This is a genomic window from Aquimarina sp. RZ0 (genome assembly GCF_008370685.1).
Classification (GTDB): domain Bacteria; phylum Bacteroidota; class Bacteroidia; order Flavobacteriales; family Flavobacteriaceae; genus Aquimarina.
In genome coordinates this window covers 1-57,671 of the sequence record NZ_VTZU01000035.1, presented here as the reverse complement: position 1 = coordinate 57,671, position 57,671 = coordinate 1, and the positions used below count along the sequence as shown (strand labels likewise).

The 57,671-nt window shown below is 34.6% G+C and carries 52 protein-coding genes and 1 tRNA gene (1 of these 53 running past the window's edge); 29 read left to right on the top strand and 24 right to left on the bottom strand.

The features are described from left to right. Positions 1-488: the 5' portion of a hydroxymethylglutaryl-CoA lyase gene (locus F0000_RS14450; RefSeq protein WP_149625434.1), read on the bottom strand. Its footprint begins 415 nt before the window's first position; the window shows 488 of its 903 coding nt (coding positions 1-488); it begins with the start codon at positions 486-488; its stop codon lies beyond the left edge, outside the window. A gap of 181 nt (positions 489-669) precedes the next feature. Between F0000_RS14450 and F0000_RS14445 the strand changes: the two genes are divergently transcribed. Beyond that, positions 670-2,085: an aldehyde dehydrogenase family protein gene (locus tag F0000_RS14445; protein ID WP_149625433.1), complete on the top strand. Its 1,416-nt coding sequence runs from the start codon at positions 670-672 to the stop codon at positions 2,083-2,085. A 42-nt stretch (positions 2,086-2,127) separates the two neighbouring features. Here F0000_RS14445 and F0000_RS14440 read toward each other — a convergent pair whose 3' ends face one another. From F0000_RS14440 to F0000_RS14415, 6 genes are all read right to left on the bottom strand, one after another. Further along, positions 2,128-3,132, bottom strand: coding sequence for a zinc-binding dehydrogenase (locus F0000_RS14440; RefSeq protein ID WP_149625432.1), 1,005 nt, complete (start codon positions 3,130-3,132; stop codon positions 2,128-2,130). Positions 3,133-3,155: 23 nt separating this feature from the next. Further along, a complete protein-coding gene (locus tag F0000_RS14435) occupies positions 3,156-4,175 on the bottom strand; it encodes an NADP-dependent oxidoreductase (protein WP_149625431.1) in 1,020 nt (339 codons plus the stop codon). Next, positions 4,165-5,418: an MFS transporter gene (locus tag F0000_RS14430; RefSeq protein ID WP_149625430.1), complete on the bottom strand. Its 1,254-nt coding sequence runs from the start codon at positions 5,416-5,418 to the stop codon at positions 4,165-4,167. Before F0000_RS14430 ends, F0000_RS14435 begins: the two co-directional genes overlap by 11 nt. Positions 5,419-5,462: 44 nt before the next feature. Next, positions 5,463-6,362 carry a DUF1838 family protein gene (locus F0000_RS14425; protein ID WP_149625429.1) on the bottom strand — a complete coding sequence of 300 codons (900 nt, stop codon included), beginning with the start codon at positions 6,360-6,362 and terminating at the stop codon, positions 5,463-5,465. A 25-nt stretch (positions 6,363-6,387) separates the two neighbouring features. Next, positions 6,388-7,230 (bottom strand): DUF1838 family protein, encoded by an 843-nt coding sequence (locus F0000_RS14420; protein WP_188112129.1) that lies wholly within the window; start codon positions 7,228-7,230, stop codon positions 6,388-6,390. 158 nt (positions 7,231-7,388) lie between these two features. Continuing rightward, complete coding sequence (locus F0000_RS14415; RefSeq protein WP_149625427.1) at positions 7,389-10,067, bottom strand: TonB-dependent receptor; 2,679 nt, start codon at positions 10,065-10,067, stop codon at positions 7,389-7,391. 622 nt (positions 10,068-10,689) lie between these two features. Between F0000_RS14415 and F0000_RS28130 the strand changes: the two genes are divergently transcribed. From F0000_RS28130 to F0000_RS14395, 5 genes are all read left to right on the top strand, one after another. Further along, positions 10,690-10,872, top strand: a complete 183-nt coding sequence (locus tag F0000_RS28130) for a hypothetical protein (protein ID WP_223148904.1) — start codon at positions 10,690-10,692, stop codon at positions 10,870-10,872. 7 nt (positions 10,873-10,879) lie between these two features. Further along, entirely contained in the window at positions 10,880-11,095 is a 216-nt protein-coding gene (locus tag F0000_RS14410) for a hypothetical protein (protein ID WP_149625426.1), read from the top strand. Between the two features lie 225 nt (positions 11,096-11,320). Next, complete coding sequence (locus F0000_RS14405) at positions 11,321-12,316, top strand: VOC family protein (protein ID WP_149625425.1); 996 nt, start codon at positions 11,321-11,323, stop codon at positions 12,314-12,316. A 103-nt stretch (positions 12,317-12,419) separates the two neighbouring features. Continuing rightward, positions 12,420-13,472 carry a carbon-nitrogen hydrolase family protein gene (locus tag F0000_RS14400; protein ID WP_188112128.1) on the top strand — a complete coding sequence of 351 codons (1,053 nt, stop codon included), beginning with the start codon at positions 12,420-12,422 and terminating at the stop codon, positions 13,470-13,472. Positions 13,473-13,487: 15 nt separating this feature from the next. After that, positions 13,488-13,922: a VOC family protein gene (locus tag F0000_RS14395; protein ID WP_149625423.1), complete on the top strand. Its 435-nt coding sequence runs from the start codon at positions 13,488-13,490 to the stop codon at positions 13,920-13,922. Between the two features lie 353 nt (positions 13,923-14,275). Here the strand turns inward: F0000_RS14395 and F0000_RS14390 are convergent, their stop codons facing one another. The 7 genes from F0000_RS14390 to F0000_RS14360 form a co-directional block, all read right to left on the bottom strand. Further along, positions 14,276-15,511 (bottom strand): MFS transporter, encoded by a 1,236-nt coding sequence (locus F0000_RS14390; protein ID WP_149625422.1) that lies wholly within the window; start codon positions 15,509-15,511, stop codon positions 14,276-14,278. Positions 15,512-15,532: 21 nt separating this feature from the next. Continuing rightward, positions 15,533-16,099 (bottom strand): hypothetical protein, encoded by a 567-nt coding sequence (locus tag F0000_RS14385; protein ID WP_149625421.1) that lies wholly within the window; start codon positions 16,097-16,099, stop codon positions 15,533-15,535. Beyond that, positions 16,099-17,106, bottom strand: coding sequence for a VOC family protein (locus F0000_RS14380; protein ID WP_149625420.1), 1,008 nt, complete (start codon positions 17,104-17,106; stop codon positions 16,099-16,101). Before F0000_RS14380 ends, F0000_RS14385 begins: the two co-directional genes overlap by 1 nt. Before the next feature lie 119 nt (positions 17,107-17,225). Then, positions 17,226-17,738, bottom strand: coding sequence for a hypothetical protein (locus tag F0000_RS14375; RefSeq protein ID WP_149625419.1), 513 nt, complete (start codon positions 17,736-17,738; stop codon positions 17,226-17,228). 37 nt (positions 17,739-17,775) lie between these two features. Then, entirely contained in the window at positions 17,776-18,243 is a 468-nt protein-coding gene (locus tag F0000_RS14370) for a redoxin domain-containing protein (protein ID WP_149625418.1), read from the bottom strand. Positions 18,244-18,277: 34 nt separating this feature from the next. Then, complete coding sequence (locus F0000_RS14365; protein WP_149625417.1) at positions 18,278-19,228, bottom strand: VOC family protein; 951 nt, start codon at positions 19,226-19,228, stop codon at positions 18,278-18,280. Between the two features lie 264 nt (positions 19,229-19,492). Continuing rightward, positions 19,493-20,302: an alpha/beta fold hydrolase gene (locus tag F0000_RS14360; protein WP_149625416.1), complete on the bottom strand. Its 810-nt coding sequence runs from the start codon at positions 20,300-20,302 to the stop codon at positions 19,493-19,495. A 136-nt stretch (positions 20,303-20,438) separates the two neighbouring features. Here F0000_RS14360 and aceE point away from each other — a divergent pair, with 136 nt between their 5' ends. The 3 genes from aceE to F0000_RS14345 all read left to right on the top strand — a co-directional run bounded on the left by aceE (position 20,439) and on the right by F0000_RS14345 (position 25,182). Continuing rightward, a complete protein-coding gene (aceE, locus tag F0000_RS14355; RefSeq protein WP_149625415.1) occupies positions 20,439-23,102 on the top strand; it encodes a pyruvate dehydrogenase (acetyl-transferring), homodimeric type in 2,664 nt (887 codons plus the stop codon). An 11-nt stretch (positions 23,103-23,113) separates the two neighbouring features. Further along, positions 23,114-24,415 (top strand): dihydrolipoamide acetyltransferase family protein, encoded by a 1,302-nt coding sequence (locus tag F0000_RS14350; RefSeq protein ID WP_149625414.1) that lies wholly within the window; start codon positions 23,114-23,116, stop codon positions 24,413-24,415. A 254-nt stretch (positions 24,416-24,669) separates the two neighbouring features. Next, positions 24,670-25,182 (top strand): DUF3598 family protein, encoded by a 513-nt coding sequence (locus F0000_RS14345; RefSeq protein WP_149625413.1) that lies wholly within the window; start codon positions 24,670-24,672, stop codon positions 25,180-25,182. A gap of 182 nt (positions 25,183-25,364) precedes the next feature. Here F0000_RS14345 and F0000_RS14340 read toward each other — a convergent pair whose 3' ends face one another. Beyond that, entirely contained in the window at positions 25,365-26,633 is a 1,269-nt protein-coding gene (locus tag F0000_RS14340; protein WP_223148903.1) for an MFS transporter, read from the bottom strand. A gap of 151 nt (positions 26,634-26,784) precedes the next feature. Between F0000_RS14340 and F0000_RS14335 the strand changes: the two genes are divergently transcribed. The 14 genes from F0000_RS14335 to F0000_RS14270 all read left to right on the top strand — a co-directional run bounded on the left by F0000_RS14335 (position 26,785) and on the right by F0000_RS14270 (position 42,141). Next, complete coding sequence (locus F0000_RS14335; protein ID WP_149625412.1) at positions 26,785-28,053, top strand: 3-isopropylmalate dehydratase large subunit; 1,269 nt, start codon at positions 26,785-26,787, stop codon at positions 28,051-28,053. Positions 28,054-28,059: 6 nt separating this feature from the next. Then, complete coding sequence (locus F0000_RS14330; RefSeq protein WP_149625411.1) at positions 28,060-29,412, top strand: NAD(P)/FAD-dependent oxidoreductase; 1,353 nt, start codon at positions 28,060-28,062, stop codon at positions 29,410-29,412. 4 nt (positions 29,413-29,416) lie between these two features. Then, entirely contained in the window at positions 29,417-29,941 is a 525-nt protein-coding gene (locus F0000_RS14325) for a 3-isopropylmalate dehydratase small subunit (protein ID WP_149625410.1), read from the top strand. 8 nt (positions 29,942-29,949) lie between these two features. Beyond that, on the top strand, positions 29,950-30,711 hold the full coding sequence (locus tag F0000_RS14320; protein ID WP_149625409.1) for an HpcH/HpaI aldolase/citrate lyase family protein: 762 nt from the start codon (positions 29,950-29,952) through the stop codon (positions 30,709-30,711). 80 nt (positions 30,712-30,791) lie between these two features. Then, complete coding sequence (locus F0000_RS14315; RefSeq protein WP_149625408.1) at positions 30,792-31,103, top strand: REDY-like protein HapK; 312 nt, start codon at positions 30,792-30,794, stop codon at positions 31,101-31,103. Between the two features lie 5 nt (positions 31,104-31,108). Then, positions 31,109-31,942 (top strand): SDR family NAD(P)-dependent oxidoreductase, encoded by an 834-nt coding sequence (locus tag F0000_RS14310; RefSeq protein WP_149625407.1) that lies wholly within the window; start codon positions 31,109-31,111, stop codon positions 31,940-31,942. 123 nt (positions 31,943-32,065) lie between these two features. Beyond that, entirely contained in the window at positions 32,066-34,138 is a 2,073-nt protein-coding gene (locus F0000_RS14305; RefSeq protein WP_149625406.1) for a hydantoinase/oxoprolinase family protein, read from the top strand. Between the two features lie 2 nt (positions 34,139-34,140). After that, positions 34,141-35,571: an FAD-dependent oxidoreductase gene (locus F0000_RS14300; RefSeq protein WP_149625405.1), complete on the top strand. Its 1,431-nt coding sequence runs from the start codon at positions 34,141-34,143 to the stop codon at positions 35,569-35,571. Positions 35,572-35,661: 90 nt separating this feature from the next. Continuing rightward, positions 35,662-37,281, top strand: coding sequence for a hydantoinase B/oxoprolinase family protein (locus F0000_RS14295; protein ID WP_149625404.1), 1,620 nt, complete (start codon positions 35,662-35,664; stop codon positions 37,279-37,281). 76 nt (positions 37,282-37,357) lie between these two features. Continuing rightward, entirely contained in the window at positions 37,358-38,542 is a 1,185-nt protein-coding gene (locus F0000_RS14290; RefSeq protein WP_149625403.1) for a class I SAM-dependent methyltransferase, read from the top strand. Between the two features lie 11 nt (positions 38,543-38,553). Then, positions 38,554-38,907, top strand: coding sequence for a hypothetical protein (locus F0000_RS14285; RefSeq protein WP_149625402.1), 354 nt, complete (start codon positions 38,554-38,556; stop codon positions 38,905-38,907). Next, positions 38,907-39,326: a nuclear transport factor 2 family protein gene (locus F0000_RS14280; protein WP_149625401.1), complete on the top strand. Its 420-nt coding sequence runs from the start codon at positions 38,907-38,909 to the stop codon at positions 39,324-39,326. The genes F0000_RS14285 and F0000_RS14280 overlap by 1 nt, the downstream gene beginning before the upstream one ends. A gap of 144 nt (positions 39,327-39,470) precedes the next feature. Further along, positions 39,471-40,970, top strand: coding sequence for an aminotransferase class V-fold PLP-dependent enzyme (locus F0000_RS14275; RefSeq protein ID WP_149625400.1), 1,500 nt, complete (start codon positions 39,471-39,473; stop codon positions 40,968-40,970). Between the two features lie 229 nt (positions 40,971-41,199). Beyond that, positions 41,200-42,141 carry a hypothetical protein gene (locus F0000_RS14270; RefSeq protein ID WP_149625399.1) on the top strand — a complete coding sequence of 314 codons (942 nt, stop codon included), beginning with the start codon at positions 41,200-41,202 and terminating at the stop codon, positions 42,139-42,141. Between the two features lie 246 nt (positions 42,142-42,387). Here the strand turns inward: F0000_RS14270 and F0000_RS14265 are convergent, their stop codons facing one another. The 3 genes from F0000_RS14265 to F0000_RS14255 all read right to left on the bottom strand — a co-directional run bounded on the left by F0000_RS14265 (position 42,388) and on the right by F0000_RS14255 (position 45,845). Beyond that, positions 42,388-43,191 carry a hypothetical protein gene (locus tag F0000_RS14265; RefSeq protein WP_149625398.1) on the bottom strand — a complete coding sequence of 268 codons (804 nt, stop codon included), beginning with the start codon at positions 43,189-43,191 and terminating at the stop codon, positions 42,388-42,390. Positions 43,192-43,445: 254 nt separating this feature from the next. Beyond that, entirely contained in the window at positions 43,446-44,525 is a 1,080-nt protein-coding gene (locus F0000_RS14260; RefSeq protein ID WP_149625397.1) for an HBL/NHE enterotoxin family protein, read from the bottom strand. Between the two features lie 237 nt (positions 44,526-44,762). Next, complete coding sequence (locus tag F0000_RS14255; RefSeq protein WP_149625396.1) at positions 44,763-45,845, bottom strand: HBL/NHE enterotoxin family protein; 1,083 nt, start codon at positions 45,843-45,845, stop codon at positions 44,763-44,765. A 276-nt stretch (positions 45,846-46,121) separates the two neighbouring features. Here F0000_RS14255 and F0000_RS28610 point away from each other — a divergent pair, with 276 nt between their 5' ends. The 3 genes from F0000_RS28610 to F0000_RS14240 are packed head-to-tail and all read left to right on the top strand — an operon-like array spanning position 46,122 to position 46,863. Then, positions 46,122-46,340: a tyrosine-type recombinase/integrase gene (locus tag F0000_RS28610; protein ID WP_149625450.1), complete on the top strand. Its 219-nt coding sequence runs from the start codon at positions 46,122-46,124 to the stop codon at positions 46,338-46,340. A gap of 13 nt (positions 46,341-46,353) precedes the next feature. Then, positions 46,354-46,641: a hypothetical protein gene (locus F0000_RS14245; protein ID WP_149625395.1), complete on the top strand. Its 288-nt coding sequence runs from the start codon at positions 46,354-46,356 to the stop codon at positions 46,639-46,641. Then, on the top strand, positions 46,642-46,863 hold the full coding sequence (locus F0000_RS14240) for a hypothetical protein (protein ID WP_149625394.1): 222 nt from the start codon (positions 46,642-46,644) through the stop codon (positions 46,861-46,863). Between the two features lie 141 nt (positions 46,864-47,004). Here the strand turns inward: F0000_RS14240 and F0000_RS14235 are convergent, their stop codons facing one another. The 6 genes from F0000_RS14235 to F0000_RS14215 all read right to left on the bottom strand — a co-directional run bounded on the left by F0000_RS14235 (position 47,005) and on the right by F0000_RS14215 (position 55,673). Further along, positions 47,005-49,695: a T9SS type A sorting domain-containing protein gene (locus tag F0000_RS14235; RefSeq protein ID WP_149625393.1), complete on the bottom strand. Its 2,691-nt coding sequence runs from the start codon at positions 49,693-49,695 to the stop codon at positions 47,005-47,007. 215 nt (positions 49,696-49,910) lie between these two features. After that, complete coding sequence (locus F0000_RS14230) at positions 49,911-52,004, bottom strand: leucine-rich repeat domain-containing protein (protein ID WP_149625392.1); 2,094 nt, start codon at positions 52,002-52,004, stop codon at positions 49,911-49,913. Positions 52,005-52,763: 759 nt separating this feature from the next. Beyond that, entirely contained in the window at positions 52,764-53,879 is a 1,116-nt protein-coding gene (locus tag F0000_RS14225) for an AraC family transcriptional regulator (RefSeq protein WP_149625391.1), read from the bottom strand. A gap of 147 nt (positions 53,880-54,026) precedes the next feature. Further along, positions 54,027-54,197 carry a hypothetical protein gene (locus F0000_RS27775; RefSeq protein ID WP_188112127.1) on the bottom strand — a complete coding sequence of 57 codons (171 nt, stop codon included), beginning with the start codon at positions 54,195-54,197 and terminating at the stop codon, positions 54,027-54,029. An 881-nt stretch (positions 54,198-55,078) separates the two neighbouring features. Then, positions 55,079-55,152, bottom strand: a tRNA-Ile gene (locus F0000_RS14220). Positions 55,153-55,289: 137 nt separating this feature from the next. Continuing rightward, on the bottom strand, positions 55,290-55,673 hold the full coding sequence (locus tag F0000_RS14215) for a sensor histidine kinase (protein WP_149625390.1): 384 nt from the start codon (positions 55,671-55,673) through the stop codon (positions 55,290-55,292). Between the two features lie 196 nt (positions 55,674-55,869). Here F0000_RS14215 and F0000_RS14210 point away from each other — a divergent pair, with 196 nt between their 5' ends. The 3 genes from F0000_RS14210 to F0000_RS28125 all read left to right on the top strand — a co-directional run. After that, positions 55,870-56,220: a hypothetical protein gene (locus tag F0000_RS14210; protein ID WP_149625389.1), complete on the top strand. Its 351-nt coding sequence runs from the start codon at positions 55,870-55,872 to the stop codon at positions 56,218-56,220. 79 nt (positions 56,221-56,299) lie between these two features. Then, positions 56,300-56,914, top strand: a complete 615-nt coding sequence (locus tag F0000_RS14205) for a tyrosine-type recombinase/integrase (protein WP_255452756.1) — start codon at positions 56,300-56,302, stop codon at positions 56,912-56,914. Next, positions 56,914-57,671, top strand: a 758-nt coding sequence (locus F0000_RS28125) for a transposase zinc-binding domain-containing protein (RefSeq protein WP_149625387.1), incomplete at its 3' end; no start/stop codon positions are given. The genes F0000_RS14205 and F0000_RS28125, both read left to right, overlap by 1 nt.

The window sequence follows — 57,671 nt, the reverse complement described above, 5'->3', positions numbered from 1 at the left end:
AGATGGTGATCTACCATATCCAATACATGTGACATTTCTATTTTTCCTTCATAACGACATCCAAAAGCGCATTGTATACCTCCTCTTACTGAAATATTGTTTGATTTGGCCAGAGAAACCATTTCTTTAAATGACTGTTTTGCTTCTTTTAATGTAAGCCTTGCATTTTTTTGACTATGAGTATCACTTGCAGAAATAGAACAAGCAAGATGATCTAAGCCCGAAGCTATTCCGCGCTCAACACCTTTTAGATTAAGAACCAATCCGCTATAAATGACATCTGATTTTCGGTTTACTTTTTTGCAGACTTCTTCTGCATCTGCCATTTGCGGCACTAATTTAGGGTGAACAAAAGAAGCAATTTGTATTCTTTTGATCCCAGCAGCAACAATCATATCAATATATTCCAATTTTTTTTCAGTTGGAATGATCTGTGATAATGTTTGTAGTCCATCTCTAAGACCCTGTTCTTCAAGGATTATTTTCATGGATGTTGTTTTGATAAACCAAATTTAATTTGATTAAAGTACTAAAATACAAAAAAGTTAATTAAATTAATAATTAATATACTTAACTATTTTACAATTTTCAATTAACTTAGTATATTTAGAAAAATAAGTAGCTAATCAGGCTTGCTTAAGTTTTTGGTAGAGTACTTAAAATTAAACAATGAAAATTAGAAACCCTAGAACCGGACTATACGATTACGAATTAATTGAAGACACATCAAAAACCATTAAACAAAAGGGTCAAGATTCAAGAATGGCTCAGAAGCAATGGAGTGGACTTGGTGTAAAAAAACGAGTAGCAGTTTTACGAAACTGGATGAAGACTCTAAAAGAGTTCCAAAATGAGATTATCGATCAATTATCGATCGATACGGCACGAAAAAAAATAGCGGCTATCGAGATGGATGGTATTATAGGATTGTTACAAGGCTGGTGTTACAGAGCGCCACAATTATTATCATCTCCGGAACAAAGAAAATCGGCAACTGTAAGTACAGTTATGGTGCAGCAGCAATGGATTCCTTATGAAGTAGTTGGCGTTATCAGCCCCTGGAATTTTCCGTTATTATTGGCATTGATTGATGTTGTACCAGCGTTACTAGCAGGTTCAAGTGTTTTGTTGAAGCCTAGTGAAGTTACTCCCAGATTTATGGATGGTCTGGAAAAAAGCATTCAGGCTGTTCCTGAGTTGGCTTCGGTTTTAAAATTAGTGAGAGGGGGAGCAGATGCAGGTAAGTCTGTTGTAGAAAATGTAGATGCTATTTGTTTTACAGGTAGTGTGCCTACTGGTAAAAAGATCGGTGCTGTGTGTGCAGAACGTTTTATTCCTGCTTTTTTGGAATTAGGAGGAAAAGATCCGGCAATTGTTTTGGAGGATGCTGATATCGACATAGCAACCGATGCTGTTTTAAGAAGTGCTGCGGGAGCCACGGGACAAGCATGCCAATCGCTAGAACGTATTTACGTTGCAGAAACGATATTCGATGAGTTTGTAAAAAAAATTACTCAAAAAGCAGCGGTTGTTACTTTAACTATTAATCCAGAAAAAGGACAGATGGGGCCTTTGATTTTTGATAAGCAAGCAAAAAAAATAGATGATCAAATCGATGATGCTATAGCCAAAGGAGCAGAGGTATTAACAGGAGGGAAAGTTGAAAATATTAATGGAGGTCTTTGGTGCAGACCCACTGTTTTGATCAATGTAACTCATGATATGAAAGTAATGACTGAAGAAACTTTTGGCCCTGTTATTCCTATCATGTCATTTACCACAGAACAAGAGGCCATAACGTTGGTAAACGATAGTATTTATGGTTTATCAGCTTCTGTCTTTTCTAAAGATATTGATAATGCTGTTAACATTTCCTCCCAGATTGAAGCAGGTGCCATTAGTATCAATGATGGCAGTTTGACTAATAAGGTATTTGATGCCGAAAAAAACTCATTTAAAGAGTCTGGTATCAATGCTTCAAGAATGGGAGATGCAGGTTTCTTGCGATTTTTCAGAAAGAAAGCACTATTGATTCAAACAGAACCTCCTGCAACCATGATGGGTTTTGAGGAAAATCAGGAATAATATCTGAATTAAGCAAAATTGTAGCTTGTTTTAAATTCTCTATTACAACGCTACTACGACTTTTCCGCAACTTCTTCCTTGAAGTAAATATTCTGAAGCATCCATTATAGCTTCAATTCCTGTAAATATGGTTGTATCAACCTTGATTTGTAATTCTTTGTTCTCATATTGTTTATATAAGATATTTCTGGCTTCAGAGTGTTCCTCTTTAAATAGATGATTCATAAAACAACGAACAGATGCTCCTTTCCAATAGATACTTTCATAAACTCGCGGAGCTTTTATTTCCTGGAACTTTCCTTCATTGATTTCGGTGGCAATACCAGATATAACCAAACGTCCAAGTGGTGCTAGATTTTTTAAGAAAGTATCGAATATATGACGACCAACAGAGTCAAAACCGACATCTATTTTTGAGGCATATTCTGTATCCAAAATTGTTGCTACATCTTCATCTCGATGATTGATAATACGATCACAACAATTAAGCGTTTTTAATAATGCTACTTTTTGTTCTGTACCGCAGATTGCGATAACATGACATTCTTTTTGTTTTGCTAATTGCACAACAATATGCCCAAGACCTCCAGCAGCGGCTGAAACAACAATCGTCTCCTTAGGTTTAAGTTCTGCAACTTTTTTCAAAGCAAGATAGGCGGAAACTCCTGTAGGATTTAATGTCAAATATTCTGGAGTTGCTTCAGGAATTGATATACCTTCAGATTCAGGAATTACCTGGTACTGCTGATAGGCTGTTCCAACTTTTACTGTTGATACTGCATCACCTTTCTTGAGATGTTTTACTTGCTTTCCTATTGCAATTACTTCTCCAACGGACTCTACTCCAAAAACATATGGAAATTTCATTTGAATATAGGGAACATTTCCGCGATATAATTCTCTATCATATAGCGCGTTGATACCTATATACATATTTTTGACCAATACTTCTTTTGAACTTAGTTTTGGTATTGAATTTTCGATAATAACTGCCGCCTCATGTATCTCATTAGAAAACTTCCGGATAACGAGTTGTTTGTTTTTCATATCGATATTAAATATAAAAGGGTTTAGTTAGCAATTTTTACTAATTGTTTACCTATATTTTTTCTCTCGAATAAGCGATTAAGCGCTATTGGCATTTGTTCTAAACCTTCTAAGATATCTTCTTGATACATAAGCTTTCCTTGAGATATCCATGTTGCCATTTGTTCTTCAGCCTGATTAAAATCCTTTTCAAAATCATAGATAAAGAAACCCTGCATTTTAGATCTTGTAGCGCCTATTTTATACCAGTTTTTTAAAGCGTATTCTGAGCTGTTTAAGGAGTTTTCATATTGCGAGATTCTACCGCATATTACTATTCTGGAGTATTTTTTTAGTTTGGTTAAGGCAATATCTAAAATTTCGCCTCCTACATTATCAAAGTAGACATTTATGCCCTCTGGAAAAAAGTGATCAATACGCTCACTTATATTTTCTTTTTTATAGTTGATAGCTCCATGATATCCCAATTTTTCCATTAATAATTTGCATTTTTCATCGGTACTAGCCAAACCAATAGCTTTTGCATTTTTAATTTTGGATAAATGACCAATAGTAGTACCAACGCCACCTGCAGCAGCAGAAACTAGAACTTGGTCACCAGCTTTCAGTTCTCCAATATGATATAATCCGAAATAGGAAGTAAATCCTGTCATTCCTAAAACTCCCAAAGCGGTAGAGTAAGGTAATTTTCTCTGTCTCACTTTATACATCATAAAATAAGGACTTCCGTCACAGATAGCATATTCTTGCCATCCGCATTTTCCTTGAACAATATCACCGATCTTAAATTGAGCATTTTTACTAGCAATTATTTTACCAACACCGCGACCACGCATCACATCGCCTAGTTGTAAAGGAGCTTCTATACCCGCTCCATCCTGCATATAGAATTTCATAACAGGAGCAACAGAAAGAAAAAGAACTTTGATAAGAAATTCGCCTTCTTTAAGAGCAGGGAGTTTTACTTCTTCCATTCTAAAATCGGCCTGTTTAACCAATAAGCCTTTGGGTCTTGCAGCAAGTACTAATCGTTTATTTTTCATTATGAATGAGTTGAATTTTAGGAATAAATATCATAACCACTATTGCAGAGATCATGTGTAAAAAAGCTACAATTATAAAAACAGGTGCATAGGAAATTGTATCAACTAACCACCCAATCAAAGGGGTAAATAGCATAGCGCCAAAACTTCCAGCCGAACCAGAAATCCCCCAAACTGAAGCTGCATCTTTTTTAGAGAATAAATCTATGGGTAATGTAAATAATGCTGCTTGTTTGAATTGAGTTGCAAAGAGCGCAAAACTAATTAATGTGATAGCCCAATAAGGAGATTGAATATATAAACATCCTAAAACCGGAATTACCAGCAATGAACCTATCCAAATAACCCATTTCCTAGAAGCATCTAATGATACTCCTTTATCCATCAAAATACTGCTTGTCCAGCCACCTAAAAAACTACCTATATCAGATAATACAAAAGGTATCCAAGCAAATAAACCTATTTCAGTAAGGCTAAACCCTTTTTCGTCAGCAAGCCAAGAAGGAAGCCAAAACACAAAAAAGTAAAAAGCCCCATCAGACACAAATCTTGATAAAGCTACTCCCCAAACTTCTTTATATCTAAAGTAATGAAGCCAACGTATTTCTTCTTTTTCTTCTTTTGCCTTTTTATTTCGTATATGAATTAGTTCTTCTTTAGAAATTTTTGGATGTTTTTCTGGAGGAAAGTATATCCATCGCCACAAAATCAGCCATAAAAATCCAATTGCTCCAGTGAAAACAAAAGCAATTTTCCAATTAAATGTTATAATTAACCAAGCCATTAAGGGTGGAGCAATGATGGCACCCATGCCAGGTCCCATATTTAAAATTCCTACTGCTTTGCTACGTTCTTTCTTTGGAAACCATTCTGAAATAGCTTTCATGGCTGCCGGATAATTACCGGCTTCGCCAATACCTAGTAAGAATCTAAAAAATCCTAAACTCAAAAAGCCTTTACCAAAAGCGTGCAACATATTCGCAATAGACCACCATATCACGGCAATACTAAACCCTTTTTTTGTCCCTAATGAGTCAATAAGTCTACCCGATATGACTTGCATGATAGCATAGGCTAGTAAAAAAGCACTAACGATCCAACCGTATTGCTGGTTTGATAGTTCTAGGTCTTTTCTTATTACCGGAGCTGCAACAGATAAGGCTTGACGGTCTATATAATTAATGGTAGTGGCCAAAAATATGGTGCCAACAATATACCATCTTACATTTTTTCCAAATCTCATCTTCTGATTTTGTTAAAAGCCGTTGACTATTATGGAACCTCGAATTAGTGTCGATCTCGCACTTTTAAGAGTTTTTTTCCTTCCATATGTTTTTTGAATGCAATCCAGGAAGTCTCGTTCGGCCTTTTATCATCTAAAGGAGGTGGTTTCTTGTATAATGGGTATCGTTCATTTATTGCTTTTTTTAGTACGGGCCAAATTTCTTTTTCATCAAAAGTACTATACCCAGTAGCATTAAAAATCATTACACCACTTTTGCTACCCATTTGCATCCATGGAAGCCATTGTGCTACTCTTGACCAGGAAATATTAGACTGGTTTATATTTTTTATTTTAGCATCGGTAAATTCATTAGCGTTATAAGAAGTGTTAAAGATCTCCATAGCGTGGTAAGCTCCTCCGACATATACCTGATAATCACTCCCCAGAGGGTTGTCATAAAATAATGGAATTTCATATGAAGTCATTGCAATTTTACCATATTTACGATATTCGGTTTTAGCGATGTTATTTCCTTTTTCATCTTTTTCCCAAGCCCAGGATCTCATATTAACAGGATCGTTGGCTACGTGTACAACCGCCATCTCTTCTCCAGTCCACGGGTTTTTCCAAACATCCATAATTTTGTTTGTTTTTGGATCTATATACACCATAATTTCTCTACTAACACTTTTAAAACCCATACCTCGTGTTTTATCATTTTCCATATCACATTGACGGACATTAATTCCAACAACATTAAACAGGTGTTTATCTTTTTCTCCTGGTACGCGGCTATAAACTCGCCCTTCCCACATACCATAAATAGTTTTTCCTTCTTCGGTGGTACCACAAGTAGATTTCATTCTGATCAGCATAGCCTCAAGGCCTGTAACTTTGGTAACCTGCGCATCTATTGATAAGAAAGTGAAAGGTATAACCGACAAAAGTATGATTTGTTTCATTGTTCCAATTATTAGTAATAATAGATTATTTGTTTGAATTCAATTTTTTAAAGTAGGTCCAACTTGTTTCATTTGGTTGTGTATATTTTGTTGGAGCATGACGGTATTCGGGATGATTAGCCAACACATAGTCGATTAGCATTTTTGGCATTTTATTATAATCAGATTCCATCAATTTGTAACCGGCTCCTTGATATACCATATTGCCTGATCGCTGCCCCATCTTTAACCAAGGTAACCAAGGCCCTAGACGTGTCCATGAGATAGTACAGGGAATACTCGCTTTATCAGGATTATTCATGTCTTTTTCAGAAAAGAAAAACTGAAATAATTCTGCAGCTTCATAGTTATCTGATTGTGCATTTTCAGGGAATTCAGCTATGGTTAAAGGAGATGGGTATTTTAAGAATATATCCGCATTCATGCAGATCATATCTTCGCCTAATTTTTGATGAGGGATTCCCCATTTGCCATATCGCCCTTCTAAATCTTGTTTTTGGTTCACAGGAGAATTCCATACGTGTACTACATCAACTGTTTCTTTTGTATACGGGTTGTTGAACTCTTCTAATACTTTACCCGTATTTAGATCAGTATACAATAGAACTTCATTGGTTAATAAATAATAGCTGTTTTCTGCTCTTTTTATCGAACGACCAATATTATACATCTGAAATCCCATTAAGGGTTTATCTCGTTCACCATCTACAAATCCATAGATTTTGCCATTAGCATAATAAATAACCTCTTCATTGTCTGTTAAGGAAGCTCTTACTTTAACAAAAGCAGTCATATTATCTTCGGGCCTATCGAGATCCAAATTAAGACTTTTACTTTCTTTTGAAGCAACCTCATATCTTTGAGGCATATTTTTACTAAAACTATAGCATAGTAGTAGTAGAGTCGATAAAATGAAACCATTTTTTTTCATAACCAAATCCTTTTAAGCGGTTAAACAAATAAAAAATAGGACACTGGTAGTAATTAATTAACAGTATCCTATTTTTATTATCAAATCATACAAAACTAAAATTTATACCCTACAGTAAACAAAACTCTTTTTGGGTTTTGGAGAACCGCGGATGTTAATCTTCCTACTCGGGTTGGATTGTTCTGTTTCTCAATCAAACCGGCATCTGTGTTTTGACCTCCAACCAAAAGTTGCCTTGCACTTTCTCCATCAAATAAGTTTTTTATTCTTACGCTAAATCTTAATTGTTCATCATCTCCCAAAGGAAATATATAGTATCCTCCTAAGTTGTACTCTGAAAAATTAGGAAGCTCATAAAGGTTTAAGGCATCTGCATATCCTCCGGAGTATGTATACCCTCCAAAATCTGCTCCCCAGGTTTTTCGGCTATAGGCAATATTAATGTTATATATAACCGGTGGTCTATTTTGAACTTTTAAGCCTGCAATATTGATCCCGGCATTTGCACCGCTTCCGACCAATTGTAGTCCGAACAAATCTCCATTCTGATCAACATTTGTATTTCCGTTTGTATCAACGGATAAGGGAACAAAAAATTCATCATATTCTGAGTCCTGTATGGTTAGAGAACCTCTTAACAACAGTCCAGTAACTGCTTTTGGGGCATAAATCATTGAAAGTTCTCCTCCAAATATTTTATTAGAACCAGCTGGTCTTTCTACAAATTCACCAAGATTGTTATCAAATACGGTAGCTGTTCTATTGTCGATTTTTGTATTAAACATAGTTACGTCTATCGTTAGGTCACCAAGCCCTGCACGGTATCCTAATTCAAAGTTTTTCACTACTTCATTATCATCGGGTAAGATTGTGGTTAAGTTTATCGAACCTGGTAATGAGAAAGCTCTCACAAAATTCCCGTATACCGCCGAGGATTTTCCCAAGGTATAATTAGCTCCTATCGAATAGGAGAAATCTTCAAACTTTAGTTCATTTTCTTCAAAATCAGAGAAAGCAAAATCAATTTCGGATTCTCTGAATTTTTCTGGATCATTGTTGAACTTGTGCCTTAACCAATCATAGCGGAATGTTACATTAACACTCAGCCTATCATTAAACACCATTTCATCACCAATAAATACGCCAGTACTAACTTCTTCCCTATGTGATGACGTATTAGATACAAAGGATGTTGGACTTGGTTGTGGAAAATCAAAAGTTCCCGTACTAAAACCAAAAGAGCTACTTATTTCAGGGTTTCTGAATGCCACACTTGAAGCATAGACAAAATTTAACCCCAAACGATCTCTTTTTGCGTTACTGTGAAATAGACCACCACTGATATTGTGTTCTGAATTTTGGTTTTTAATTTGTTTTGTAAGCCTATGTTCTGTTATGAAACTCCTATTTTGATTATATGCCTCACCATTAAATCGATTTACGGTTGCATCTGTAGTGTAAAAAGTGGAAAAGTTAAATTCGTTAATATCTTCATAGCTAAAATCATTGTATCGTAATCTATCACTTAATAACCATCCACTGCCCAGATCTGTTCTAAAATCGATTCCAATATTACCTCCTTTTGCAATTTCTCGATTAGCACCAGGTGTATCTCTAAGAGGAGTACCATCCTCTTCTGTTGCGCCAGCAGTATTAAAAAAACCTTGTCGAACTCCTATTTCACCAAAGGCTCGGTCTAAGTTTCTAGGATCATTAAAAAAAGCATTTGCAGGGTGCCAACCTTCAGCAATGCGGTCGTTTTCTAGATCCCAGGGCGCGTCAGTGATGTTTTGGAACTGATTGTTAAATATACTACCATATATACGAAGGGATGTGTTTTCAGAAAATAAATAATCAAAGTTAGCTCTTACCTGAGCACCTCTATCTTTTGCAAATTGTTCTTTTATTCCTGAGTCTTCTAATACATAACCACCTATATTATAACGTAATTTGTCGGTAATAGGTCCATTAAAGTTAAAATCTGCTCTATAATCTGTTTCACCTTCGAATTGATGTCCTTGTCTTGAATTGTTACTATATTTGGTTAGTGAGAAAACTCCATGATGTTCTGTACCACCAGTTTTAGAAATAATATTAATCGCACCTGCTGCTGCTGCTCTTCCAAAAAGCGAAGCAGCTGCGCCTCTTACAACCTCTATATTCTGAACATTTTGGTCAATTCCAAAGAATTCTTGTTGACTTCCGGATTGAGAAGCAATACCAGAGACCGGTAAACCATCTATTAATGTAGTCGCGTATATTGAACCTCCTGGAAATCCACGTATATTAAAACCACCTTTTCTACCTTGAGTTTCGTCTATTACCACACCAGGAGTATTTTGAATAGCTTCTGTAAACGATTCTGGTTTTAAAGTTGATATTTCTTTAGCGCCTATACTATTGATAGCAGTTGTTGCCTGTAATTTGCGCACTGGTTTTCGTGTGGTGGAAACTACAACTTCATTTAAAAAACTAACCTCGGTTTCCATTTGCATATCTACAATAGTGCCATTAACCGTTATTTCCTTGGTAGCATATCCAATAGATGAGAAGATAAAAACATCTCCTTGCTTAGCATTGATATTGTAATTCCCATCAAAATCCGTAATAACTCCAATATTTGTCCCTTTGATTTGAATACTTACTCCAGGAAGAGGTATCCCTTTCTCTCCTGTAACCTTACCACTTATAGTACCTTCCTGAGCAATAGAAATAGTACTCAAGGAAAGAAAACTCAATAAGCAAATAAAATTTATTACTTTTTTTGGCTTCATATTATAATTGTTTATTGATTTGTATGCATTTACACCATATTTTTCTAGTAAGAAAAGAATTAATGTCGTCTAATTTAATGATTAATTATGTTAATAGTTAACTAATTTAACTAATTTTTTTCTAAAAAGAGCATGTTAATCTGTTTTTTTTATTTCCGACGAGTGTAAATAGCAAAAAGTATTATGGATTTGATAATAAATTTTTCAGCCCATTTATACGATTCACGTGAGTGATACAGATTGAATCTTTAAAATAATACGATTTATAACTAAAAATTTCGCATATTCATCGTTTCTTTTTCCTTTCTACTTCGTTTAAAAAATAAACCGTAGCTATAGCTATGTTTGATTTTTTTGCCTTGCATAAAGAAAAAATAATTCAATGAATTTATACGAATTTTTTAATCGCAAATCGTATAACTACTTTTTTTTGCAACTGGTTAGAATGAGCGCCAGAAATACGATAAGAAAAAGGGCTCTATAATTAAATACCTTAATAGTTAATTTAATTAACTAATTTTATTAAATTTACATGATTCATTCAGTAAGTGTGATCTACTAATATGGAATTTATTAAACTCATTATTAAGTGTTAGTTTTCAATCGGAAAGTTTCACTTTTGTTGTATGATCAAGTAGGTTTAATCGCAGCTACTGTTAAAAAAATCAACAAAGTTAGGATACAAAATGCCAATTTTATGGATGATAACATCACCCAAGATGAGTTTAGAATTAAAAATATATATGGTCGTAAGTCTTTTGGTAATAGTTGTAAAGCCGAAACAAAACCAATTGAAGTGATTTGATAAACCTTTGATAGAAATTAATACTAAGGCATCCTATACTGCTGCTCCAGAGGCTTTAAAAATCTGTAGCAATTCTGGAGCGGAAACCGGAGAAACTGTACATTGGTTAGCAGATGGATATATTTATGAATATCCTTCAGGCAAGAAACTATTTGGAATGATTGGGTTTTATAGCACTATTTTTTTTGACTCAAAGACCCTGACGGCAAGGCTGAACATTTAGTGAGAACAACGTATGCCTATACAGATATAGAAACTGGTGAAGTGTCAAAAGAATATAAAGGTAAAGAAATGAAATCCATAAGAAGTTCAGTCCTAAAATACTAGCTAGGGCAAAAGTCGAAAAAATTAATTGATTAAACCCTCCAAAAGGTATGGCAGAGATGAGAGCATTACAAAAAAGTGAAGGTAACTCAGGTTGGGGGCACTAATTTATATACTTGGTACTATGTCTGGCTACAAACACAATCTTTATTTTAAACCCGATGATACTTTTGTTAAAGGGTTTCAGGAAATAATACTAAGTGTTTCGAATCTAGAAAAAGCGGTTAATTTTTTTAAGAAGGTATGCGGATGGGAAGTTTTTTCTGAAAATTATGGACATTCAGATTTGAAAAAAATGTGGAATCTAGATGATACAGTTTTTATTGAGGAAGCAGTACTCAGAAACCCCAAAGACATAGAAGGATTTTTACGGATTATAAAATTTAAAAATGTAGCACAGCAACAAATCCGATCAGCTGCTAATGTATGGGATACAGGAGGTATTTTTGATATCAATTTAAGAATCGATAATATGGAAACCATGTATAGAGAACTACAGGATAAAGGTTGGAACGGGCTTTCTGATCCGCTGAGATATACATTTAATATTTATGATGTTTCAGAAGTATTGATGAAAGGTCCTGATGGAATTGTCATTGCTTTTATGCAACGCTTTGCTCCGCCCTTGGTAGGTTTTGACCATATGAAGAAAACAAGTCGCATTTTCAACTCATCGGTCATTGTGCGAGATATGAAAGCATCTCATGATTTTTATGTCAATAAGCTAGGGTTTCATATGTTTTTCCAAACCAAGGGGTTAAATAGGAATGCGGGGCGTAATGTTATTGGGATTCCATCAAATATCAATCATGAAATTACGGTGCCTATTGATATTGTTCGACCCGACAAGGATAATTTTGGATCGATTGAATATCTTCATATCAATGAACTCAAAGGAAAAGATTGTGCAAAATTTGCCAAACCACCAAATCTTGGGATTTTGATGTATCGTTTTCCTGTCAGACATGCAGAAACTTATGCCACTACCCTAAAGAGTAGAGGTGTTACGTTAAACTCAGAGGTTCAAACTTTATATATTAAGCCTTATGGAAACTTAAAAATATTTTCAGTTCGCTCACCAGATGGGGTATGGATTGAATTTATAGAATTAATTGATTAATATGTGATTTATGAAATTGAAAACACTTTTTCTGATAATTATAGTACTGTTGTTTATAGTGGCATGTAAAAAATCGCAAAACGCTGAAGAAACTAAAGATGAAATGCCTGGGTCTTTGGTAAAACTGGTAGCACCTGATGGTACCTATGATAAAGTGCCACTAGAAAAAGATTCTATTGTGGTAAAGGTCATGCAAACCCGCGTTAAATCACTTTCGCAATTCCCTTCCATAACAGAAGGGCTTGATGAAAACATGAAATATATGGAACAAATGGCTAAACAAGCGATGACTGAAGGTGATAAACCTGACTTTATACTATTCCATGAATTTCCTTTAACTGGATATTCTGGAGGCACAAGGCAGGAAAAATTGCCTTTTACTATTGAGATTCCGGGGCCCGAAACAGCACGTATAGGAAACATTGCCAAAGCCTGTGATTGTTATATTATTTTCGGAAGTTATGTTCGTGATGCAACATGGCCTGACCATATTTTGAGTATTAATACAGTTATAGGTCGAGATGGCAACATTGCTAAAACCTTTTGGAAATCTAGAAATATAAAACGCATTTACAAAGATCGGGAAATTACAACGACAACTATTGAGGCGGTTCGTGATGCTTATCGAAAAAAATACGGTATAGAAGAAGAATTTCCTGTACTTAGGACAGAGTTTGGAAACATAGCAGTAAGTACTGTACAGTTTGACCCTTTTATTTATGCAGCTTTCGCAATGCGAGGTACGGAGATTATGTTGCGTACCGCAACCTTGTTTGCACAAGAAGATGTAATCTTTACGGCATGGAGTAATGATTTTTATTCTGCGATGGCAAATTTTACACTTCCAGTAAGTACAGGCTACAATGCAGGTGAATCTTTAATTGTTAACCCACACGGAAAAATATTGGCCAAGCATCCAAGTAAAGAAGAAGATGGTATTGTAGAAGCAAAAATACCCATCGCAGCTTTTAGAAAAGACAGAACCATTCCTAATTATGCCCTAGAAATGACAAAACCTGTTTTTGAGCAATATCAGCAAGAAATTCCAATAAATCATTTAAATATGAAAAAGGATAAATTACCAAAAACCGGTGCTGCCATGAAAGAATTAATGGATAGTATTAGTCGTTATAATCCGCCAAAAAAAGCAAACTAATTATAAAATTTTAATATGTCGTTATTATATAAAAGAGTCACACTTTGCGTTGCTGATTTAGAACGTTCTCTAAAAGTTTATAGAGATATCCTTGGCTTTACCATCAACTATATTCAATCTTCCGAAAAAGATTCATTCTCTTATCCTGTATTTAATATTCCTAATGAAGCGGATTTGACTTTTGCAACAATGGATAGTCCTAGTCAAGAACGGACTTTTGCGCTAACAGAAATAAAAGGCGTTTCCCTGCCAAAACAAGAAGGTATCCACATGGTGGCATCTGTTATTAAAGTAGATAATCTTGTTAGTGTGATCAAAAAAATTAAAGCTCTAGGATTAAAAACAACCGATGTCAAAACCGATGAAAATGAATATGCCACTTTTATAGAACAAGCTTTTGTCGATTTTGATGGACATTTGATAGTACTCTATGAATTGATAGACAAATAATACGATTTATAACTAAAAATTTCGCATATTCATCGTTTCTTTTTCCTTTCTACTTCGTTTAAAAAATCAAGCATAGCTATAGCTATGCTTGATTTTTTTGCCTTGCATAAAGAAAAAATAATTCAATGAATTTATACGAATTTTTTAATCACAAATCGTATAATATCATATCAAGTCAAAAACAATAGAATATTGGGGATTCGAATATAAAATTATTAAAAATTATTACTACATACTTTGAGCCTTAATTACAAGATATAATCCGTTGTGTATTTAGGCATTTTCGGGATAATTATTTCTAAATGTTATTGGATGTTTTCTTTTTGCCAAACTGAACTCGTAAATGAAGGAGTTTAATCCGTCATCTCTAATTCATTACTCTGTTTAATTGGTTTAATAAAAAAAGATATCAAAAAAGTAAAGACTAAAAAGACGACAACAGTCCAAAAACTAGCGCTATATGAGCCTGTTTTATCAGAAATGAAGGCGGTTAACCAAATACCTAATCCAGAACCTATAGCTTCAAAAAATGAGATTACACCACCAATTTTTCCTGCCGATTTGATACCAAATGTTGTTATAATAATATAGTTGAAAAGAGTATAAAGCCCTCCCCACCCTAAACCAACTGCAATTAAAGCAGGCCAGATAAATGTTTCTTGGTTCAATGCCATAAAAATTACTCCTAGAATCATTAAACTTAATTGAGTTTTAAACAATCGATGTTCATTAATTATTTCTGCAACGTAACCAGAAGCAAGCTTAGCTATCAAAATAATTGCAAAGAAAATACTGAAGGTGTTCTCAGCTTTTGATTGTGTGAATCCTAACTCAGTTAAATATAAAAATAAATTGCTAATGATACCAAGGATGCTATAAAAGCAGAAAAAACCGGCAAATGATATCGCCCAAAAAACGGGTAATTTTAATGCTTCTTTAAATGTAATTTCAAAAAGACCCGTTTCCTCATCATTGATGTTTTTCTGTTCACTTTGTTTAATTTTATACTTAACTGGTTTTACAAAAATAGCTAATAAGATTAATGCTAAAACTGGTAAGAAAATTTCGTATTGAAAGGTAGCACGCCAACCAAATTTTTCTAATAGCGGTCCTGCTATTTGCGGAATTACCATTCCACCTGCTGAAGTTCCTGCTAGCGCAATACCAATAGCTAGTCCTCTCCTTTTCTTTATACGTTGTGATACCATTATTACAGTCGCTAGAGTTCCAGCACAAGAAACAGCAATAGCAAATAAAAAATGAATAGTATAAACGTGCCAAAGTGTTTGTACCAAAGAATAATAATAATAAAGCCCTGCGATCATTAAAAGCCCAAGAATCATCATCTTTTTAACACCGTAACGATCAATAATAGCACCAATAAAAGGCATGATAAGAGCTGCTACTACCATGTTGATCAATTCACGGAATTTTAATTCAGATTTTGTCCAACCAAATTCAGATATAATTGCAGTATCAAAGATGGTAATGCCAGAAACAGTCATACCATTAGTTATAATCAAAAGAATTGTACCCAAAATAGCAATTCCGAGTACTTTAAAAAATGTTTCTTTGCCTTGCTCTGTCAAAATAATGGGTTTTTAGTGTTACTATTTTATTTTAATATAATCTATAGGAGTTTCATATGGTGTCAATTTTACCCCATCTTTTCTTAAAATCTCTAATACGGATAAATGCCCTTCGGAGAGGGTCTCGGTTAGTTGAAAGGTAATTCCGGGACTAATGATTCCAATATGATTTACCGTAAATTGACCAGTTACCTGCAAAGTGTATTCTGCTATACCAAAAGGACTGGTTATAAGTTTATTATAGTCTAATACCAGATTATCATTATGATTTACGACATCCACAGGATTAATATGTGGCGGCAATCTCATGGATTGTAAAAGTACTTTGTATGTACCTTCAGAACGAAGGTAAAACAACAATGGTTTTATTTCCATTTCTTTATCTGGGTACGTATAATAACTTTCTTCCAGAATGTAGATTCCTTCGTGCCCTTTGGGGCGATTAATGATTTTATGGTCACAAATATTAGTTACATGCTTTGCGTATGGATGTATTTGTTGACCTTCAGCACGTTCTTTGTCAATCTGTGCTTGATTATCTAAGGTGCCACATAGTATTTTCTTAAATTTTTCGAGTACGTTTTCCATTAGTTTTTTTGAAATAGTTCTACATAAAATCCATTTGGAGTTTCGAGTAAACATGCTTTACCATCACCCAGAATATAATCAGATACTTCTTGAATTCCAGAGTGCACTTTGATATTATTTGTTTTTGCTCTTTTTATCACCTCATCAATGTCACTGGTTTGGAAAGTCCACATGCCCAAACCTTGATTAGGAATACAACTTTGTACACCGGTATCTATCATATTTCCATCTTTGAATTCTAAAAATAACATATGGTTTTGTTCCGAATTAACAGCATAAATACCACAGAATCTAAATGGAGTACCATTTGGTACACCTAGTGCGCCATCATCGGCAGCTTCCCAAACAGAATCGAATATAATTTTATGTCCTAATACAGTGGTATAGAATTCTACTTCTGCATCTGAATCTTTGGCCACAAAGGCTGAATAACCAGGACCGCCAAAACCATTATTGGGATCACAAGGTGCCAACTGTTTTTGATTTACACGCTCGATACCTACACAATGTAAATAATCAGGACCTTTATAAATAGTTTCTAAATACTGCCTTTTTGTTCCATCGGGATTTTCAATATCACCCAATTGCATAGGAGCCATAGCATCTATACCACACTTTTGTATGTGCTTGTCCATAGCCTTTGCATCCGAGGTAGGAAAGCCTAAAGAAAAAGAACCTAATTCATAAGAGTTGTAACTATTATGAATATGAGGAGTACTAGTTTTTAAGTGCAAGATTCTTAGCTGAATTAAACTTGGAACGCTTGCTCGATAACAATGATATACATCATAATCAATATCACCTGAGATGTTCCAAAATGCTCGTTGTTTATTTTTTTCTTCTTCCATAAGAGGAATAGCATCCATCTGCATCTGCATTACATCACAATAAAAATGACGATAGGTATCTATATTTTCTGTACAAAAGGTCGCCGTATGTATATAGCCTGTTAATGCTCCTTCACTAATTCCTGTCGGAATGACTATTTGTGATCGATTTGATATCATTAATATATTATTATTTTTATAATTCTAATTAAGAAATTTCTATACCCTTATATACTTTTGGAATCAAGAACCACCAGGTATTAAATTTAGTCATCTTTTTTCTTTGCATAATTTAATATTCATCTGTTAACAAAAAATTGTTCTTTATAACTAATACGTTTACCTTTAACCATATGTACTTTTGTAGACTCTAGTCCTAAATTTTGTATCTTTTCCATTATTGACTTGAGTTCTTTAACCTTAATAAGAATTGTACTCATGAAAGGTCCAGATATAGGTTTTGGTAATGTAATTCCTGTTATTTCTTTTAAATTGATGATGGGGTTTTGATCACTGTAGTTTAATGTAGCCACCCTGATAGTTGATTTTTTTGGCATCCTAAAGACTGGATAAGCATAGGACTCTTTATCAGACTCGGCAATAATAACTACTTTAAAGCCTAAAATGTCCTGATATATTTTCAAAGACCTGTTAAGATCTGATATCAGTATGGAACTTCTCTTTACATGAACTTCTTCTTCTTCTTGGATCATAAATGACTTCGTTTGTCCATATATATTGATAACTAATAGTATCATAAAAAGGGCAAAGATCTTTAGTTTAAAAGGACATTTATAATTTGTCTTTTTCATAATATATCGAACTATTTATTTATGATATAACTTTTATTTAGAGGCTTTTTAAAGTTTTATTAATATTTTCAAAACTAGGTAAGGCTTTGCCATCAGTAATTTCTTTGTAGTGCACTATTCCTTTGCCATCAATTACAAAAACTGAACGTTTTGAGAAATTCGTCATACCAGCAAAATCATCATCAAATAATACACCATATGTTTTGCTAACCGTTCTATTATAATCTGAAGCTAATGGAAAGTTTAAAGCATTCTCAGCACCAAATTTTTTCAGCACAAAGGGTGAGTCAACAGAAACTCCTAGAACATCTGTATCAAATTTGTTATATAGTTCCTTATCATTATTGGTCAAACAAAGTTGTGCAGTACAAATACTTGTAAACGCCAAAGGGAAAAAGTGTAAAATCAAATTTTTCCCTTTATACTCTTTTAAGCTCACTGGTTGTAGATCGGTTCCTATTAATTTAAAATCAGGTGCTTTCTGACCTACTTCTATTTTAGACATGATATTTTATGTTATTTAAAATTAGATCCATATTTTATTTTTCTAAAAAAGTAAACCAAACTCCCTCAGGACTTTTAATAGCAAAAGTATCTACCCAATCATAAGGTGGTATTCGTACTTTTTGTAGTCTATTAAGGATATGCACTCCTTTACGGATAAGATGATCATAATAACTTTTAATGCCTATGACTTCTATCCTGTATGTCATAAATCCACGGTTAGGTGGTACAGCCTTATGCGTAAAATCTTTGCCTGTTATTCCTTCAAATTCAATAATTTGAAAAACTGTGTCCCTTGAACCATCAAAAGAAAGAATATTGGCTTTGCAGTTTACTTTATCAGCTAAATTAAATGGTAAGCCAAACATGGATTCTTGAGGACTATCTTTCTTTACTTCATATTCATTTAATAAGCTGCAACCTAATTGATCAATGTAAAATTCTCGGGCTTCCTGCAAATTTCTTACCACTAATGAAGAGTTATAAACATGTGTGGGTAATTTTATGGGAGCTTTTAATGCCACTGGAGGTTCCACCCTATGGGTAAAGGCAATAATTGTATCGTCATAACCCTTCATTAAAATGTCGTACAACTTAAAAGCCCCCATTATTTGAAGCAAGGGATCACTCAATCCATGCCAACCTAATTCTCTAAGTTCTTCAAATGTATTGTTCACTTCATGAACCCTTAAATTAATATCCATAATCCCTCCAATATCCCAAGGTTGCTGAGAAGATCGAATATATTCCTGTGCAATGCCCTCAAATTTAATCAATCGCAATTGTCCTGTAGGATGATTATTAGACTGTATCAAAAATTCTGTTGCATGGATATTCGTATCCAATTGCCAAAAATCTAATATACTTGAGTTTGTATTATATGTTCCCGTTATATTCCAACCACCATAATCACAGAAAAAGTTTTTTACCTTTTTTATATCACCAACACTGTATACGATTTCTAATATTGACTTTAACTGAAACATTAATTATATAGTTTTACCTCCGAAAGATACAAAAATAGTTAATTATATTAACTATTAACTTGATTAATTAATTTATATGTTATACTAAAGTCTATGTTTTTAATATAGAAGAGATTATCGTATGAAGGTAATATTAAATCTGGATGTATTTCCTAGAGGAGATAAAATTAACTTCTAATAGGTATACCAAGCTTTTAGAGCTGGTTGCTAATAATTAGATAATGATTAATGATCTTAATTCATTTTTTTAAAATATTTTATAGGCTATCTGGATAAGAACTTATTTATGATTTCCGCACTTTCTTTTGGATTACCATAGTAATGAAATGGCCCTGCATTATTTATAACGAATCGTTCAGCATTTGGAATATTATCCAATAATTTTTCTTGACATGATACAAAGGTATCCAGACTTCCTTGTATGAGCAAAACTGGCATTTTTAATGAGTTTAGTGCGGGTTCTCTATTCCAGCATAAAACCCCAAAATGTGCATCGTATGGTCTCATTTTTGACATTATATTATTCAAAAATGGACTTAGAATTTCTTCAGGTTCAACATGAACAAGGTAATGTGTATAGCGTTTCCAGGTTTCCAGAATCCATTGACCATCTTTTGGTATGACCTGATGCTTCTTAATAGGTAAACTATTTTTAAATTTTTCTGATTCCTTTTCTGTTTTTGGACCACTAGTGCCTGATAATATTAGTTTATATACACGCTCAGGTTGCAAGTATGCGATATTCATAGCCAATAAAGCACCTCCGTGATGACCCAATACGTGGCATTTTTTAATTTTTAAGTAATCTAAAACGGCTAAAGCACTTTCAGTATATTCAGGTACGCCAAGTTCAAAATCAGGATCATCAGAATTTCCATGGCCCGGCCAATCATAAGAGACAAGTTGAAATTTATCAGCTAAAAAAGGAACTAATCTTGCATATTCTTCGCAAGATGATGAGGATTGATGAATTAATAAAAGTGGTTCTCCCTTCCCAACCGTCCAATAATGTATTTTTCCAAAAGGACCCTTAATATATTCTTTTGTGATGTTTTTATTCGTGGTAGTTAGCATTAATTTACTTTTTACAATTGATAAATAAGGTCTTATACTTTACAAAAGTAGTTAATTATATTAATAATTAATAAAGTTAACTATATTTTTCTTATTTTAGCCTTCCTTTTAAAGAAATCAAATAACATTAATAGTTATGAGTAAAAATATGGATTTGCAATTAGAAGTGTCAGAATGGATTATTTCTTTGAAAGAATTTATCGATAGTCAAGGAGAGGATCAGTCAGCAGATTTAATTCATAAACTACGTGCTTTTGCCCAACGCAATGGTGTTCAATTGGCAGGAGAGGCATTAAATTCACCCTATATTAATACGATCAATGCCAAGCAGCAACCTCCATATCCTGGTGATACGGTATTAGAAACCAAGATCGAAAACATTAATAGGTGGAATGCTATGGCTATGGTTTTACAAGGGTATGACAGCGGTGAAGGTGTAGGTGGACATATTGCGACCTATGCATCTGCAGCCAGTATGTATGAAGTGGGTTTCAATCATTTTTTTAAGAAAAAATCTGATGATTATGACGGTGATTTGGTCTCGTTTCAACCTCATGCGGCACCGGGTATTTATGCCAGGGCTTTTTTAGAAGGTCGCTTGAGCGAAAACCAATTAAAAAACTTTAGGAGAGAATTACAGAAAGAAGGTGGTTTACCATCGTATCCGCACCCCAGAAGAATGCCCGATTTTTGGGAAATACCATCCGCTTCAATGGGACTTATAGGAGTCAGCGCAATATATCAGGCACGTTTTCAAAAATATTTAGAAAACAGAGGACTAAAATCTAAAAAAGGAGGGAACGTTTGGGCCTTTGTAGGCGATGGCGAAATGGATGAGCCAGAAACTTTAGGAACATTAAATATAGCAGTTCGTGAGCAGTTAGATAATTTGGTTTTGGTAGTAAATTGCAATCTCCAACGTTTGGATGGTCCTGTGCGTGGTAATGGTAAAATCATTCAGGAACTCGAACGTAGTTTTCTCGGAGCGGGATGGAATGTTACTAAAGTAATCTGGGGTAGTGAATGGGATGAACTTTTGGCGCGCGACCACAAAGGTATACTAGTCGACCGTATGCAAGAAGCATTGGATGGAGATTATCAAATGTATTCAGTACTTCCGGGTGATAAGGTCCGTGAACACTGGGTGAAAGACAATCCGGAATTAGAACAATTAATGCAGTCACTGTCTGATGAGGAAATCAGGACTATCCGTCGTGGTGGTCATGATTATAAAAAGATATTTGCAGCTTTCAAAAAAGCAGGGAAACCTAATGGGAAACCCAGTGTAATCTTAATGAAAACACTAAAAGGTTATGGCATGGGTAGCTCTGGTGAAGGAAAAAACACTACCCATCAGAAGAAAAATATGAGTTCTGAAGAACGAGTAGAAGCAGCTCGTCGTTTTGGTATTCCATTGAGTGAAGCAGCAGCGGCAAAGGCTACATTTTATAAACCTGCAGAAGATAGCCCTGAAATGCGGTACATGAGAGAACGTCGTAAAGAACTCGGAGGTTTTTTGCCCGAGCGGAATGATTTGAGTCAGCCACTTAAAACGCCTGGCGATAGCTTGTTTGATGAGTTTTATCAAGGCACAGGTGGACGTGAAGTCTCGACGACAATGGTTCTGGTACGTATCATTGCTAAATTACTTCGAGACGAAACAGTAAAAGATTATATTGTTCCTATTATTCCTGATGAAGCCAGAACTTTTGGAATGGATGGGCTTTTTCGTCATGCAGGGATATACCAACCAAAAGGTCAATTATATGAACCAGTTGATACCGGAAGTATTTCATATTATAGGGAAAGTACTGATGGTCAAATTCTACAAGAAGGTATTTGCGAAGCCGGAGCTTTAGCTTCGTTTATGGCAGCAGGATCAGCCTATGCCATGCATGGATTACCAATGATTCCATTTTATATTTTTTATTCGATTTTTGGATTTCAAAGAGTTGGGGATATGATATGGGCTTGCGGTGATATGATGTGCAAAGGATTCTTAATTGGTGGTACTTCCGGGCGTACGACACTTAATGGAGAAGGCGTGCAGCATCAAGATGGTCACTCACATATTCTATCGAGCATCGTACCAAATATGAAAAGCTATGATCCTTCTTTTGCCTATGAACTAGCAGTGATAATTAAAGATGGTATCCATAGAATGTACGAGCTACAAGAAAAGATATTTTACTATATCACAGTAGCCAATGAAAATTATGTCATGCCAATAATGCCCAAAAACGTTGATAAAGGTATTATTAAAGGGATGTACCGTTATCAAAAATCAAGTTTAAAAGCAACAAAAGCCAGAAAAGCACATTTGATGGGAAGTGGCTCTATTATGATACAAGTTTTGGAAGCTGCACACATGCTTGAAGAGATGAATATTTCTACAGATATATGGAGTGTAACCAGTTATACAGAACTTCATCGCGAAGCTATGGATGTAGAACGTGCAAAATTACTATCTACTTCAGCAAAAAAACCTAAGAACTATCTAGAGAATTTACTAGAAAAAGAAACCGGAGTTTTTGTTTCTGCTTCTGATTATGTAAAATCTTGGGGTATGAGTATTTCTAAATGGATGCCGGGAAGTTATCATGTACTAGGGACTGATGGCTATGGGCTTAGTGAAAGCAGATCGGATTTAAGGAATCATTTTGAAATAAGTGCAAAATATATTGTATTAAGCGCCTTACAGCTTTTAAAACAAAAAGGGTTGGTTACTGATGTCGAAGTCATAGACTTTATCAAAAAGCACCAAATAGATATTGAAAAGAAAAATCCAGCATTCATCTAATAAAGAAGGAAATGGCAGAAATAAAACTACCGTCTTTAGGCGAAGGAATAGAAAAAGGAACCATTATAAATATTATGGTGAAAGTTGGAGATACCATTTCTTTAGAACAACCTTTACTAGAGGTTGAGACTGATAAAGTGGTAGTTGAAGTCCCTTCGGATGCGCAAGGAACAGTGACCGCAATAGTAGTCAATGAGGGAGATGAAATCTCAGAAGGAAGTCCATTTATCCAAATAGATATGGTTGATAATTCGGTTGAGAAACTTGCACTAAAAGAAAAAGTGCAAGAAGAAAAGGAAGTAATTATAGCTGTTGAAAATCAAGAAGATATAATCGTTCCTCAAACAACTACATCTGAGGTGAGAGCAGAACACTTAGAAGTATTGAAGACTCCAATATCAGAATCACTAAAGACAAGTTCAGGTAGTTATAGGGCATCGCCGCTAGCTCGAAAGTTAGCTCGCGAAATAGGAGTAAATATTACTGATGTAGCCAGCATTGCCAAGCACAACCGTATTTCTATAAAAGATGTGAAAACATATGCTAAAACAAATAATAGCAAAGAGACAGCTATAACGCCAACTATGAATGTAGTATTGCCTGATTTTTCGAAATGGGGAAATGTCAATACTCAGACAATACCAGCTATTACCAAAGCAACAAGTAAAAACATGAGCATGACTTGGAGTCAGATTCCACATGCCTGGCTTCAGGAAAAAGTAGATGTTACCGATCTGGAAGCAAAACGTCAATTACATAAAGGTACAGTAAAAGAAGAAGAAGGAGCACTGACCATAACCAGTATTATGGTCAAAGTAGTTGCAAAAGCGTTGGAAGAATTTCCTATTCTTAATGCAAGTTTAGATACTCAAAACAACCAGATTATTTTTAAGGAATATATCAATATTGGAGTTGCAGTAGATTCTGACCGAGGATTATTAGTCCCCGTTTTACGAGATCCTAATAAAAAGGGAATGTTACAAATCTCAAAGAATTTGGTAGCCGTATCCCAAAAAGTAAAACAAAACAAAACAAAACCCGAGGAGTTAGAAGGTGGCACATTTACGATCTCTAATTTAGGAGGTATCGGTACAAGTGCTGTCTTTCCTTTAGTCAATCATCCTCAAGTTGCAATTTTAGGAATTGCGGCTAGTACAATAGAAGCAATATGGATACATGAAAAGTTTGAACCCCGAACCATCATGCCATTGACGATTGGATTTGACCATAGAATTATTAATGGAGCAGATGCAGCTAGATTTTTAAAATATATTAAACATTTGCTAGAAGATTGGTTTCTTTGGGGGATGTGATATTAAGGCAATAAAATAAATAAGAATTTAAAAAATGAATGTATTTTTAATTATAGCACATTGACTTATATAAATGAACTCATCTTGACTTTTACTATTTCCTAAAAAATGCTGAAAATTTGTCCATATTCCAATACCCCATCTGGTCAAATTTCAATTCATTTTCGGTTAAAAATAAAAAGTCTCGATGGGTTCAATATTTGCAAAAAATGACAAATGAATTTTTTAAAACAATAATTTAAATATCTACGAATATGAAGGAACTAAAATTATTCCCAAAACACGAAGGCATTTGGGAAGGTACGTATAGAAGAATATCAGCAGATGGTAAGCTCATTGATCAATGGAAAAGTAGACTAACCTGTGTTTTACTACCCGGCAACAAATATCATCAGGTAAATCAATACATGTGGGATGATGGCTTCGAAGAATGTCTTGATTTTGGTATATGCCCATTTAATGAAGAAGGTGAGTTAATTTTTGAAAATCCAAGATTAAGTGGTAAAGCATGGGAAACTGGTAGAAGTGTTGTGCTCATTTGGGAATATAAACATAGACCTAGTATGACTTTGTTTGAACAAATCGACCTGATTGGTAATGATGATCATCGAATCCGAGTCTGGAAATGGTCAGAGGGAGATATCTTTAATGGAATTACAATGATCGAAGAACGTAAAGTTTGTGGTAAAGAAGGTATTGACCCTCAATTCTGGGTGGACTTGCCAAATAAAAGAACAAATGAACAGGCTTCTAGATCTGATAGTTAAGTAAGAATTCCTATCATAAATTAAACCAACAGTCCCGTAAAGCTTTTCTTCTTTTGTAAATCATGGATGAAAAGCTATTTTTTTATTAAATTATCTTTTTTAAATGGTCTTTATAGTTTTCTGAAATTAGTGTACGTTCTTCATAGGATTTCTGAAAACGATACAAAATATAAACATAATGATTAGGAACGGTTATCATTGTCTGCTACGAAAATTTGGTACTTTCCTAGGAATAACAAAGAAAAAGACCCTGCTAAAAAAGCAACGAAAGCATAACTAAGAATCGTATCATAACTTCCGGTAGCGGTAAAAAACTTTCCGAAGATATAAGGACCAAAACCAGCACCTAATGCAAAAAAACCATATAAGAATCCATAAATAGCAGCATAGTTTTTCATTCCGAAATAACGCGATACCAAATACGCCATTAAGTCATATTCTACTCCTGCTCCAAAGCCTAATATCGAAACAGCTATTAAAGCGCCGGAATAGCTCAAATCAGCTTGTTGCAATAACAAACAGGAGATGGCAGGAACACTAAGCAGAATACATGCGACAGCAGGAGCCCAAAAACGATCAAGAAGATATCCACCTACCAATCGACCAATCAAAACAGAGTAACCAATAAAACTCGCAATTACGACCGCGTCTACAGTATTAAAACCCTTCGAACTTAACATTCTTTCTAAATTAGGAATAGGTCCTCCAATGGCAAAAGAGATTAAAATAAAAGCAAATGCCAAAAGCCAAAAACGCCATTCTTTTAATGCTTGTTTTACAGATAATCCAATGTTATTGTTTTTTTGGTGACCTGGAATTTCTCTTCTTAATTTCGCAACTTTTTGAGTAACTTTTGGATCGTCGGTATCTCTAAAAAAGAAAAAAGCTATAGGTAACGCTATAAGAAGCGGTAATAAACCTACACCTATGTATGCTGTTTTCCAGCCATAGTTCTCTATGATAGAAGAGGCAAACAGTTTGGCAATCGCACCAAAAATACCTGTACCTAAAAGAGAAAGTCCAAGTGCCAACCCTCGATTTTCATTAAACCAATTATTTATGGCTCTTGTCCAGGTCATCGGCAAGGTGCCAGCACCTACAATAGCCAATAGTCCCCATAAAATCAAATAAATAGTTTTTGATCCGGTATTCAGGCTAAAAGCCATAAATACCAAACCAAAAAGTAACAAAGAGAGAAGTGCAGTTTTTCTAGCTCCTATTTTATCAGCGATATACCCTGCTAAAGGACTCGTGAACAATGCTACAATAGTAAATACCGGCATTGCAGCCATAATGGTGTCCATTCCCCAACCAAAGTTTTGGGTGAGTGGTACGGCAAAAACACCTATAGTATAAAAAGGTAACGGAGACATGCCTAGACCAATACCAAATGTAGATGCCAGAATAACTGGCCATCCAAATTTAAATTCCTTAAAGTTGCGTTTTGTCAAAATATTGAGTTTTAGTGGTTATTTAATAATTCTTGTTCTTAAAATATTTTTTATCAAAAAAATTAATTAACTTTATTAATAATTAATATTGTTAACTAAAATAAAATAAATATATTAGGCAAAAAAACTTTTTGCAATAAATAATCATATTATGGGAATGACCATCACAGAAAAAATAATGGCTTGCAATAGCGGAAGAGATCATGTAGTGCCTGGAGAATTAGTATGGACAGATGTACATACTGTAATGACCATGGATTTTTTGGGTAAGCAATGTTTTGATAAATTCGAGTCTTTAGGAAAGAAAGAAGTTTTTGATAAAAATAAAGTGATTTGTGTTTCTGATCACTTGGTTCCTCCACCTAATCAAAAGTTTGCCAATATGCTGAATGAATGGCGAGAGGTTGTAAAAAAGCATAATATCACTAATTTTTATGACTTGGGACGGCAAGGAATCGCGCATCAAATTATGGTCGAGCAAGGACACGTGCTACCGGGAAATATAAGTATAGGAACTGATTCCCATGCCAATACCTATGGAGCTGTAGGTTCAATGGGTAATGCTATTGGTGTAACTGATGCGGCGATAGCTATGGCAACAGGCAAAGCCTGGTTCAGGGTACCAGAAACTGTAAAATTTAATATTACAGGAAAATGGCAGCCATGGGTGATGGCAAAAGACCTGAGTTTGCATATTATGGGAATGATGCACTGGAATGGTCATTTATTATACAAATCCTTAGAGTTTACAGGACCAGCTATAAAATCTTTAAGTATGGCAGGTCGTATGACGTTGTGTAATATGACTGTAGATCTTGGAGCAAAAAATGGCATTATAGCACCAGATGCGGTTACAGAACGATATTTAAGAAATCGAACTACCGATCCTTGGGAGATGATTAATAGCGATGAAGATGCAAAATATGATCAGGTATACAATGTGGACATCTCTGATCTGGGTCCTACAGTAGCAATGCCAGGAAAACTAGATGATACTGTGCCGGTAGAAAAATTGATTGGTACAAAATTTAATAAAGCTTTTGTAGGGACTTGTACTAATGGCAGGTTGGAGGATTTTGCTATGATGGCAGAGATTATGAAAGGAAAACAAGTACATAGAGATGTTAACATGATTCTTGTTCCGGCTAGTCAAACTGTTTATTTAGAAGCTTTGCGAGCAGGACATATCGAAACATTAATAGAAGCAGGAGCGGCAATAGACACACCTAGTTGTGCTTCTTGTGCCGGTATTCATACTGGCGTTGCCGGCGATGGTGACGTCGTACTAAGTGCTGGTAATAGAAATATGACTGGTAGAATGGGAAGTAGAAAAGCAGCAATATATTTGACATCTCCCGCGGTTGTTGCAGCTTCTTCAATTACTGGAGAAGTAACTGACCCTCGTACGTTTGATAAATAACTTCAAATGAAAAGAAGAACCTTCATACAAAAAACAAGCGTAGCAGGTTTGGCATCGAGTTTTATGCCAATGGCCTGTGTACAGCCTGTGCTTGATACCGAAATTCTGATATTAGGAGGTGGAGTTTCTGGTTTATATTTAGCAAACCTTCTGGAAAAGACTGATAAAGATTATATCCTTTTGGAAGGAAGTAATAGGCTTGGTGGTAGAATGTTTACAAGACAGGATATAAATCGTGAGGTGGGAGGAAGAGGTATTGGTGACAGGTACCTACAACTAATGAAGCTTATAAAAGAACTTGATATCAACATGATAGATATTACCGATTACATGCGAGAACCTACTGCAGTTTATGTAGATGGTAAACTATATCCTCAGTGGTCAGAATCAACCACTAATCCAAGCAGATTACAATTTAAAGCGCTGGGCAAAGTTAAACAATTAACTGCATTAGATGAATGGTATCAAAGGCCTGATTTAGATGAACTTTATAGTGAACTTTTAAAAAGTAAAGGACTTACCGAACAAGAATTAAATCTAGTCAACATTAGTGCAAATTATAACGATATAAGAGAAACTTCGGCTATTAATGCATATCATAGTATGGCTTTCCGAAAGTTTAATGGTTCCAAAAGAGTACTGAATTTTGAAGGAGGTACTAAAACATTTATTGATGCTATAGCCGATACACTTTCAAAACCAGTATTAAAGAATAAAATGGTTAATACCATAGATGATAGTGACAATAAGATAACGGTACGGTGTAATGATGGATCTAGTTATAAGGCAAAAAAAGTGGTCTCTACACTACCCTTTACAACGTTAAGAGATGTGAAAATGAACACAACCTTTACTGCTAATCAAGAAAAAGCAATTAAAGAGTTGCAGTATACTGCTATTACGCAAATACACCTAAACCACAAAGAAGCCTTTTGGGAACATGATAAAACACCATTATCCATGTGGACGGATACGCCATTAGAAAGGATTATGAATGTGAGTTCTGATCCTGTTGAAAAAGAAATAGCCTGCTGGATAAACGGAAAGGGAACTGCCTTTTTTGATACTATGTCTGAAACAGAAATAGCTAAATATACAATCGATAAAATTAATGAAATACGTCCTTCTTCTGTTGGTAAAATAGAATATTTAGGCACACAGAATTGGGGTAAATACCCTTTTAATAAAGGAGCTTATGTAGAGTTTGGTGTTGGTCAGCCTTCTTGGTTTAAGGATATGATTCGCCCAACGGGAAATATGCATTTTGCAGGTGAACATGTAGCAAGTAAATCAAGAGGAATAGAAGCAGCAGCAGAATCTGCTCAAAGAGTTTTTAGCGAATTAATGAACAAAAAATAATAGTATGATAAAAGGAACATGTTGGGTTGCTAGTGATTATGTGATGGCATACGATATTATCACTTCAGAATATTGGACATCACCTATAGATCCAAAAGAAAATAGTAAATGGGTTATGGCTGGAGTAAAAGATGAATTTAATCACAAAAATGCTTTTAAAGATAAAGGATATACTTTTATTGTGGCTGCGCATAATTTTGCCGGTGGAGGAAAATCCATAGAACATGTGATTACAGGTCTTATGGGATCAGGTATTCAGGCAGTTTTTGCTACTAGTTTTGCTAGACTTCAATTTAGAAACGCTATCAATTATGGACTGCCATTTGTAACTTCTTCTGATATTAATAAAGGTTGTGAAACCGGTGATGAATTAGCATATAATCCAGAAAACGGTATTATAAAAAATATAACCAAAGGAATTTCATTTCAATCCGTACCTGCAGCTCCTTTTGTAGCAGAAGTTAGCAAGGCAGGAGGACTTATGAACTTTGTACGTGAAAAAATTGCCAAAGGAGAACCTATTGAATAAGAACACTTATGAAAGAGAATCAACTTAAGAAAAGAATAGCATCCGGTAAAGCAGGTTTTGGAGTAATCTCTCCTACTATAGACCCGATTATTTGTGAATACATAGGTCTTTTAGGAATGGATTTCTATATGCTTGATGCTGAGCATGGAGCTATAACAGCATCAGATGTAACTAATATGGTTCGAGCATGTGAGATCAGAAATACAACTCCTTTGGCGCGAATAAGAAGTGTAGATGCAAAATTAATACTTCAGTATATGGATGCAGGAATTATGGGAGTTATGATGCCAAGTATAAACAATACCGATGATGTAAAAAAACTTGTTGAAGCAATCAAATATCCTCCCATGGGTCATAGAGGCCTTGGCCCAGTGCGAGCGGCAGATTATATGCAAGGAACAATGTCACAGCCAGAATATGTAGCATTTGCAAACCAAGAAACATTGGTGTTACCGCAAATAGAATCGATGGAATGTGTTAAAAACCTTCCCGAAATGTGCAAAATTGATGGTGTGGATGGTTTTATCATAGGTCCCAGAGATTTAGCCATGTCTATGGGATATTATAACGGTCCTGGTCACGATGAAGTTAAAACAGTATTGAATGATATTTTTTCGACGATTATAGCATCTGATAAATGGTTCGGAACCGTAGCAGGCAATGCTGATCAGGCACAGGTACTTATTGAAAAAGGAGCCTCTATGATTATGAATTCAGTTCAAGGATTAATTAAAACTTCTGGAAATGCATTCTTAACTGCTAGAAAATAAAGATATTTATCTCTCGATCAATTTATTGGGAGTATTAACAATAAAAGAGAATAACTAATTTTTAAATTACTAAGGATAAGATGGCAGCATTAGTGGTATTATTTAATTTGAAAGACGAAGGGTCTAAAGAAGCTTACGAAAAATGGGCCAAGACGACAGATGTGCCAACGGCATTAAAAATGGCGTCGGTAGATACTTTTAAAGTATTCCGATTAGGAAATGTTATGGGTACCGAAAATCCATCACCCTATCAATATTGCGAAGTCTTAGAGATTAATGATATGAGTACGTTAGGAGAAGAAGTCAATTCTGATGCTATGCAAAAAGTTGCTGCTCAATTTCAAGATTTTGCAGACAATCCTATATTTATCATTTCAGAACAAATCGCATAATAAAAATGTATAATTTAAAAGGAAAAACAGCCATTGTTACCGGTTCTGGAAGACGTAACGGCATTGGAGAAGCCATTGCGTTAAAACTTGCTTCAGAAGGTTGTAATGTGGTTATTACAGATTTAGGAGCTACTAAAGGCGAGCAGTTTAGTAAAGAACACATAGGTACAACAGATGAAATGGAACCCATTGTAGCTGATGCAAAAAGTAAAGGTGGCGATGCTATTGCCGTACCCTGCGATGTCCGTTATGAAGATCAGGTGATTCATCTTATTAACAAAGCTGTAGAAGCTTTTGGAGGCATTGATATCTTAATTAACAATGCAGGAGTAGGATATATTATGGAATCTTTTATAGAATTTAAAGAAGAAAGTTGGGATGCTGTTTTGGATGTCAACCTTAAAGGAGCCTTTTTATGTTCTAAACATGCAGCTATACAAATGATCGATCAGGGAAATGGTGGAGCAATTATCAATATTGCCAGCCAAGCTGCAAAATCGGGCTTTCCTTTTGCGGCTGCGTATACAGCTTCAAAACATGGTATGATCGGCCTTACACGCTCCAATGCAGTAGAGTTAGGACAATATAAAATCCGTGTAAACGCAGTATGTCCTAACCATATTACAACAGGTTTAGGACATTGGCAAAATAAATTTTTTAGTGATAAGCTAGGATTAAACTATGAAGATTATTTACAAACCATTGTAGATAAAAACCCTCTAAAAAGAACCGGACTCGTTGATGATATAGCCAAGGCTGTGATTTTTTTAGCCTCAGACCAGGCAGATTATATAACCGGAGAAGCAATGAATGTAAGTGGTGGCGAAGAATACCATTAAAAAATACGGCAATATAACTTCTTTCTCAATGCATTTAGGAAAGTTGTTTTTACTGAAATAAGACTAAAAAAGAACTGTCTTTTGGTAGTTTCCGCACTCGAGAGAAAAAATAAAATAATATTTATGAAATTAGGAATAGATATAGGCGGTACATTTACAGATTTTGTAATATTCGAAAATAACAGCAGTCAGTTGTATTTTGCTAAGACTCTGACCACATATCCAGACCCTACTAAAGGTATTTTTAATGGAATAAGAGAATTAGAAGAGAAGTTTGGTTTTGTTGTTAGAGATATGGATGACATTGTACATGGTACAACCTTAGTGACTAATGCGGTTATTGAACGTAAAGGTGCAAAAACAGCTTTCATTACTACCAAAGGTTTTGAAGATGTACTGGAGATAGGCCGCGAAATGCGATATGATATCTATGATATATTCTTAACCATGCCAAAGCCTTTGGTACCAAGAAACTTAAGAATTGGGGTTGCAGAACGTGTAGATACCCATGGTAATGTGATCACTCCTCTAGAAAAAAATGACTTGCAGGCTATAACAGATTCTCTAAAAGAGAATGATATTGAAGCAGTTGGTATATGCCTCTTGAATTCGTTTGCAAATATAAATCATGAAAAAGCGTTGGGGAATTATTTATCAGAAAATGTACCTGATATTTATTACAGTCTTTCTTCAGAAATAATGCCAGAGATACGAGAATATGAACGTAGTTCAGCGACCGCTATGAATGCCTATGTGCAGCCAATAACTGATAAATATTTGAAAGACTTTGAATTTCAACTAAAAGCATTTGGTTTTAAGGGGAATATCAATATTATGATTTCTAGCGGAAAATTAACAACGATTGATGGTGCACGCAAGTCACCTATCCACTTGTTAGAATCTGGTCCGGCTGGTGGGGCAATGGCCGGGGTGTTCTATGGTAGACAGCTTCAGGAAGAAAACCTGTTATGTTTTGATATGGGAGGCACCACAGCAAAGGCCTGTGTAATCTATGAAGGAAAACCAGAAATCACAAATCATTTTGAGGCTGCCCGGGTAAAACGATTTAAAAAAGGAAGTGGATTACCGGTACGTATTCCGGTAATCGATTTAATTGAAATAGGTGCTGGTGGAGGTAGTATAGCCCGTGTTAATACTATAGGATTACTTACTGTAGGTCCTGATAGTGCATCATCCACACCGGGTCCTGCCTGTTATAATCTTGGAGGAGAAAACCCAACAGTAACTGATGCCGATTTGGTTTTAGGGTATCTCAATGCAGATTATTTTTTGGGTGGTGAGATGACACTGAGTGTTGCTGCTGCAAGACAAGCCATTAAAAATAAATTGGCCGATCCACTAGGGATATCTATAGAAGAGGCCGCTATGGGAATTCATAAAATTGTCAATGAAAATATGGCGAATGCTGCACGTGTTCACGTGCTCGAAAAAGGAATGGACCCCCGCCATTTTAATATGATTGGTTTTGGAGGCGCAGGACCAGTACATTCTTTTGGTGTAGCAAAATTACTCAATGTAAAACGTTTGATTATTCCGGTTGGTGCAGGAGTAACCTCGGCCTTAGGCTTTTTAGTATCTCCGGTAGCAAGTGAAAAAATACGAAGTCATATCGCAGAGCTAAATCAATTAGATTGGAGTGAGATCAATGATTTTCTGGAGGATATGGAAAAATCAGGGTACGAATTCTTATTTAAATCCGGGATTCCTGCCAAAGATGGATCTGTACAACGTATTGCAGATATGCGTTATAGTGGTCAAGGACATGAGATCACTATCGAATTACCACATGGAAAACTGAATGAAGACAGTATTGCCGAAATCAAAAGGCGTTTTGTAAAAGAATACGAATTTCGATATAACCGTTCTATAGAAGGAATCCCGCTAGAAATGGTAACCTGGCGTGTTGTGGTGCAAGGCCCAATTCCTAAAATGGCTGTGAAGCAGTTTTCTAATACTTCAAGCGATGCAGATGCCTATAAAGGGATCAGAAAAGTATATTTTGAAGAAACCGGCTATTTAGAATGCTTAGTTTATGACCGGTATGCGCTGAAACCAAACGAAAAATTTAATGGCCCAGCTATTATAGAAGAAACAGAAAGTACCACGGTTATCGGAATCAATAGTATCATTCATATGGATACTCAAAAAAACATAATAATTGACCTTAATACCTAGTTATGGATTATGATATTTTAATTATCGGAGCAGGTACCGCTGGCATGGCTTGTGCTATTACTGCAGCAGAACGAGGGCTCAAAGTCGGTGTGGTCGAAAAAATAGATTATGTCGGCGGAGCAATGCATTGGTCTGGTGGACATATGAGTGCAGGAGGAATTCGCCTTCAAAAGGAAAAAGGGATTGATGATTCCCCAGAAAAACATTTAGCCGACATCTATAGAATTAATAATAAATCTGGTGATCTGGAACTTATTAAAAAAGCAGTATACGAAGCTCCAAATACCTTTGACTGGCTTGACGAATTAGGTATGGAGTGGGCTCCGGAATGCCCTAGAATTATTTATGGTCATGTGGCATACGAAACTGCCAGAACTATCTATGGGTCAGAAAAAGCACTGAGCATTTATAAAGTGATGCTACCAAAATGGGAGAAATATGTGGCGAACGGCACTATTGAAATTCACTTTAACAATTCTTTTTCTGGATTAGGAAAAATTAAAAATCGATATAATAAAGTAATATGTGATACTCCTGAGGGCGAAAAAACATATACTGGCAAACACATCGTTATCACTACTGGCGGATATGGAAGTAATCCTGCCTATTTTCAACAAAAACATGATAATATTCCTTTGGTAAGCAGCTGTTGTCCTACTGCTACCGCAGATGGTCATATAATTATCGAAAAACATGGGGCAACATTTAGATTAGGAGAGTTTCATTTGCCAAGTTTGGGCGGTATAGAAATGGAAGAAGGAAGTGGTCGTGTTAATTTTAATAAAGCTTGGGCTATGGTATTAACCTCAATATATCGAAAACCACGTGATATTTATGTAAATGCGTATGGAAACCGCTTTATACGAGAGGATGAAGTTAATCCTGAAATAAGAGAACATTTAGTCATGAAACAACCGGATTGGTGTTTTTGGGTTGTTTTTGACGAAAAAGCATTGGTCACTACTGACCATAATGGCAATCATAATCCCTTAGTAATAGGTTGGACTATTAAGCAAATGAAAGAAGAAGCAGGAAAGAATCGAGCATTAAAAATGGCAGACACTATAGAAGAATTGGCCTCCAAAACGGGTTTACCTTCTGATAACCTAAAAACAACGATAAATACCTATAATCAAATGGTGGCTACCAAAACAGACCCGGAATTTGGAAGAAAATATCTCGAAGATCCAATAACAGAAGCGCCTTTCTATGCTTTGAAAATACACGCGTCAGTTTTGGTAACCTTTGGTGGTATCAAAGTCAATGAACAATTACAGGTTTTAGACAATGATGGAGCTGTGATGGAGGGATTATATGGGGCAGGAGAATTCCTTGGCTTGGGAGCTACTAGCGGTAGTTCATTTTGTAGTGGGATGGCTATTACTCCAGCTTTAAGTTTTGGACGTATCTTAGGTCGAACACTTCAGAAATAAAGGGATGTCAATGGAGTTTTGATATAATTTTAAGAATAAGAACTATTTATTTACACTAAAATTAGTTAACTTAGTTAACTAATTTAAATCATGGAAAACGTAAAAACAACATTCGATCCAATTGCATTAAGTATCTTATGGTCCAGGCTTATAAGCATTGTAGATGAAGCTGGTACTACTTTACAGCGAACATCCTTCTCAACGGTCACTCGAGAGTCTAATGATTTTGCGGTGGTGTTAATGGATAAAAAAGGGCGTTCTATTGCCCAATCCAGTGTTTCAGTACCTTCTTTTTTAGGAGTGTTACCAATTTTGACAAAAGCACTATTAGCAGATTATTTTCCTTTAGAAACTTGGAAAGAAGGTGATGTAGTAATGACTAACGACCCTTGGCTTTGTGCTGGTCATAAACCAGATATTGGGATTGTTTCTCCGATATTCTATCAAAAGCAATTGATTGGTTTTATTGGTACAATAGCACATTCTCCCGATATGGGAGGCGTACTATGGGGTGCAGGTTCTCGGGATCTCTACGAAGAAGGATTGATGGTACCTCCCACCAAACTAATTTCCGAAGGAAAACCAAACAAAACCCTTTTCAATATATTAGAAGTTAATGTTCGTGCTGCGCATCAAACTATTGGCGATATCAAAGCGCAAATTGCCGCAAATGACCAGGGTATCAAGTCATTACATAAATTAATAGAAGAAAATCAGTTGACTGATTTACAAGATCTAGCTGATGCGGTTATCGAGGCTTCAGAAAAAGCGATGCGAGAAGCTTTACTGGCTGCACCAGATGGTAGCTACCAGTATAGTTATGATACCGATGGAGACGGATTGGGTAATGGATGTCATTTCGAAATCACCATTAATATTAAAGGAGACGAAATTCATGCGGATTATACAGGTACTTCCGGGGCACATCCTTTGAGTATCAACGCCGTATTAAACTATACCTTTGCCTACACAGCCTATCCTATTAAATGTACTTTTAGTCCTGATGTGCCTAATAATGATGGATCTTTCTATCCTATAAAAGTTACCGCACCAAAAGGTTGTTTGGTAAATGCTCAAAAACCGTCTCCGCTGGGAGCTAGAAATATTACTGGAAATATGTTACATTCAGTGGTCTTTGGTGCGTTGGCAAAAGCAGTACCAGAACAAGTACAAGCCGATTGTGGTAGCGCATGTTGGTGTATTGTTTTAAATGGAGAACATAAAGGAAAAGAGTTTGTAGAATACTTCTTTTTGAATGGAGGGTATGGAGCAAGACCAAATATGGATGGAGAACACGTATTAAGCTTCCCTACCAATGTGGCTAATGTGCCCATAGAGGTATTAGAAACTGATATTGCCGTATTGGTTACCGAAAAATCACTACTGCCCGATTCTGGAGGTAAAGGACAATACAGAGGTGGTTTGGGGCAACGTTTTAGTTTTAAAAATGTAGGCGAACAATCATTGAATATTTCATTATTGACAGAAAAAACGAAAACTCCGGCCAAGGGAATCTTATTAGGAGGCGATGGAGAAATGGGCTCGCTGGAGATCATTCCTCATAGAGAATTCCCTCCAAAAGGATTGGATAAGTTACATCCTGGAGAGGAACTGGTTTTAACCTTACCCGGTGGTGGCGGATATGGAGACCCGGCAAAAAGAGAAAAAACTTTCATCCAAGAAGATAAAATATTGGGGTATATTTCTTAATATGAAAAAGAAGATTACCTTAAACCAATAAAAATTACATACGATATAGCAACGATAACATCAAAAGTATAAGACAATGGCAAAGAATCTAACACCAGTTTGGAACAAAATTGCAAAGCACGCAATGCTTCCAGAGACTACTCATGATGAAAGAGCCAGATATAACTTTCTATCTAATCTAAACAAACATTTGGCTCATGTTTCTCAAGGGACAAAAACAGCTTATGATACCCGGGTCGTTCCAAAATTTAAAGAAGAGCATGGTCGTGGGATTCAAAATAGAGAAGAATTAAAAGAGGCCATTGAAAAAGATTCGCACTACCAAATCTGGTCTTCATTAAGAAGAAGTACTATGGAAATGCGCCAACAAGCAGGCCGTTCATTGGTGCTGCGCCAGGCAGCAGAGCTTCGTGATAAAGCAGAAGCACTCAATAATGGAAAATCAACGCTGGTACTAAATCCTTCTGTAAAAGTACCTGATTATTTATTAGCGGTAGACAATCATTTGATGCCGGGGAGTTATCATACAGAACTTATAGAAGGCGACGTTAGCCCGGCGGCAAATTATGATTCCGGGATTTTTGTGACCACAGCAGGGCTGATTGGTCGTTTTAATGATGGTGGTGGAAAAGCAATCACTACCTGGGTACGCAAAAATCACCCTGATTTTAAACCCAAACGGATTCTGGATATAGGTTGTGGAATGGGACATAATGTGCTACCCATTGCTAAAGCATTTCCTGATGCCGAGGTTATTGCCATAGATACGGGAGTACCTATGCTGCGTTATGGTCATGCACGTGCTATAGATCTGGGATATAACAACATTACATTCATGCAGATGGATGCTGCCAAAACTACTTTTGAAGACGCGTCTTTTGATTGGATACAGTCTACCATGTTTTTACATGAAACGGGAGGTAAATCCATTTATAAAATCATGAAAGAGGTATATAGATTGCTTAAGCCAGGTGGACTTACACTACATATTGAGCAGCCGCAATATACTGATGATATGAGTGAATATGAAAAATTCATGAGGGATTGGGATGCTCTTAATAACTCAGAACCCTATTGGTCCAAAATGCATGATATAGATCCTTGTGAGTTAATGGTTGTATCAGGGTTTAAAAAAGAAGATTTTATGCAGATTGGTGCAAAGGCCGAAAATGATCTTGCAAGTGATACTACCAGTGAGGAAGAACCAGAAGATTTTGGAAGATCACCTATTTGGAATGTTTTTGGAGCGATTAAAAATTAACACAAAAAGAAATGATAGATTATATAAAATTAGCATCGTCAAAATCAAAAGGGAAACGACCTTATTTTCATGATGATCCTGCTGTGGAACGGGTCCTGAATGTTACCATGGCAATTGCAGGTGAATTGGCAGTTACTCGAGAGCGTATGGATAGTATCGAGCGCATTCTGGAATCTAAAGGCCTGGTAACCAGAGAAGAGATTGAAAACTACGTACCGAATTCTGAAGAGATTGAAATACAACGCCAAACCTGGCACAGTGAATATATTTCCAGAGTACTTCGCATCATACAGCAAGAAATGGAAGAAATGGAAAACCCAGATAAGAGTATAGAAGAAATTGCAAATGATATCAATGAAATGTAATGGCAGAACTTCATAATAGAATTACTAAATTTTTTAACGCCATTATCGATCGTGATATTGAAGAGATCAAAAACGGGTATTGCCAGAATGAAGATACCTACGTAATCTTAGAAGGTCCTCGTTTTAGTACAAAAGGATATTCTATGATTGCCAAAGGCTGGAATGATTTTACCGACTCGTCTATTACCATGACCAAAATCGTGTGGACAGAAGGCCCTTTTGAAGAAATCCTGGGAGATATGGGCTGGATAAGCGGAATTACAGAATTGCACTTACATGTTGGAGATAAGGAGGTTACGAATACCTTTCGTACTTCTTTTGTTCTAAAAAAAGAAAATAATGATTGGAAAATCCGTCATGAACATGTTTCTGCACCGCACCCCGATCCTTATGGTGTGGGCGATTGGTTACAAAAATAAGGATTATTTTGATTTGATCATGTATTCTAAAAAAAGCTTAGAATGGTATGATGATTCATTTTAAAAAACAACATTACTTAAAAGAGCGAAAGCATAGTTTAACAAACTGTTAAAATTGAGTTCTTTTTAATTAAAAAGTATTCTATGTTATCTACTATAAATAAAAAACATGCTGCTGAATTAGAAGTATATTTCAATCAAATCAAAATAAACATTATTGGTTATAATACTTTTTTTGAATCTACAGATGGGCAAAAAGAGTTAATCTATGCAGATTGGATAGCTAGCGGTCGCCTATATAGGCCTATAGAAGACGCAATGAAGAATAGTATAGGTCCCATGATTGCTAATACACATTCATTTTCGAGCGAAACGGGAAAAGCATCTACCTATGCCTATAAGCATGCTCGTTACATTATAAAGAATCATGTAAATGCTACTGAAAATGATGTGCTGATTACTTCGGGAACAGGTATGACAGGAGTTTTGTCTAGATTACAGCGCATTATGGGATTACGAGTTTCTAATAACCACAAGACTAAGAACTATATCCCGGAAAATGAGCGCCCAGTAGTTTTTATAACTCATATGGAGCATCATTCCAATCAAGTGCCTTGGATGGAAACTATTGCCGATGTTGTTATAGTTCCAGGGGATGAAAATAATCTGGTATCTCCCGGAAATCTTATTCAGATAATCAAAAAATATGCTAATAGACCTATAAAAATAGGTGCTTTTACAGCGTGTTCTAATGTAACGGGCATGATAACTCCTTATCAAGAACTGGCAAAAATAATGCATGCCCATAGAGGGTATTGTATTATGGATTTTGCGGCCTCAGCTCCTTATGTATCAATAAATATGCATCCTTTAGATCCAGAAGAAAGGTTAGATGCAGTGCTATTTTCACCTCATAAATTTTTAGGAGGACCTGGTAGCTGTGGAGTATTAGTTTTTAATAAAGAATTATATAAAGCACCTTGTCCAGATGTACCAGGTGGTGGTAACGTAAAATGGACAACGCCTAATGGAAATTTTGGGTATCACGATGATATAGAAACCAGAGAAGACGCAGGTACGCCTGGATTTTTACAGACGATGCGAGCCGCAATGGCTATTCGCTTAAAGGAAAAAATGGGAGTAGATAATATGCATCAACGAGAAAAAGAACTTTTAGATCTATGCTTTGATCGTCTATCACAAGTAGATGGGCTTTTCATTCTTGGTAACATAGATGAAGATCGTATTGGATGTATTTCTTTTGGGGTTAAAAATATACATTACAACCTCATCGTAAGACTATTAAATGATAAATTTGGAATACAAGTGCGTGGAGGATGGTCTTGTGCAAGTACCTACGCACATTATCTTTTTAAGCTGGGAGATGAAGATTCAGAACGTATTATTGATGGCATCGAGAATAAACGTCTTAATAATAAGCCTGGTTGGGTTCGACTTTCACTACATCCCGTTATGACTAATAAGGAAGCTCTTTTTATTTGTGATGCGATAGATCAAGTTACTCAAAACATTGTAGAATGGAGTAAACACTACAAGTATAATCCAAAAAATAACGAGTTTGAACATATCCAAATAAGTGATGAAAAACTTATAGAACAAGTGCATAATTGGTTTATAGTATAAAATTTATAGTTAGTATTTACTCAATAATCGAGATTTAAATGTTACAAGGCTTACCTCGAAATCAAAATGTTTTTTTAATAAATGCCTTGGCTTGCCCCTAGGTAGTTTACCCATTTTTGGGATAATTATTTCTATACAACAGGTTAATTTACTATATCCAAACAATATTCAGCAGTTTTATAATTTAATTTATCTAATTTTAAAAATTCATCTCTTAAATGATTAATTTATGGATTGGAGAATCAAAGCTTCCTTACAGAAAATATTATCTTTATCCAGGATAGGAGATAGATTAAATCATATCCCTGCTACTCACCATAAAAATTATCATCATAATGTGGTTACATACCAGTTTTATGAGTGCTTAAGAAAATTTGAGTATACTAATTTAGATTTAAATCAAGAATGCAAGGCTCTCGAAATAGGTACAGGATATTCTATCATTTCTCCTGTCATTCTTTTTTTACTAGGTTTTGATAAAATAGTTACGGTTGACATAGATAAAGATGTCAGTTTTAGAACATTTCGAAAGCAAATAATCTTTTTGTGTAGCGAAAATTTTATAAAACAAATTATGGATAGAGGAATTTATCAAGAAAAGGTTATTAAAGAAAAACTAGATAAAATAGTAACGTTAAAAAATATTGAAGAAGTTTTAGAGTTTTGTAACATAACATATAAATCATCATATACGCTGGATGATATTGAAAATGAAGGGATTATTTTTGAATACATTTACTCGCAAGTAGTTTTTGAACATATCCCGCCAACGTTTTTAATTGCCTTATTTAAAAAATTGAAAACGTGGCTTAAACAAGATTGTTTTACTGTTCATACAGTAAATTTTATTGATCATTATGCTAATCCAGGTATTTTTGAAGACAAAAAAATATCTGAATTTAATTTTTTAAGATTTTCTGATTCGTATTGGAATTTTTGGTCAGGGAACTCAATTGCATACACCAACCGATTATCTTATATATACTATCTGGATTTATTTAAAGAAAACAAGATGGAGGTTATTCATTTTATAGGTGAAAATTATAGACCTCAAAAAATACTAGATCATAAGCAAATTCATAAGGATATTATCAAAAAATACAATTCAAAACCTGACTTGTTAGAACTTACAAAATACCAAAGAGGGACTTTTATTGTAAAAAACAGTTAATGAAGTGGTTTAAAATTTTTCAATTCGCTATAAAAATACTCCTTTTGACTCAATACTGCTATGAAGTGCAAAAACCTCTTCAATTGATCAAAAAAGTTTAAATCATACCAGTTCTCAAATAAAATCATCTGCTAAAATCATTTCTTTTTTAATTCAGTTTACGGTGATTCTATTTGAGAACTGGTAAGAGAGATAGCACGATTAAATTTATGCAATGAAATTGATAATTGTATAATATAATTCGCACTATGCTGCATCAATAAGCAAAACATTTGCTTCTTTAACGGCAGCGTTAAGATAAAGTGCAACAACAATAGAGTCTCCGCAAGTAGTATAAGTATTATTTATTATGTTCTTGATGTCTCCTGATAAAAAATCCAAAGCATTCTTTACGTTAGACAAGGCCTCGATTCCAAAACTAAAGCTTTCTTGCAATATCTGTACATTGTCTTGAAATAGCTTTAAGGAGTTAATCTGACCTCTCACCTTTGCAGCTTCTTTTTTAGCAGTATTTGTCTTTGCATTCCATTTGGCAAAAAGTGCTGTAGCTGTTGCTAGCCCTACCAAACCAAATGGACCTAAAGCCAAAAAATAAAGCCTTTCTTTTTTAAATTTATTTGCCTTATCCTTAGCTTTTTGCTCATCTACCACAAGTTTAGCATTGCGATTTTGGAGTTCTCTCAAAACATTTTGTAGATCTTGCGAGAATTTCAAAATACTAGCTTTTAAAACGATGTTTTGTTGCAGTTCAGATTCTAGCTTTTGCTTGGATAAAATGGCAGTATCATGGGCGCTATTGATGAATTCTATAGCTTCATTCTTATTCTCCTTTAAATAGGTTAAAGCACGCTGTAAGCCATCAAGAATTTTAGATGAATCTTCTAGAAGATCATCTTGCATTTCTTTTATTGAAGAAATATTTTCTTCTATCAATTCTATTGCTTCATGCTTAATTCTGGTCGCCTTATCGGGGAGGCCAACCAATGATATCAAATGATCTTTATGATCTATAATGTTTTGTATCGTTTGAGATAAATATCCTTTTGTCATATCTGTAATTTTAGGTCAAAAAAGCCAATACCGCGCTGCTAAATCCGTAAAGCCAAAGACGATTTAAATGAGCTCGAAGATTCTTTTACACCAATCCAATACTTTTTTTATGTGCTTAAATGACGTGAGACACAAATCAAGTATTATGGAAACAAAAAATCTTAAATCATTATCAAAATATCAACAGGTATGCTTTCAGTCTAAAGCAATTAGATTTTATACTGTGCGGTATCAGCTTATAACCAATTATTTTATTATACTGCTTTCAGATAACTTAAGACCGTTTCATCTTTTGGTAAGGCAACGGTTATTATTCCAGACATCTGTTGCTTTATCGTGTTTATTGTATTTTGCAAATCAATAATTTCGTTATTTGCGTCATTTAAAAACAGTGTTCGCACCGCATCCGTACTTAAGATACCATTTGTTAGATCATCAATCAAATCTTCTAAGTGATTAGTTAGATTCCTCCAAGAGTCTACCATCCCCTTAGTAGCAGAAGCTGCAGTTTCTGCCTGATTTGACAAATTATCAAAGGCAGAATCAATACCTGTCAATAAATTGACTTCAGCTCTGAGTTTTGAGCTTTGCTGAAACAAATCTGTTTTTTCCTGGTATAGATTAATGAGTGTAGGTGCTGAAACGGCCAAGCCTACAACTCCTCCCAATAACATACTCACACCAGCTATTACGATAGGGGTACTAGTACCAGCTGTTACAAAACTTGAAACTGAACCTATTGCGATGACAAAGACCCCTCCAATAATACCAATTCCTTCTAGTACAACTGCTGCTATTTGACCTTTTATATCCCTATCAATTTCTTTAAGAGAGTTTCTTATGGATGCAAGCTCTCCTGTATCACCCTCTATTGCATCGTTAGCTTGTTCAGCAATGGAAGCAAAAGCAGCTGAATCTGAACTCAAATCGTCGCGTAACTCTTCCAATGCCTCTACAATGAGCTCACTATCCCTTAGATTCTTTTCTGATATGGTTTTTACTACAGAAAGTACTGAAACCCACTGGTCAACCGAAGACCCTTCAGGTAAGGTAACGGGTACAATTTTATATACTGTAAAATAGCTATTAAGGTCAGATAATGAATTAATGATTTTATGATTAATGTCATTTAAGTAGGTGTTGGCATGCTTCTTGGCCTTTTCAAGACTTTCATTTATTTGTTCTTGATAGTCACTTAAATCAGGAACTGAAGAAAAATCAATATCAGGTTGTTGTAATACAGAATTACAATAGGTCTGTAGAATCAAACCATTTCCTGTCAGGTCTTTTTGTGAGATTTCAATGGTCTTGATGTTATTATTTAATGAATTCATTTTATCTAATTATGTTTTGATTAAAGAGTAAACAGGTTATCAAAAGTTTGATACACTGAGAAATTTTTAGTTCCAAGATAATTCTAATAGATGAAATATGTTTTTTTTAAAAAATCTAAAAATCAGAATATTAGAGTTATAATTATTTGTGTAAAAGCATCTAATTGGATAAATAATTTGGAAATTTTTAAATGGCAGTCCAATACCCTTAGACCGCCATTCCATTATTAATTATGATTAAGCTGCTTGAGTTAATTCTTCTATATAATCAACTATTCCCTTATCACCAGTACTACTTAACTCTACACCAGCCATCTGTTGTTTGATGATGTTAACATCTTGCAAGATAGTTGGTACAGTTTCATTTGCTGCTGTTAAAAACAACTCTCTGATTACGTCTGTACTCATGATTCCGCTCTGTAGGTTGTTTGATAAAACACCTAAATCACTACTTAATGAAGTCCAGGCATTCTTCATTTGCGTTGTAGCACTCATAGCTTCTGCAGCTTGACTACCTAATAGTGAATAAGCACTATTTATTCCCGAAACTAAGTTCACTTCACTTGTCAAAGTTGATTGTTGTTGTAATAGATCGGCTTTTTGTTGATACAAGTTTTTTAAAGTAATCGTACCAGCAACTGATCCAGCAATACCTGCAGATGTAATCGCTACACCACCAGCTACTAGTTTAAGAGAAGTACCCGCAGTAACAAAACTGGCTACCGATCCTACAGCAATTAAAAATACTCCACCAACTATAGCCAGACCGCTAATTACTGTTCCGGCAATGACCCCAGCAATTTGTGTATCAATAGAACTCAGGTCATTGGATAAAGAAGCCAGAACACCTTCGTTTCCATCGACAACTGCGTTCAGGTCTGAAACTGTTTTAGTAAAAAAACCTACGTCTGTACCTATATTTGTATTTAGGTTTCCTAAATCAATTACAATCAAATTACTAGCGTTGATGTAAGTATCCGTTTGAGCTTTCATCGCCTGTAAAATACTAATCCATTGCTCTGTTGTAGCATTTGGAGGCAACACTATAGGTACAGCAGAATATAAATTATAGTAATTAGAAATATTAGATATATTACTAATTATATTTGTTTGTATTCCATTTAGATACGTGTTGGCGTGGTCTTTTGCAGTTTGTAAACCTTGATTGATATCAATTTGGTTTTGAGCCAAATTAGTGAAACCTGAAAAATCTACAGAAGGTTGTTGTAATACACTGTTACAGTATCCCTGTAGAACTAGTCCCTGTGATACTTGTGCTTTTGCCGCTGTTATTGTTGGATCTGAAAATTCAATATTCATTTTTTTTTAATTTAAGTTTGAAATAGTTTAAAATTTATTATAGGCTTTATCCGGACTTAACCTATCTCATCAAAAATTCCAGGGAGCTACCCTATGGGTACAAAGTTCACTATAAATTCCCTTGGCATACTATAACAAATCGGTCAAATCCAATCATTTTTGCGACAACAGATCCATTTAAAATGTAACTATTACGACATCTAACCAAATAGAGATCATTTAGGTTAGAAGAGGTGAGGATTTCTACTGGCTATAAACTTTAAAATGCATTATTGAATATTTTTAAACACTATCAGGAAAGAGTTAAAACTAGAAACAAAAATAATTACTTATGCAGCCAGACATACATTTGCTACAGCTGGATTACACAAGGGAATTTCCAAAGCACAAATAGGCGATACACTTGGTCATACAGATTATTATACCACAAAAGCTTATTTTACCGATTTTGAAAATGAAATCCTGGATAAATCTGCAGAAGAGATATTTAGCTAAAGTTTTTTTAATCATGTCGATTATTTCGGATTTATTAAACCTAGGTTTAGCATATATAATGGTTCCTGTTTTATCTATAATTAAGAAGGTAGGATGGAGAGATAAAACATTCAGTAAACTACCTCGGGGCAAGCCCAGGCATTTATTGAAAAAACATTTTGATTTCGAGACAAGCCTGGGAACATTTAAATCTCGATTATCGAGTAAATTAATAATGCTTGCTTCCCACGTTTTTTTTGTTTCTTGCAAACAGAATCCTGTAGAAACTCCTGAACGTAGGGTAATGGCCGGAACATGCTAAATGGAAGCTTCTCATAAAAAAATAGAAGAAGAACACAAATCCATGAGAGACGATCATCAAGAAATGATGGGGGCACATACAAGTATAGAAAACGATTCCTTACATTTAATTATGATTTTTGGGAAGATGATGCCAGAGGTGTTGAGTGATGGATTTTCTGTAGATATGGAGGTTTTAGTTTTGAGGACTAGCACTATTAAAATGAAGTTGCAAATCATATGATTTGAAGGGTGGGTAATCAAAAGGAGAAGATAGAATTTAATCTTTCAAAACTAAAAAAAACAACTTTGTCAAAAAAATAAGATAGTCGTCCAACCATTATGCAGACGACTATCCTTCTTGATATCAGACTCTTAAAATTTCTTAATTTATTTTAATAAAAGTAGTTGTTAATACTCCTTTGTCACTATGTATTTTCATGAAATAAGTATTAGCGTATAAATAACTCACATTAAAATCCCTGGTATCTCCGCTAAAAAAACCTACTATTCTCCCAGTGATATCATGAATACTGATATGCTGAACTGCGATATCTGAGTTTAATGGCGTTAGTGACATAACTCCTGTAGTTGGGTTTGGCGATAATGTAAAGTAATCAGTAAAGACAGGTTCTTCAATAATTTTCTTCTTAACGGTTACTGTTTCTACATCAGTAATAACAGGAAGGTTAAAGTCAAAATATATTGCAGCTTTATTATTGATAACATCTCCTTCTATAAGAGTAGGTTTTGGTTTTATCTTAAATAAGATATATCCATCATTGTTGGCATCATCAAAAGGGAGGTTTATATTATTAAAAACAAATTCAACCTCTTTTTTATTATTGATAATAGTTGTATATGAATGACTAGCTTTCAAAGGGATAAATGATTTAATATCTAAGGTAGTAGTATCTATATCATCTTTAACTATAACATTAATAGCGTCTGCCGTTCCTTTGTTCTCAAATCGAATCATATAATGCAAATATTTATCAAGATCTGTAGGTTCTATAATGTCTCCCTCTAAACAAATCTTATCATTGGGATCATAAGAATTTCTTACTGTCTGATTTAATGGAACTACATTATCAATCGGAGTTTCATCGGTAGTACCCGTAACAGTAGCTGTATAACTTAGTATATCGCCATCATTTACCGCCGGATTATCAGTAGGTTTATTAATATTAAATACCACAGTGATTTCTCTAGATTCTAAAGGTTTCAGATCACTAAAACTCCATGATAATTGGTTAGTCGACGTAGTAGCCGTATTTGGACTAGAAGATACTAGCGACAAAATATCTTGCATATAATCTAACGTAACACTACCCGATTGGGTGCTAGTTCCTTTATTTTTATAAATAATAGTATACCCAGTATCAAATCCGGGTCTTGGTCCTACTCCAATTGGAATAATTAAAACTTCCAGGTCATTATAAATCCCATTAGGAGTAATACAAAAATCTTTGATTACAATGGGACCATCTGCAGGAAAGCTTATAGGTATAGGTGGGAATGAAGGAGCTGGATCTATATTAAAATATGTCGGGTTTTCAAAAATCGGAAACATAAAATAATCTCCTTGATTCACGGCTGTGCTATAGGTTCCTGAATTAGCAGGAAAAACCTCTCTAAAACCTACTGAACCTCCTGACAACGCAAATTTCAAATCTGCAAAACCTATATCATTGGTATCACACCCATTAGTATCCAGATCATAAGTAATTTTTCCTGAGATAGTATAATAGTTGTCATCACAATTATTATTTACATCACAAGGAGTATATCCTGGAGTATTAAAAAGGTTTTGCACAGGTGCTACATATTCCTCATCTACACATATAAACTTTAATTCAGGACAATTGCTAAAAGATATTCCTAATTGAGGAGTAGTTTGAAATTTCTGATCTGTTAGATATACTTTAGTAAGTTTAGGATTATTTGTAAAATCTACTTGGGATAGGTTACAATTTCTTGCATCTAGGGATTCTAATTGATTGCCCCCACACCAAAGATATTTTAAATCACTATTGCCTGATACGTCCAATTTTGTTAATTGATTACCATAGCATTTAAGATCTACTAAGTCAACATTATTAGTCACATCTAAATTTATCAATTCATTACTGTAACAGCCGAGTTTTCGTAAACTTATATTTTGAGTGACATCTAATTGTTTTAATAAACTATAATTGACAGATAAAGAAATTAAATTACTATTTTGGGTAACATCCAAAGAACTTAGTTTACTACCATTAATATACAAATTAGTCAAATTACTATTTTGGGTAACATCCAAAGAGCTTAGTCCAATATTAATCATATATAAATGAGTTAAATTTACGTTCTGAAAAACATCTAAGGACTCTATTAATGTGTTATTTATGGATAAAGACTTTAATTTGATGTTTTGTGAAATATCCAAAGAAGTCAATGCGTTTCTTTCAATTGTTAAAGCTGTTAAATTTATGTTTTGAGTAACATCCAATGACACTAATTCGTTATTACCAATAGTAAGATTAGTGAGTTCTCTATTTTTTGATACATCTATTGTAGTTAAAGGATTGCTTTGAATATCTAAAAAACGTAGATTTATACTATTCAATAAATCTAAAGAAGATAAATTGTTATTGGCAACTTGAAGATGATACAAATTAGTATTATTTGAAATATCCAAAGAAGTCAATTTATTCTTGAAAAGAAACAATGTACTTAGATACAGGTTTTGTGATAGATCTAGCGTGCTTAGTTTATTTGAATTACAATATAAAGTTCCGAGCTTTGTGTTTTTGGTGATATCTAAATTTTCTAACTGATTATTAGAGATCTCCAAATACGTTAAATTAATAAAATACTTTATTTCTGTTAAATCAGTAATATTAGAATTTTTTAGATCTAGTCTAGTTACTTCTTCGGCTTCTTCGGTGTTAATTATACCATCTCCATTAGTATCAATAGCGGGAGCATGATTTAATAATGCATTTTTAAAATTAATATCGGTGAACACAATATCTGTAGCATAGGTAACTAGATTGAGACATAGTAGGATTCCTAAAAGGGTGATTTTTTTCATGTTTATAAGGTTTTAATTTAGTGATAATGCCGAGCTGAAAATCATGGAAAAACAAAATTGATCAGCAGTGGTTTTTACTCATCTTAAATGAGATCATAATGTGGTTTATAAAATACAATCAACACATTTTTCAAGATTCTGGACAATTTGTCTTGATCCTGGTGATTCCCCAAAGACCAGGCAAATTGTTACAGAACGGTTTAAAAAAAACTACTTTATAGCTTGATAAACTGAGTTGCTAACTCTCCTTTGTCAGTGATAATTTTCATAAAATAAGTGTCTGGATACAAATGCTCTAGATTAAAAGTTCGAGTTTCTCCAGAATAATACCCCACCTCATAACCGTAAATATCATAGAACACAATTTCGCTTATCATTATAGATTCATCCAGTACAGTCAATTCTATATAGCTTTCTGCTGGATTTGGCGATAATGTAAAATAATCTTCGAATGTAGGCAATGTAACTACTTCTCTTTTTACCGTTACAATTTCGTCCTCTGTAATAATAGGAGGGTTAAAATCAAAGTAAATAGCAGCGCTGTTTACAATCTCATCTCCTGTTACCAAGTTGGATTTACTTTTTATTTTAAAAAGCACATAACCGTCATTATTTGCATCATCAAACGGTAGGTTAATCTCATTGAACCAGAATTCGACCTCATTATCATTGGTTATGGTAGTGGTAAAAGAATGACTCCCTTTTAAAGGCACAAAAGTTTCGATATCCAACTTGGTCGTATCAATAACATCTTGTACTCGAATATTTACCGCCTCTGCCGTACCCTTGTTCTCAAAGCGAATCAGGTAATGCAAATACTTCCCTAGGTTATCGGGATCTAGAATATCTCCCTCTAGACACGTTTTGTCATTAGGATCATACGAATTAACTACAGGTTCTTCTAACAATAACGAATTATTGCCAGGTGTTTGATCAATATCAGCATTAATAGTTGCAGAGTAGTTTAAAAAATCTCCACTATTTAGTGCGGGAGTGTCTGTAGGCTTGTTTAACTCAAAATCAACAATTATTTCACCCGTTTGCATAGGTTGTAACTCTCCTATATTCCAAGTATGCCTGCCATTAGTGTTGATACCTACAGGTGATGATGATACATAGTCTAGCACATCATCCTGGTAATCTAAAGTAATGTTTGGCGATTGTGTAGTGGTTCCAATATTTCTATAAGAAATTAGATATCTTGAAGTAAACCCGGGTCTGGCACGACCAAGAGGGATTATATTAATTTCAAGATCATTTACTGCGCCCCTAGGTTGAACACAAAAATCAGTGATCAATGTGTCTAATGCATCAGGAATATTAATATTTCGTTGAGCATAGTTCTGAGTAAATTGAAAGGGGGTTCGTGGATTTAACCGAGGAAACATACTTCTGTAATTACCTTCTGGCACAAATAAGCTGTATTCTCCTTTATCATTAGGAATAGCAACAAAAGCTCTACCATTATTAGGTTGTATGGATACTCTCAACTCACCTAAAAAAGGTACATCTTGATCATCACATAATCCATCCCCGTTTAAGTCATAAGTTACTTTGCCATTAAGTTTGTGATAAACATTACTATCAATACAGTCAGTAGATGTTTTATAATTTGAATAGCCAGGCTGACCGATATTATTAAGAGCTTCTTCTATATAGAAATCATCGATACAGAGAAGTTCAAGATTTAAGCAATTTTTGTAACCCACAGCCTGAAGAGATTTTATGTTTTCACCTGAAGCTTCATCATAATATGAAAAATTTTGATTTGTTAGTAAAGCTTGAATCAAGTTAGGGTTATTGTTGAAATATAACTTATTTAGAGAGCAATTTCTTACATCTATAGAGGTTAATAAATTAGAAATTACTTCAAAGTAAATTAAGTTGGTGTTATTCGATACGTCTATTTCTGATAATTTATTATAAGATAATTTAAGATGAGTTAAGTTAATATTATTACTAACGTTAATTTCTGAAAGCTCATTAGATAGTAGACTTACATCTTCAAGTTTTAAGTTTTGACTTAAATCAATACTTGATATAGTTGCATTTCTTATCAAGAGGTTTCTTAAATTAATAAATTCCCCTATTTCAGAAATATCTGTTATTCCTTGACCTCCATATATAATTATATTTTCAACATTTAGCGCCTCTTCTTTACTAATTTCCCCATCCTCATCTGTATCTATTACGGGTCTTGTATGGTCTAATAATGCCTGTTTGAAATTTGTGTCCGTGAATGTAATATCTGTAGCATAAGCGGTTAGATTAAGAAATAATAATATGCCTAAAAAAAAATTATTTTTCATAAGTAATAATTAAGTTTTTGAGTTATTCATGAGGTAATTTTTATTTGTTACCGCAATAGAAAAATTGTATTCTACAATACGAATTAGCGATTGTTTTAAAACTTGCTTTCGTTAAGTCTAGAAACGCTTTATCAAAAATAGTGTCGTGTGTATTTATGAATAAACGCGTCTATAAATCAGAAATTCAGTTTTATGGGCTATTCGAATTAAGAGAATCGATAATTTCTTGCCCATAGGACGTGACACAGAAGCCTATTAAGAGGCTGAATAATAAAAAGTAATTTTTCATAGTTAGCGGTTTTATAATTGAATTGATATTTAAACATAGTACTGGATATCTGTAATAGTAAATTACAGGCTTGTAGAACCTAACATATATTGTTTCGAATAAAACTGATTCTCTATTATGAGTTTAAAATTGAGAAGGTCTTATTCAAAAATGTGAACTATTGAGGCTTAATCATCTTTTGAAAAATCCCTTATCCGATCTGTTTAAAGAAGAGTATCTTTACTCAAACAGGCATTAGTAAATATGTATTTACTGTACAATACCTTAAAATAAGCAAGTAGTGAGGTTCTTATCATTGTCAAATATTTTTTGGTTAGTGGTTCTCCTTTAACCCCTCGAAGGTTCAACTGATTTGTGTATTTGAATTGCTACAAACTTATACTAAGTCCCAAAAAATGGTGTCCAAAATCCTCCAAAATGCTGAAATTTGGACAACATTGCTTCCATAAAAGCTAAAAATAGTATGAAGACTATATATCAATATTCGTTTCGGTAAGTATATCTATTTTCTTAAACTCTGAAGGCGTCATTCCCGTATGCTTTTTAAATGCGTTATAAAAAGTAGATTTTGAATTAAAACCTGACTCTAAAGCAATAGAAGTGATGGTGAATTTGGAATAAGATGTATCTAATAACAATTTCTTGGAATAATTAACCCTAAGACCATTAATAAATTGATTAAAATTCTGTCCAGTATGCTCATTAATTATTTTTGACAGCTGACTACTACTCATTTCACATTCTTGCGCAAGACCATCAATGCTTATAATAGGATCCAAAAATCGTGTGTTATTTTCAATATGAGCCAATAGGTTGTTGTATTTGCTATCCAAATTGTAAGCTTTCTTATGCTCTCTAGGATGTTTTTTTCTAATGATTTTTCGCTCTTTAATTTTTCGGATTGTTATCAATAATTCATACCCTAACCAATAGATCAGTATCGTAGTCAAAACACGCAATGGATAATAAAAAACTATAAAATTTTCGAAGTTTAATACAAATTTCATTAATAAAGCTGCACCCCAGACAATATATGAAATGCTTGCAAAAACGATAAAATTCCTTATCCATTTTAAGTCGTCAAACAACTCAAAATCATATCTTTTTTTATTATAATTTTTGATAATAAATAGAGAATATGCAAATAATGCCAATGAAGAGACATAACTCACCAATTCCTCAATGCCTGTATATTTCTCATAAATCCGTTCAAACTCCCCTCTGGACGTTGACTCTCTGAGAAAAGTTAAATAAGATACTTGTAAGATGATACTTAGGATAAAAAAAGGGGTGAAAACTTTTAAAACATTGAAATATTTATTTTTAAGATCAAGATAATTCAATAGAAAGGTATAAAACATTGGTGCTAGCAAAAAGTGCCACGGCATCTGGATGTAATCCAACAGTGGGAAGTCTAAAGCTAATAACCAGGATTGGAGGTTATTTAATGCTACGGCCAAAATTAAAAAATTTAAGTACCGAATTCCATAGCTATTATTAGCATAATTCCTTAATAGAAAAGCACTAAAAAGAAATCCGTGTAATGAGCTAAAAAGCAAAAACAAATCAAAAATGGTGGTAATCATAATCTGTTTTTTTTAAATTTATGCCTAGAATTTATCGACATCAGATTTAGGGAAAAATTATTGATTTCATCAGTTTATTGAGCTTTGGATGATCCAAACTCTTCAAAAAAACCAAGTAAACTACCTCGCGGCAAGCGCACGAGGCATTTATTGAAAAAGACATTTTGATTTCGAGGCAAGCCTCGGAGCATTTAAATCTCGATTATCGAGTAAAGATTCAGATGTTTTACTCGATCTATCATTCTCAGGCACTTCTTTATCAACATTTTTAGTAATGGGCTCTTTTAGAAAAGTTTCTTCATTTATTATGATACTCATCTTGAGTAGTGGTTTTCACCCAAAAAGTTTGGCTTTTATACTATAATGGAGTAGGTTTTTTTCAATATAGCCATAGCTACGATTAAAAAAACTAACAAAATTAACGTGCAACATGTAAACTTTGTAGGTCAAAGCAGTACTCAAGATGAGTTCTATATGCTGAATATTATTTTTCGTTAGAAAGATTGAAATTCTTTCTAACTTTTCTGATTTCTCGTTTATCTCAATTTTAGCCATTTTTTACTACCTCTATATTTATTAGTTTAATGAGCTTTGACTAGTCTTAACAATTCGCAATAACGTAAAAAACAAAACAACCCTATTACGGGTTTTCCTCATATTTTAATACTTTGGTAGTATACGAAAATGTGCTTCTGATTTAGTACGGCATTCTAAACCTTAGACAGCTAATAAAACACAATTGACATATTTTATCCATTGTTGACTTTCTTGTTGACTTAGAGCGTTTTGTCCATCCTAAAAACTTCTTGCACAGTAAAAAGCAGTAGCATAAAATTCGATTTGAGAATCATGAGTCTCAAGCGGATAATTTGTTTGCGACTATGCTGGAACGAAAAAAGAGCTTAGAGTATGTTTAAAAACCCTTCTGCCTGCTGGTCATTACTTTGACAACCTTGACTTTACTTCAAATAAGCAACATATCTCGATATGTCGTCGATTTGAAGTGTCGTCAGAACACCAAACTACTGACAATCAGTTTGCATTGTTTTTAAACATGCTCTTATGAAAACGTATTATAAACAAATAGTAATTTAAATTCTTTCGTAAACATTTTTAAAACTGCACACAAACTCTTCATAAATGGTTTAAAAAGAAAAAGAGTTACACTGTAAAAAAATGTAACTCTTTGAAAATAAGCGTGGTCCCACATGGGCTCGAACCATGGACCCCCTGATTATGAGTCAGGTGCTCTAACCAGCTGAGCTATAGGACCCGAAACGGACGGCAAATTTAAGTAATTACCACAAACACGCCAAACATTTTTTATATTTTTAATCTAAAGAATTCTTTGATGGTTCTTACTAAGCATATTATATGAATATTTAGAGCAATCTTGTCGTCTAGCACTACCTACATCTTGGCAAACTTGTGTATATTTTTAACGGGGATGTCTATCTCGGCTATACAGCCTTTTCCTTTTACCTCAGTAAAAATAAGGGTTCCTCCGATTGCCTGAATACACTTTTCGGTATTACGAAGTCCATTTTTTGATTTTTGATCATTTAAGTCTATACCCATCCCATTATCAGAATACTTGATTAAAAGTGCATTATCTTCAATGGTAAACACTAGTACCACCAAACTAGCCTGACTGTGTTTTTGCATATTAGTCATCAATTCTTGCAATACTCTGTAAACAGTAATTTTTACTGTTTTATCAGTGCTCGTACAGTCTATTTTATCCAATCTCCTAAGGATCAGTTGTACCTTGGTTTGGGTATAATTTTGTAACATATTGGCCAATTGGATAATCCGGTTCTCATTATGCCACGATTTCCGGTGATACTATGCCAGTAAATCCGGTCGATTTTATGCCACTGTTGGGTTAGTTTTTTCCGGTTGATATTATGTCAACTGTTAAAATATTCCGGTGGTCATTATGCCATTTCATGTGTTGTTAAGGCTTTGATCTTTAAAAACCTTAAAGATTATGGCAGGAAAACGCACAGATATCATGGAAATTCGACAAATTATTAATTTAAAGCATCAAGGGTATAGCAATAGAAAGATATCCGATCTTCTATCTATCAACCGTAATACGGTCAATAGTTATGTTAGTTTTTTAAAGAACAGGGGGCTTGATTTCAAAGAGTTGTTAAGTCTTTCGGAGAAGGATTTAGTATCATTTTTTCCAGAAACCTCTACAACTCAAACTAGTCGTTATCAAGAAGTTTTTCAATATTTTGAATACTTTAAATCAGAATTAAAAAAGCCAGGTTGTACCATAGGTGGACTCTGGCAATGGTACCGAACAAGTGCTGGAGTATCTTCAATTCTGTAAGCATCAGCACAAAACCCCTTCAGAAAGTTTCTTTAAACATACGGTTTACGGACTCAGAGCATTATATAAGTTAAAAAGGATGAGTGATAAGCACATCTCCCTTCCTCATATCGAGGGTTCGAAAAAACTTCCTGTAGTCCTATCTCAAAGTGAGATCAAAAGCTTTATTACTACTCCAAAACTTCTCAAACATCGTTTGATACTTTCACTTTTGTATGACTGTGGATTACGACGTTTTGAGCTGTTGAATTTACAAGTTTCAGATCTGGATTTTGATCGTAAAATGCTTCATATTCGTCAAGGAAAAGGTCGCAAAGATCGTTATGTACCACTGGGCGATTTAGTAATCAAAGGATTAAAGATCTATCTAGAAACAGACAAGCCCTCTGTCTGGCTTTTTACAGGTAATGATCGATCAGGGAAAACAGTTCCTTTTTCCAAAGGCGGCGTTCAATGGGTTATCAAACAAGCCCGTAAACAAAGTGGTATTAATAAACAAATCACGTGGCATACCCTTCGTCATAGTTATGCGACGCATTTGCTAGAAATGGGATTAGATATCGTGAGTCTGAAAGAAGTATTGGGTCATAGTTGTATTAAAACTACGATGATGTATTTGCATATTTCCAGATTAGGCAGGCAACAATCCTTCTCACCACTAGATCGAGTCTACCGATATAAAGGGACAAACTAATGCAAGCTCAGTTTGAACTGGGCGATATTTTAAGGGAACAGCATAAGTACATTGAGACAAGCTCTTTTACTACTTGGCAAAAGCGAACGCTCTTTGCACTGAGTCGATGCAGAACAGCTGCTCTGGGTGGTCATATCGATCAGTGCGACAATCCAGAGTGTTCCAAACTTCACTTAAGTTATAACTCCTGTAGAAATCGCCACTGCCCCAAATGTCAGGGACATAAACGAGAATTATGGATACCACAGCGTCAAGCAGAGTTGTTAGCTGTGGGGTATTACCATTTGGTCTTTACACTGCCTAGTGAACTTAATGAACTAACTCTGGTTGCCTCCAAGTTGGTATATGACACGCTGTTTAAAGCGGTTTGGTATACGCTTGATGGTTTTTCTGAGAACCCCAAGTTTTTGGGAGCCAGAACAGGAATGATTTCTATTCTCCATACTTGGGGCAGCAATATGAGTCTGCATCCGCATCTTCACTGCATTGTTCCAGCTGGTGGCATTACCAAAGATGGAAATTGGAAAAACGCTCCTAGTGTCAAGTCAAGTTTAAATAGGCGTAATTTAGTATCTTTGAAAAAAACTAAAATGGGTATTAGATATAAAGTTAGCTTAACCAAAGAAGAACGCACAGATTTATTGAATATCATCCACAAAGGAAAGCATACCTCTCAAGCTTATCGCAATGCTTATATTTTACTGAATACCGATAAGAGCGAATTTTCTACCCCCTTAACCAATATGGAAATCTCTAA

What these genes read in the sequence shown, in the direction of transcription:
- F0000_RS14400 (WP_188112128.1), top strand. Translation starts at nt 12,420, where the DNA reads ATGCCTGGGTCTTTGGTAAAACTGGTAGCACCTGATGGTACCTATGAT.
- F0000_RS27775 (WP_188112127.1), bottom strand. Translation starts at nt 54,197, where the DNA reads ATGAGTATCATAATAAATGAAGAAACTTTTCTAAAAGAGCCCATTACT.
- aceE (WP_149625415.1), top strand. Translation starts at nt 20,439, where the DNA reads ATGAGTAAAAATATGGATTTGCAATTAGAAGTGTCAGAATGGATTATT.
- F0000_RS14370 (WP_149625418.1), bottom strand. Translation starts at nt 18,243, where the DNA reads ATGTCTAAAATAGAAGTAGGTCAGAAAGCACCTGATTTTAAATTAATA.
- F0000_RS14330 (WP_149625411.1), top strand. Translation starts at nt 28,060, where the DNA reads ATGAAAAGAAGAACCTTCATACAAAAAACAAGCGTAGCAGGTTTGGCA.
- F0000_RS14440 (WP_149625432.1), bottom strand. Translation starts at nt 3,132, where the DNA reads ATGAAAAACAAACAACTCGTTATCCGGAAGTTTTCTAATGAGATACAT.
- F0000_RS14230 (WP_149625392.1), bottom strand. Translation starts at nt 52,004, where the DNA reads ATGAAAAATAATTTTTTTTTAGGCATATTATTATTTCTTAATCTAACC.
- F0000_RS14290 (WP_149625403.1), top strand. Translation starts at nt 37,358, where the DNA reads ATGGCAAAGAATCTAACACCAGTTTGGAACAAAATTGCAAAGCACGCA.
- F0000_RS14350 (WP_149625414.1), top strand. Translation starts at nt 23,114, where the DNA reads ATGGCAGAAATAAAACTACCGTCTTTAGGCGAAGGAATAGAAAAAGGA.
- F0000_RS14240 (WP_149625394.1), top strand. Translation starts at nt 46,642, where the DNA reads ATGGAAGCTTCTCATAAAAAAATAGAAGAAGAACACAAATCCATGAGA.
- F0000_RS14310 (WP_149625407.1), top strand. Translation starts at nt 31,109, where the DNA reads ATGTATAATTTAAAAGGAAAAACAGCCATTGTTACCGGTTCTGGAAGA.
- F0000_RS14415 (WP_149625427.1), bottom strand. Translation starts at nt 10,067, where the DNA reads ATGAAGCCAAAAAAAGTAATAAATTTTATTTGCTTATTGAGTTTTCTT.
- F0000_RS14325 (WP_149625410.1), top strand. Translation starts at nt 29,417, where the DNA reads ATGATAAAAGGAACATGTTGGGTTGCTAGTGATTATGTGATGGCATAC.
- F0000_RS14385 (WP_149625421.1), bottom strand. Translation starts at nt 16,099, where the DNA reads ATGGAAAACGTACTCGAAAAATTTAAGAAAATACTATGTGGCACCTTA.
- F0000_RS14215 (WP_149625390.1), bottom strand. Translation starts at nt 55,673, where the DNA reads ATGTTACAAAATTATACCCAAACCAAGGTACAACTGATCCTTAGGAGA.
- F0000_RS14345 (WP_149625413.1), top strand. Translation starts at nt 24,670, where the DNA reads ATGAAGGAACTAAAATTATTCCCAAAACACGAAGGCATTTGGGAAGGT.
- F0000_RS14365 (WP_149625417.1), bottom strand. Translation starts at nt 19,228, where the DNA reads ATGTTTCAGTTAAAGTCAATATTAGAAATCGTATACAGTGTTGGTGAT.
- F0000_RS14430 (WP_149625430.1), bottom strand. Translation starts at nt 5,418, where the DNA reads ATGAGATTTGGAAAAAATGTAAGATGGTATATTGTTGGCACCATATTT.
- F0000_RS14300 (WP_149625405.1), top strand. Translation starts at nt 34,141, where the DNA reads ATGGATTATGATATTTTAATTATCGGAGCAGGTACCGCTGGCATGGCT.
- F0000_RS14205 (WP_255452756.1), top strand. Translation starts at nt 56,300, where the DNA reads ATGAGTGATAAGCACATCTCCCTTCCTCATATCGAGGGTTCGAAAAAA.
- F0000_RS14270 (WP_149625399.1), top strand. Translation starts at nt 41,200, where the DNA reads ATGGATTGGAGAATCAAAGCTTCCTTACAGAAAATATTATCTTTATCC.
- F0000_RS14285 (WP_149625402.1), top strand. Translation starts at nt 38,554, where the DNA reads ATGATAGATTATATAAAATTAGCATCGTCAAAATCAAAAGGGAAACGA.
- F0000_RS14405 (WP_149625425.1), top strand. Translation starts at nt 11,321, where the DNA reads ATGTCTGGCTACAAACACAATCTTTATTTTAAACCCGATGATACTTTT.
- F0000_RS14425 (WP_149625429.1), bottom strand. Translation starts at nt 6,362, where the DNA reads ATGAAACAAATCATACTTTTGTCGGTTATACCTTTCACTTTCTTATCA.
- F0000_RS14255 (WP_149625396.1), bottom strand. Translation starts at nt 45,845, where the DNA reads ATGAATATTGAATTTTCAGATCCAACAATAACAGCGGCAAAAGCACAA.
- F0000_RS14315 (WP_149625408.1), top strand. Translation starts at nt 30,792, where the DNA reads ATGGCAGCATTAGTGGTATTATTTAATTTGAAAGACGAAGGGTCTAAA.
- F0000_RS14225 (WP_149625391.1), bottom strand. Translation starts at nt 53,879, where the DNA reads ATGATTACCACCATTTTTGATTTGTTTTTGCTTTTTAGCTCATTACAC.
- F0000_RS14260 (WP_149625397.1), bottom strand. Translation starts at nt 44,525, where the DNA reads ATGAATTCATTAAATAATAACATCAAGACCATTGAAATCTCACAAAAA.
- F0000_RS14210 (WP_149625389.1), top strand. Translation starts at nt 55,870, where the DNA reads ATGGCAGGAAAACGCACAGATATCATGGAAATTCGACAAATTATTAAT.
- F0000_RS14420 (WP_188112129.1), bottom strand. Translation starts at nt 7,230, where the DNA reads ATGCCTCAAAGATATGAGGTTGCTTCAAAAGAAAGTAAAAGTCTTAAT.
- F0000_RS14265 (WP_149625398.1), bottom strand. Translation starts at nt 43,191, where the DNA reads ATGACAAAAGGATATTTATCTCAAACGATACAAAACATTATAGATCAT.
- F0000_RS14245 (WP_149625395.1), top strand. Translation starts at nt 46,354, where the DNA reads ATGTCGATTATTTCGGATTTATTAAACCTAGGTTTAGCATATATAATG.
- F0000_RS14295 (WP_149625404.1), top strand. Translation starts at nt 35,662, where the DNA reads ATGGAAAACGTAAAAACAACATTCGATCCAATTGCATTAAGTATCTTA.
- F0000_RS14275 (WP_149625400.1), top strand. Translation starts at nt 39,471, where the DNA reads ATGTTATCTACTATAAATAAAAAACATGCTGCTGAATTAGAAGTATAT.
- F0000_RS14380 (WP_149625420.1), bottom strand. Translation starts at nt 17,106, where the DNA reads ATGATATCAAATCGATCACAAATAGTCATTCCGACAGGAATTAGTGAA.
- F0000_RS14320 (WP_149625409.1), top strand. Translation starts at nt 29,950, where the DNA reads ATGAAAGAGAATCAACTTAAGAAAAGAATAGCATCCGGTAAAGCAGGT.
- F0000_RS14360 (WP_149625416.1), bottom strand. Translation starts at nt 20,302, where the DNA reads ATGCTAACTACCACGAATAAAAACATCACAAAAGAATATATTAAGGGT.
- F0000_RS14305 (WP_149625406.1), top strand. Translation starts at nt 32,066, where the DNA reads ATGAAATTAGGAATAGATATAGGCGGTACATTTACAGATTTTGTAATA.
- F0000_RS14335 (WP_149625412.1), top strand. Translation starts at nt 26,785, where the DNA reads ATGGGAATGACCATCACAGAAAAAATAATGGCTTGCAATAGCGGAAGA.
- F0000_RS14280 (WP_149625401.1), top strand. Translation starts at nt 38,907, where the DNA reads ATGGCAGAACTTCATAATAGAATTACTAAATTTTTTAACGCCATTATC.
- F0000_RS14435 (WP_149625431.1), bottom strand. Translation starts at nt 4,175, where the DNA reads ATGAAAAATAAACGATTAGTACTTGCTGCAAGACCCAAAGGCTTATTG.
- F0000_RS14375 (WP_149625419.1), bottom strand. Translation starts at nt 17,738, where the DNA reads ATGAAAAAGACAAATTATAAATGTCCTTTTAAACTAAAGATCTTTGCC.
- F0000_RS14395 (WP_149625423.1), top strand. Translation starts at nt 13,488, where the DNA reads ATGTCGTTATTATATAAAAGAGTCACACTTTGCGTTGCTGATTTAGAA.
- F0000_RS14445 (WP_149625433.1), top strand. Translation starts at nt 670, where the DNA reads ATGAAAATTAGAAACCCTAGAACCGGACTATACGATTACGAATTAATT.
- F0000_RS14235 (WP_149625393.1), bottom strand. Translation starts at nt 49,695, where the DNA reads ATGAAAAAAATCACCCTTTTAGGAATCCTACTATGTCTCAATCTAGTT.